Source organism: Streptomyces sp. NPDC104106, from assembly GCF_055584345.1.
The window spans coordinates 56,751-114,421 of sequence record NZ_JBVJMF010000027.1 but is presented as its reverse complement, the minus strand read 5'-3'; the positions used below and the strand labels follow the sequence as shown (position 1 = coordinate 114,421).

Annotated in this window: 47 protein-coding genes, 2 tRNA genes and 1 pseudogene (1 of these 50 only partly in view); 21 read left to right on the top strand and 29 right to left on the bottom strand. The window is 71.3% G+C overall.

Features of this window, described 5'->3' with window-relative positions; genetic code table 11:
* Together ACZ60X_RS39715 and ACZ60X_RS39710 are read left to right on the top strand one after the other, a co-directional pair.
* Positions 1-1,112: the 3' portion of an MFS transporter gene (locus tag ACZ60X_RS39715; protein ID WP_469609814.1), read on the top strand. It extends 127 nt beyond the left edge of the window; only the last 1,112 of its 1,239 coding nucleotides appear in the window; the start codon falls outside the window, past its left edge; the stop codon is at positions 1,110-1,112.
* A gap of 660 nt (positions 1,113-1,772) precedes the next feature.
* Positions 1,773-2,297, top strand: coding sequence for a hypothetical protein (locus ACZ60X_RS39710; protein WP_469609773.1), 525 nt, complete (start codon positions 1,773-1,775; stop codon positions 2,295-2,297).
* 241 nt (positions 2,298-2,538) lie between these two features.
* Here the strand turns inward: ACZ60X_RS39710 and ACZ60X_RS39705 are convergent, their stop codons facing one another.
* From ACZ60X_RS39705 to ACZ60X_RS39655, 11 genes are all read right to left on the bottom strand, one after another.
* A complete protein-coding gene (locus ACZ60X_RS39705; protein ID WP_469609771.1) occupies positions 2,539-4,500 on the bottom strand; it encodes a TIGR03960 family B12-binding radical SAM protein in 1,962 nt (653 codons plus the stop codon).
* A 70-nt stretch (positions 4,501-4,570) separates the two neighbouring features.
* Entirely contained in the window at positions 4,571-6,094 is a 1,524-nt protein-coding gene (locus ACZ60X_RS39700; RefSeq protein ID WP_469609768.1) for a CYTH and CHAD domain-containing protein, read from the bottom strand.
* A 110-nt stretch (positions 6,095-6,204) separates the two neighbouring features.
* Entirely contained in the window at positions 6,205-7,401 is a 1,197-nt protein-coding gene (gene rodA / locus ACZ60X_RS39695) for a rod shape-determining protein RodA (RefSeq protein WP_469609765.1), read from the bottom strand.
* Entirely contained in the window at positions 7,398-9,656 is a 2,259-nt protein-coding gene (mrdA, locus tag ACZ60X_RS39690) for a penicillin-binding protein 2 (protein WP_469609761.1), read from the bottom strand. Before mrdA ends, rodA begins: the two co-directional genes overlap by 4 nt.
* Positions 9,657-9,823: 167 nt before the next feature.
* Positions 9,824-10,501, bottom strand: a complete 678-nt coding sequence (mreD, locus tag ACZ60X_RS39685; protein WP_469609758.1) for a rod shape-determining protein MreD — start codon at positions 10,499-10,501, stop codon at positions 9,824-9,826.
* A gap of 19 nt (positions 10,502-10,520) precedes the next feature.
* The gene (gene mreC, locus ACZ60X_RS39680; protein WP_469609755.1) at positions 10,521-11,456 is read right to left on the bottom strand and encodes a rod shape-determining protein MreC; all 936 of its coding nucleotides are present in this window, start codon (positions 11,454-11,456) and stop codon (positions 10,521-10,523) included.
* A 162-nt stretch (positions 11,457-11,618) separates the two neighbouring features.
* Complete coding sequence (locus tag ACZ60X_RS39675) at positions 11,619-12,638, bottom strand: rod shape-determining protein (RefSeq protein ID WP_469609811.1); 1,020 nt, start codon at positions 12,636-12,638, stop codon at positions 11,619-11,621.
* A gap of 312 nt (positions 12,639-12,950) precedes the next feature.
* Positions 12,951-13,364 (bottom strand): nucleoside-diphosphate kinase, encoded by a 414-nt coding sequence (gene ndk / locus ACZ60X_RS39670; protein ID WP_469609752.1) that lies wholly within the window; start codon positions 13,362-13,364, stop codon positions 12,951-12,953.
* Positions 13,365-13,427: 63 nt separating this feature from the next.
* Complete coding sequence (locus ACZ60X_RS39665) at positions 13,428-13,790, bottom strand: DUF4233 domain-containing protein (protein WP_469609748.1); 363 nt, start codon at positions 13,788-13,790, stop codon at positions 13,428-13,430.
* A 10-nt stretch (positions 13,791-13,800) separates the two neighbouring features.
* Positions 13,801-15,315, bottom strand: coding sequence for a bifunctional tetrahydrofolate synthase/dihydrofolate synthase (folC, locus tag ACZ60X_RS39660; RefSeq protein ID WP_469609746.1), 1,515 nt, complete (start codon positions 15,313-15,315; stop codon positions 13,801-13,803).
* A gap of 122 nt (positions 15,316-15,437) precedes the next feature.
* Positions 15,438-18,068 (bottom strand): valine--tRNA ligase, encoded by a 2,631-nt coding sequence (locus ACZ60X_RS39655; RefSeq protein WP_469609743.1) that lies wholly within the window; start codon positions 18,066-18,068, stop codon positions 15,438-15,440.
* A 137-nt stretch (positions 18,069-18,205) separates the two neighbouring features.
* Here ACZ60X_RS39655 and ACZ60X_RS39650 point away from each other — a divergent pair, with 137 nt between their 5' ends.
* Positions 18,206-19,231 carry a hypothetical protein gene (locus ACZ60X_RS39650; protein ID WP_469609740.1) on the top strand — a complete coding sequence of 342 codons (1,026 nt, stop codon included), beginning with the start codon at positions 18,206-18,208 and terminating at the stop codon, positions 19,229-19,231.
* A gap of 75 nt (positions 19,232-19,306) precedes the next feature.
* On the opposite strand, the gene clpX is transcribed toward ACZ60X_RS39650, so the two are convergent.
* The 5 genes from clpX to ACZ60X_RS39625 form a co-directional block, all read right to left on the bottom strand.
* Entirely contained in the window at positions 19,307-20,593 is a 1,287-nt protein-coding gene (clpX, locus tag ACZ60X_RS39645) for an ATP-dependent Clp protease ATP-binding subunit ClpX (RefSeq protein WP_469609737.1), read from the bottom strand.
* 170 nt (positions 20,594-20,763) lie between these two features.
* The gene (locus tag ACZ60X_RS39640; protein WP_469609735.1) at positions 20,764-21,429 is read right to left on the bottom strand and encodes an ATP-dependent Clp protease proteolytic subunit; all 666 of its coding nucleotides are present in this window, start codon (positions 21,427-21,429) and stop codon (positions 20,764-20,766) included.
* A 67-nt stretch (positions 21,430-21,496) separates the two neighbouring features.
* A complete protein-coding gene (locus tag ACZ60X_RS39635; RefSeq protein ID WP_351615198.1) occupies positions 21,497-22,102 on the bottom strand; it encodes an ATP-dependent Clp protease proteolytic subunit in 606 nt (201 codons plus the stop codon).
* A gap of 368 nt (positions 22,103-22,470) precedes the next feature.
* Complete coding sequence (gene tig / locus ACZ60X_RS39630) at positions 22,471-23,841, bottom strand: trigger factor (RefSeq protein ID WP_469609732.1); 1,371 nt, start codon at positions 23,839-23,841, stop codon at positions 22,471-22,473.
* Positions 23,842-24,019: 178 nt separating this feature from the next.
* Positions 24,020-24,096, bottom strand: a tRNA-Pro gene (locus tag ACZ60X_RS39625).
* Between the two features lie 193 nt (positions 24,097-24,289).
* Here ACZ60X_RS39625 and ACZ60X_RS39620 point away from each other — a divergent pair.
* A tRNA-Gly gene (locus tag ACZ60X_RS39620) sits at positions 24,290-24,360 on the top strand.
* A 103-nt stretch (positions 24,361-24,463) separates the two neighbouring features.
* Here ACZ60X_RS39620 and ACZ60X_RS39615 read toward each other — a convergent pair.
* The gene (locus ACZ60X_RS39615) at positions 24,464-24,658 is read right to left on the bottom strand and encodes a hypothetical protein (protein ID WP_469609728.1); all 195 of its coding nucleotides are present in this window, start codon (positions 24,656-24,658) and stop codon (positions 24,464-24,466) included.
* Positions 24,659-25,065: 407 nt separating this feature from the next.
* Here ACZ60X_RS39615 and ACZ60X_RS39610 point away from each other — a divergent pair, with 407 nt between their 5' ends.
* Positions 25,066-26,259 carry an acyltransferase family protein gene (locus ACZ60X_RS39610; protein ID WP_469609725.1) on the top strand — a complete coding sequence of 398 codons (1,194 nt, stop codon included), beginning with the start codon at positions 25,066-25,068 and terminating at the stop codon, positions 26,257-26,259.
* Between the two features lie 185 nt (positions 26,260-26,444).
* On the opposite strand, the gene ACZ60X_RS39605 is transcribed toward ACZ60X_RS39610, so the two are convergent.
* A complete protein-coding gene (locus tag ACZ60X_RS39605) occupies positions 26,445-26,930 on the bottom strand; it encodes an HD domain-containing protein (RefSeq protein ID WP_469609722.1) in 486 nt (161 codons plus the stop codon).
* 55 nt (positions 26,931-26,985) lie between these two features.
* Here ACZ60X_RS39605 and ACZ60X_RS39600 point away from each other — a divergent pair, with 55 nt between their 5' ends.
* Entirely contained in the window at positions 26,986-27,675 is a 690-nt protein-coding gene (locus ACZ60X_RS39600; RefSeq protein WP_469609720.1) for a GNAT family N-acetyltransferase, read from the top strand.
* A 660-nt stretch (positions 27,676-28,335) separates the two neighbouring features.
* Here the strand turns inward: ACZ60X_RS39600 and ACZ60X_RS39595 are convergent.
* Positions 28,336-29,508 (bottom strand): SpoIIE family protein phosphatase, encoded by a 1,173-nt coding sequence (locus ACZ60X_RS39595; protein WP_469609718.1) that lies wholly within the window; start codon positions 29,506-29,508, stop codon positions 28,336-28,338.
* A gap of 176 nt (positions 29,509-29,684) precedes the next feature.
* Here ACZ60X_RS39595 and ACZ60X_RS39590 point away from each other — a divergent pair, with 176 nt between their 5' ends.
* A complete protein-coding gene (locus ACZ60X_RS39590; protein WP_469609715.1) occupies positions 29,685-30,932 on the top strand; it encodes a GNAT family N-acetyltransferase in 1,248 nt (415 codons plus the stop codon).
* 7 nt (positions 30,933-30,939) lie between these two features.
* On the opposite strand, the gene ACZ60X_RS39585 is transcribed toward ACZ60X_RS39590, so the two are convergent.
* Complete coding sequence (locus ACZ60X_RS39585; RefSeq protein ID WP_469609712.1) at positions 30,940-31,749, bottom strand: Fpg/Nei family DNA glycosylase; 810 nt, start codon at positions 31,747-31,749, stop codon at positions 30,940-30,942.
* A 66-nt stretch (positions 31,750-31,815) separates the two neighbouring features.
* A complete protein-coding gene (locus ACZ60X_RS39580; RefSeq protein ID WP_469609709.1) occupies positions 31,816-32,301 on the bottom strand; it encodes a ribose-5-phosphate isomerase in 486 nt (161 codons plus the stop codon).
* A 226-nt stretch (positions 32,302-32,527) separates the two neighbouring features.
* On the opposite strand from ACZ60X_RS39580, the gene ACZ60X_RS39575 reads away from it, so the two are divergent.
* Positions 32,528-33,952 (top strand): amino acid permease, encoded by a 1,425-nt coding sequence (locus tag ACZ60X_RS39575; protein ID WP_469609706.1) that lies wholly within the window; start codon positions 32,528-32,530, stop codon positions 33,950-33,952.
* A gap of 803 nt (positions 33,953-34,755) precedes the next feature.
* Here ACZ60X_RS39575 and ACZ60X_RS39570 read toward each other — a convergent pair.
* Positions 34,756-35,340, bottom strand: coding sequence for a biotin transporter BioY (locus ACZ60X_RS39570; RefSeq protein WP_469609703.1), 585 nt, complete (start codon positions 35,338-35,340; stop codon positions 34,756-34,758).
* 545 nt (positions 35,341-35,885) lie between these two features.
* Here ACZ60X_RS39570 and ACZ60X_RS39565 point away from each other — a divergent pair.
* The 8 genes from ACZ60X_RS39565 to ACZ60X_RS39530 all read left to right on the top strand — a co-directional run bounded on the left by ACZ60X_RS39565 (position 35,886) and on the right by ACZ60X_RS39530 (position 44,453).
* Complete coding sequence (locus ACZ60X_RS39565) at positions 35,886-37,085, top strand: ROK family protein (RefSeq protein WP_469609700.1); 1,200 nt, start codon at positions 35,886-35,888, stop codon at positions 37,083-37,085.
* Positions 37,086-37,290: 205 nt separating this feature from the next.
* Positions 37,291-38,334, top strand: coding sequence for an ABC transporter substrate-binding protein (locus ACZ60X_RS39560; RefSeq protein ID WP_469609696.1), 1,044 nt, complete (start codon positions 37,291-37,293; stop codon positions 38,332-38,334).
* Positions 38,331-39,176, top strand: coding sequence for an ABC transporter permease (locus ACZ60X_RS39555; RefSeq protein ID WP_469609694.1), 846 nt, complete (start codon positions 38,331-38,333; stop codon positions 39,174-39,176). The genes ACZ60X_RS39560 and ACZ60X_RS39555 overlap by 4 nt, the downstream gene beginning before the upstream one ends.
* A complete protein-coding gene (locus ACZ60X_RS39550; RefSeq protein WP_469609691.1) occupies positions 39,152-39,886 on the top strand; it encodes an ABC transporter ATP-binding protein in 735 nt (244 codons plus the stop codon). Before ACZ60X_RS39555 ends, ACZ60X_RS39550 begins: the two co-directional genes overlap by 25 nt.
* The gene (locus tag ACZ60X_RS39545) at positions 39,883-41,217 is read left to right on the top strand and encodes an LLM class flavin-dependent oxidoreductase (RefSeq protein WP_469609688.1); all 1,335 of its coding nucleotides are present in this window, start codon (positions 39,883-39,885) and stop codon (positions 41,215-41,217) included. Before ACZ60X_RS39550 ends, ACZ60X_RS39545 begins: the two co-directional genes overlap by 4 nt.
* Positions 41,218-41,268: 51 nt before the next feature.
* Entirely contained in the window at positions 41,269-42,165 is an 897-nt protein-coding gene (locus ACZ60X_RS39540; RefSeq protein WP_469609685.1) for a TauD/TfdA dioxygenase family protein, read from the top strand.
* Between the two features lie 119 nt (positions 42,166-42,284).
* Complete coding sequence (locus ACZ60X_RS39535) at positions 42,285-43,676, top strand: amino acid permease (RefSeq protein WP_469609682.1); 1,392 nt, start codon at positions 42,285-42,287, stop codon at positions 43,674-43,676.
* Between the two features lie 129 nt (positions 43,677-43,805).
* Positions 43,806-44,453 carry a superoxide dismutase gene (locus ACZ60X_RS39530; RefSeq protein ID WP_469609679.1) on the top strand — a complete coding sequence of 216 codons (648 nt, stop codon included), beginning with the start codon at positions 43,806-43,808 and terminating at the stop codon, positions 44,451-44,453.
* A 137-nt stretch (positions 44,454-44,590) separates the two neighbouring features.
* Here the strand turns inward: ACZ60X_RS39530 and ACZ60X_RS39525 are convergent, their stop codons facing one another.
* Complete coding sequence (locus ACZ60X_RS39525) at positions 44,591-45,247, bottom strand: mycothiol-dependent nitroreductase Rv2466c family protein (protein WP_469609676.1); 657 nt, start codon at positions 45,245-45,247, stop codon at positions 44,591-44,593.
* Between the two features lie 147 nt (positions 45,248-45,394).
* Here ACZ60X_RS39525 and pepN point away from each other — a divergent pair, with 147 nt between their 5' ends.
* From pepN to ACZ60X_RS39505, 4 genes and pseudogenes are all read left to right on the top strand, one after another.
* Complete coding sequence (gene pepN / locus ACZ60X_RS39520) at positions 45,395-47,983, top strand: aminopeptidase N (protein ID WP_469609672.1); 2,589 nt, start codon at positions 45,395-45,397, stop codon at positions 47,981-47,983.
* 207 nt (positions 47,984-48,190) lie between these two features.
* On the top strand, positions 48,191-49,231 hold the full coding sequence (locus tag ACZ60X_RS39515) for a hypothetical protein (protein ID WP_469609669.1): 1,041 nt from the start codon (positions 48,191-48,193) through the stop codon (positions 49,229-49,231).
* A 111-nt stretch (positions 49,232-49,342) separates the two neighbouring features.
* Positions 49,343-50,149 carry an SGNH/GDSL hydrolase family protein gene (locus ACZ60X_RS39510; RefSeq protein WP_469609666.1) on the top strand — a complete coding sequence of 269 codons (807 nt, stop codon included), beginning with the start codon at positions 49,343-49,345 and terminating at the stop codon, positions 50,147-50,149.
* A gap of 162 nt (positions 50,150-50,311) precedes the next feature.
* Positions 50,312-50,509, top strand: a pseudogene (locus tag ACZ60X_RS39505) (iron ABC transporter permease); the annotation flags it as partial.
* Between the two features lie 61 nt (positions 50,510-50,570).
* Here ACZ60X_RS39505 and ACZ60X_RS39500 read toward each other — a convergent pair.
* From ACZ60X_RS39500 to ACZ60X_RS39480, 5 genes are all read right to left on the bottom strand, one after another.
* A complete protein-coding gene (locus tag ACZ60X_RS39500; RefSeq protein ID WP_469609808.1) occupies positions 50,571-51,851 on the bottom strand; it encodes a glycosyltransferase in 1,281 nt (426 codons plus the stop codon).
* Between the two features lie 152 nt (positions 51,852-52,003).
* Complete coding sequence (locus tag ACZ60X_RS39495) at positions 52,004-53,146, bottom strand: serine hydrolase domain-containing protein (protein WP_469609663.1); 1,143 nt, start codon at positions 53,144-53,146, stop codon at positions 52,004-52,006.
* Positions 53,147-53,842: 696 nt separating this feature from the next.
* Complete coding sequence (locus ACZ60X_RS39490) at positions 53,843-54,322, bottom strand: NUDIX hydrolase (RefSeq protein WP_469609660.1); 480 nt, start codon at positions 54,320-54,322, stop codon at positions 53,843-53,845.
* Positions 54,323-54,331: 9 nt separating this feature from the next.
* A complete protein-coding gene (locus ACZ60X_RS39485; RefSeq protein ID WP_469609657.1) occupies positions 54,332-55,222 on the bottom strand; it encodes a pyridoxamine 5'-phosphate oxidase family protein in 891 nt (296 codons plus the stop codon).
* A 2-nt stretch (positions 55,223-55,224) separates the two neighbouring features.
* Positions 55,225-55,671, bottom strand: coding sequence for a VOC family protein (locus tag ACZ60X_RS39480; RefSeq protein WP_469609655.1), 447 nt, complete (start codon positions 55,669-55,671; stop codon positions 55,225-55,227).
* 118 nt (positions 55,672-55,789) lie between these two features.
* Between ACZ60X_RS39480 and ACZ60X_RS39475 the strand changes: the two genes are divergently transcribed.
* Entirely contained in the window at positions 55,790-56,332 is a 543-nt protein-coding gene (locus tag ACZ60X_RS39475) for a CGNR zinc finger domain-containing protein (RefSeq protein WP_469609653.1), read from the top strand.
* 39 nt (positions 56,333-56,371) lie between these two features.
* On the opposite strand, the gene ACZ60X_RS39470 is transcribed toward ACZ60X_RS39475, so the two are convergent.
* Entirely contained in the window at positions 56,372-57,157 is a 786-nt protein-coding gene (locus ACZ60X_RS39470) for a hypothetical protein (protein ID WP_469609649.1), read from the bottom strand.
* Between the last annotated feature and the right edge of the window lie 514 nt (positions 57,158-57,671).

Here is a 57,671-nt window from a genome sequence, read left to right as displayed (position 1 = left end):
CGTTCTGCGCCGTCCCGACGCCCCTCTACGCGATCTACCAGCAGCGCGACGGCTTTCCGACGATCGTCCTCACCATCATCTTCGGCGCATACGCGGTCGGGGTCATGCTGAGCCTGTATCTCGCGGGCCATGTCTCCGACTGGCTGGGACGCCGACGCCTGATCCTCGGCTCGCTGCTCATCAACCTGGTGGCCGCGATCCTCTTCCTTGTCTGGAACGACGTCGCCGGCCTCACCGTCGCCCGCTTCACCAGCGGACTCGGCATCGGCATCCTCACCGCCACGGCGACCGCGCACCTCTCCGAGCTCGGTGCAGCGGCCCACCACGTCAAAGGTCGCGTCGCCCTTGTGTCGACCTTCGCAAACCTCGGCGGCATCGGCCTCGGCCCTCTGATCGGCGGGCTCATCGCGACCTGGTCCACGCGACCGCTCATCGCTCCCTACGTGGCCTTCGCCATCCTCTTGGTCGTTGAAGGGATCCTGGTCGCCTTCGTTCCCGAGACGGTTGCGCGCCGTGGGGAGCGCCCTGCCTACCGGCCGCAGCGCGTCGCAGTGCCGGCGGCGGGGAGGGGCGCGTTCTGGGCGGCCGGAGCGGCGGCGTTCGGGGCGTTCGCAGTGTTCGGCACCTTCATGGGACTGTCCTCGACCTTCCTCGTCGGTCTCCTCGGGCTGCACTCGCACCTGCTCGCCGGCCTGTCGCCATTCGTCGTTTTCATGGCGGCAGCCCTCGCGCAGATCCTCACCGTGCGGCTGGCGATGCGCCCTCAGATCGGGCTCGCCATCGCACTCGCCGCGCTCGGGCTCGTGAGCATCGGCGTTGCCGCCGTCGTCGCCTCACTTCCGCTCTTCCTCATCGGCGGCGGGGTCGCGGGCGCAGGGATCGGCATCCTGTTCCGAGCCGCCCTCGGCACCGTCGCCGCGGTCGCGGATGCGGAGCGTCGAGGCGAGGCGCTCGCCGGCATCTTCCTCATCGCCTACGCCGGCATGACCATCCCGCCGCTCCTCACCGCCGGCGCGCTCAGGGTCTGGCCCACAGTCACCGTGCTCGTCGGCCTTGTCACCCTCGCAGCGATCCTTGTCGCGATCTCCGGCTCGCGGATGCTTCGACGCTGAAACCGACGCCGGGAAGCCACAGGACACCACGTGGATGGAGACCATCCACTCGGGCGAAGGCCACCATGTACGACCGTGGCCCAGGCCGCTGGCCCTCAGGCCCAATCCCTGGAGCGGACAACTCGTGTGGTCGCCGGATCAGGCCTACAGCGGACTACACCCACTCCACCTCAGAGTGCATGCTTCCGGGGCCTCCAGGCGCAGGCAGAGGCGTCCGGCACCCACCCTGCGTCGTCGGCTGCCGACGCATCGGAACGCCGACGGCAGCCAACGCAGCAACCACTTCGTCCTCACCCGCGCCCGCCTGCGCCTCCATCACCCGATCGAGGGCCTCGCTCACATCAGTGCGCGTGACCACTCGAAGCCGGCGTCGGACCTGCGTTCTTGACCGTCAGGGGCAGCAGCTTCTTGCCCGTCGGGCCGATCTGGATGTGGGTGTCCATCTGCGGACACGTAATTACCCACATCCGGAGCCGGACCCAGGTCTCTGGAACATCGTCGGCATGATCGAGGTCGCTGCGGATCCCCAAGGTGCCTGGGTAACCGGGGCCCAAGACGTACTTGCTGTCCGGCCAAGGTCGACATCTTCGTCTCAAATCGCTGGGCTGAGCCCTCCCGCGATCTTGTGTTGATCCTTTCCCGGCGATCTAATAGCCAGACGTGGATTCCGGGATTGCGGCGGTGCTCGGCGCAGCAGTGGGTGCGGTAGGCGGGCTGGGTGGCAGCTGGTTCACCCTGCTTGGTCAGCGACAGCAACGACGCGCAGAACGGGCGCGTTGGCGCGACGACATGCGACGCCAGGCGTATACGTCGTTGCTGGACTGCTGCGAGCGGCTCTCGGCCGGCTGGTGGGTCGCCGCGGATGTCTTGCGCTCCAACCATGGCGACGAGGGCCTCCGGGACGAACGGTTCCTTCGCACGCACGAGTTATGGACCGAATTCAGCAGCGCCGTAGCTGCGGTTTCCGTCGCGGGTCCTCAGCAAGTAGCCCAAGCGGCAGAGCCTCTGATCGACATCATGTTCGAGCTGGACTCGGCGGGAACCGATTGGCGCGACGCGGTGCGCGCTGGCCGACAACGCGGTCTGACAGCGTTCGCTGACAGGTTTGATACCGCCATGGAAGCGATCCAGGCTCCGCGGGCCGCCTTTCGGCAGGCTGTACGTGAAGCGCTGAGCACTGACTGACGCCGCCCGTACGAGGCTGGTGGAGTCTCTGGGTCAGCAGCGTCGGAGGCAGGTCCTCAGACCCACTCGACCTCGGAGACGATCTGCGAGGCGTCCCGAGGGGCTGGCAGTGGCGTTCGGGAAGGCGCTGACGGCGCTGGCCGGAAGCGACGCGAAGTACCGGCCGCAGCCAACACCGACCACCTCCTCCTCGCTCACCCCCGCCAGCGCCTCAACCACCCGATCGAGTGCCTCACCCACGTCAGTGTGCGTGACCACTCGACGCGGGCGTCGGACCCGCGTTCTTGACCGTCAGGGGTAGCAACTTCTTCCCGGTCGGGCCGATTTGTATGGCCGTATCCATCTGCGGGCAGACACCGCAGTCGAAGCACGGGGTCCAGCGGCAGTCCTCCACCTCGGTCTCGTCGAGGGCGTCCTGCCAGTCCTCCCAGAGCCAGTCCTTGTCCAGGCCGGAGTCGAGGTGGTCCCAGGGGAGGACCTCCTCGTAGCCGCGCTCGCGGGTGGTGTACCAGTCGACGTCCACGCCGAACTGCGCCAGCGCCTTGTCGGCGCAGTCCATCCAGCGGTCGTAGGAGAAGTGCTCGCGCCAGCCGTCGAAGCGGCCGCCGTCGTCGTAGACCGCGCGGATGACCGCGCCGATGCGGCGGTCGCCGCGCGAGAGCAGGCCTTCGACGATGCCCGGCTTGCCGTCGTGGTAGCGGAAGCCGATCGAGCGGCCGTACTTCTTGTCGCCGCGGATCTTGTCCCGGAGCTTGGCCAGGCGGGCGTCCGTCTCCTCCGCCGAGAGCTGCGGGGCCCACTGGAACGGCGTGTGGGGCTTGGGGACGAAGCCGCCGATCGAGACCGTGCAGCGGATGTCGTTCGAGCCCGAGACCTCGCGGCCCTTCTGGATCACGTGCGTCGCCATGTCGGCGATCTGGAGGACGTCCTCGTCGGTCTCGGTGGGCAGGCCGCACATGAAGTACAGCTTCACCTGGCGCCAGCCGTTGCCGTACGCCGTCGCGACCGTACGGATCAGGTCCTCTTCGGAGACCATCTTGTTGATGACCTTGCGCATGCGCTCCGAGCCGCCCTCGGGGGCGAAGGTCAGGCCCGAGCGGCGGCCGTTCCTGGTCAGCTCGTTTGCCAGGTCCACGTTGAAGGCGTCGACGCGGGTCGAGGGCAGCGACAGGCCGATCTTGTCGTCCTCGTAGCGGTCCGCCAGGCCCTTGGCGATGTCGCCGATCTCCGAGTGGTCCGCCGAGGAGAGGGACAGCAGGCCCACCTCTTCGAAGCCGGTCGCCTTCAGGCCCTTGTCGACCATCTCGCCGATGCCCGTGATCGAGCGCTCGCGCACCGGGCGGGTGATCATGCCGGCCTGGCAGAAGCGGCAGCCGCGGGTGCAGCCGCGGAAGATCTCCACCGACATGCGCTCGTGGACCGTCTCGGCCAGCGGGACGAGCGGCTGCTTCGGGTACGGCCACTCGTCCAGGTCCATGACCGTGTGCTTCGACACACGCCAGGGGACACCGCTCCTGTTCGGTACGACTCGCGCGATCCGGCCGTCCGGCAGGTACTCGACGTCGTAGAAGGCCGGGACGTAGACCCCGCCGGTCTTCGCGAGGCGGAAGAGGACCTCCTCGCGGCCGCCCGGGCGGCCCTGCGCCTTCCACTCGCGGACGATCCTCGTCATGTCGAGGACGGCCTGCTCGCCGTCGCCGATGACCGCCGCGTCGATGAAGTCCGCGATCGGCTCGGGGTTGAAGGCCGCGTGGCCGCCCGCGAGGACGATCGGGTCGTCGATCGTGCGGTCCTTGGACTCCAGCGGGATGCCGGCCAGGTCCAGCGCCGTGAGCATGTTCGTGTAGCCCAGCTCCGTGGAGAAGGACAGGCCGAACACGTCGAAGGCCTTGACCGGGCGGTGGCTGTCGACCGTGAACTGCGGGACGCCGTGCTCACGCATCAGCGCCTCCAGGTCCGGCCACACGCTGTAGGTGCGCTCGGCGAGGACGCCGTCCTGCTCGTTGAGCACCTCGTAGAGGATCATGACGCCCTGGTTGGGCAGGCCGACCTCGTAGGCGTCCGGGTACATGAGCGCCCAGCGGACGTCGCAGCTGTCCCACTCCTTGACGGTGGAGTTCAGCTCGCCGCCCACGTACTGGATCGGCTTCTGCACATGCGGGAGCAGGGCTTCGAGCTGCGGGAACACCGACTCGACAGACATCGGGGGAACCTTTGTGAGCTGACAGGGGTGACCATCAAGCCTAACCCGCCCGGGGGCCCGACCCGTACGCTCAGCCGGCCACCGCCTGCGTGATCTGCCGCCACAGGCCCGGCAGCTCCGCCTCCGTCCGGGCCGCCCGCGCCTCCTCCCTGCCGTACAGCAGACCGTACGTGAACGCGCTCTCCCCGGCCGCGTGCGCCACCGCCGACAGCTCGCGCAGGGTCCGGCGGGCCATGACGCTGTCCTGGTGGTCGCCGAGGAGCGTCGTCAGGAGCTTCATGTGCCGGGTGAGGGTGCGGGCCGGCGCGCCGAGGGCCTCGGTGGCGGCCTCGGCCGCGTACCGGGTGCGCTTGGCCTTCTTGCGGGCCTCGTGCACCGCGAGATCGCGCTCCTCGCCGCGCGGCGCGTCGAGTGCCCGCCCGACCAGCGCCGACAGGGTCGCGAAGTCCTCGCGTACGGCCTTGTCGAGCACCTTCCGGGGCTTCTTGCCGGCCGCTTCGCGCAGCGGCGGGTGGGCGAGGAGGGTGTCCAGCGTGTCCAGCAGGGCCAGATACCGGCGGGAGTCCAGAACGGCGATCAGATGGCTGTGCGTCCTGCCCCGCCGGGCCTCGGCCCAGGCGGCGAGGCGTTCGTGGACCGGGCCGTTGACCAGGTCGGGCGGGACGGCGTCGAGGGTGCTCGTCAGGCGCTCGGCCAGCACCTCCTGGTCGCGGTCGAGCCCCAGCTCGCCGGCGAGCCACTTCAGCTCCGCGCCGACGGGGTCGGTGGCGTTGCGGTCGAGGACCGAGCGGAAGGTGCGCAGGGTGCTGCGGGCCCGCCGGGTGGCGACCCGCATCCGGTGCACCGCGTCGGGCACGCCACGGCGGACGGCGGGGTCCAGCTCGACCAGCGCGTCCCGCTGGGCACGGAGGTAGGCGAGGACGTGGTCGCCCGCCGTCACCGGCGACGGCACGGCCGCGCCGCGCCCCGGGACCGCGCTCTTCTTCCGGCGCTTGCGGCCCGCGGTCCGCTCCAGCGCCCGGGCGAGCTTCGACGGTGATGTCGAAGGGCGCACACCCGCCGTGCGCAGCCGCTTCTCGACGAGGTCGAGGAAGGCGGGGTCACCGCCGTCCGCCAGCTCCACCTCGATCTCGGTCCACTGGGCGGCCCCGCCCCCGCCCCCGAGCCGCTCGGCGGTGACGGCGTCCACGCTCGCCTCGGCCAGCAACGTGCCCTCGGCGTCGACCAGGTGCCGCACATCGCGTACGGAGCGGAGGCGGACCAGCGGGATCAGTTCGGCGTGCCGCACCCGGGAGCGGACGAGGGCGGCGATCTCCTCGGGGACGGCGTCGCCCAGCGGGGCGCGGATCTCGTCGCGGACTCCGGGGGCGACCGGGAACTTCAGATGCCAGCCGGCGTCCGAGCCGCCGGTGCGGCGGCGCAGGGTGAGGGAGTCGGCGGCCAGGCGCTCGTCGGCGGTGTCGTAGTAGGTGGCGTCGAGTTCCACCACGCCCTTGTCGAGCACGGCCGCAACCGCCCCGACGCCGGTCAGGTCGGGCAGGCCGCTGTCGTCGGATTCGTACTTGCGCTCGATCTCGCGTTTCGCGTCCGCCATGGACCGAATCTAGTGCCGGACGGCCCGGTCCGGCAGGGGCCGTTCCGGGTGAATGGCGAGAAAGCTCCCGCCACCGCACCGGTGAACGACCCCGCGGCCCAGACGGGACCTCACGCCGACATGGGTCTTTGCACCTTGATCGACTGCAACAGCCCCACGGCCATCCACACCGCGAACATCGAGGAACCGCCGTACGACACGAACGGCAGCGGCAGACCGGTGACCGGCATGATGCCGAGGGTCATGCCGATGTTCTCGAAGGCCTGGAAGGCGAACCAGGCGACGATCCCGGCGGCCACCACCGTGCCGTACAGCTCCGTCGAGTCGCGGGCGATGCGGCAGGCCCGCCACAGGATGACCCCGATCAGCGCGATGATCAGGCCCGCGCCGGCGAAGCCCAGCTCCTCCCCCGCGACCGTGAACACGAAGTCCGTCTGCTGCTCGGGCACGAACTGGCCGGTGGTCTGCGAGCCGTGGAAGAGCCCGGCTCCGGTCAGGCCGCCGGAGCCGATGGCGATGCGGGCCTGGTTGGTGTTGTAACCCACGCCCGCCGGGTCCAGGTTCGGGTTGGCGAAGGCCGCGAAGCGGTTGATCTGGTACTGGTCCAGGATGTGCAGCTGCCAGATGGCCACGCAGCCGATCACGCCGGCCGTGAGCAGACCGAAGACCCAGCGGTTGGAGGCGCCGGAGGCGAGCAGGATGCCCAGGATGATCGCCACCATGGCGAGCACCGAGCCCAGGTCCGGCATGAGCAGCAGGATCAGGCACGGCACGGCCGCGAGGCCCAGGGCCTGGGCCACGGTCCGGTGGTCCGGGAACGGCTTGTCGCCCGCGTCGACCCGTGCGGCCAGCAGCATCGCCATGCCGAGGATGATCGCGATCTTGAGGAACTCGGCGGGCTGGATCGAGAAACCGCCGATCACGATCCAGTTGCGCTGACCGTTGATGGTGGCGCCGAGCGGGGTGAGGACCACCAGCGCCAGCAGGACGGACAGGCCGTAGAGGACCGGCACGGCGTTGCGCAGGGCGCGGTGGCCCAGCCAGAGCGTGCCGATCATCAGGGCGAACCCGATGCCGAGGTTCATCAGATGGCGGAGCAGGAAGTAGTAGGGGTCGCCCTGGTTGATCTCCGTGCGGTTGCGGGTCGCCGAGAAGACCAGCAGCGAGCCCAGCAGGGACAGCGCGAGCGCGGCCAGCAGTATCGGCCAGTCCAGCCGGCGGGCCAGCGAGTCGCGGGAGAAGACCCGGGTCCAGCCCGCGCGTGCCGGGCCGTACCCGGAGACGGAGAAGCTGCTCGCTCCGGTCATGAGAGCGTCCTCCGGCTTCCCCGCCTCGGGGTCCTGCGTGGCCGCCTGCGGGTGTTGCGATTGCCCGTCGTGGGCGAGGGCGAGGTGGCGGGCTGCTGGTCGGTGCCGTTGCTGGGGTTGTTCTGCTGCTGGGCCTCGGCGTCCCTGCCCGGGTCGCCGGTGACCTTCGGGGCGGCGATCGTGCCGTCCGGGCGGACCTTCGGCAGGCCCTGCTGCGGGTGCGGCAGCAGCGCCTTCTTGTTGTCGATGGAGCCGTCGCCCTGGACGCCGTAGAGCGCGCTGTAGATGTTGCGCACGGCCTCACCGGAGGCTCCGGAACCCGTACCGGCCTGGGAGATCGTCATGATCACCGTGTAGTCCTTGGAGTACGTGGCGAGCCAGGAGGTGGTCTGCTTGCCGTAGACCTCCGCCGTACCGGTCTTGCCGTGCAGCGGGATCTTGTTCTGCGGCCAGCCGTTGAACTTCCACGCCGCCGTACCGCGCGTGATGACGCCCGCGAAGGCGTCGTCCATTCCCTTGAGGGTGGCCTGGGTGACCGGGAGCTTGCGGGCGACCTTGGGCTTGATCTCCTGGACGGTCTTGCCGTCGGGGCTGACGATCGCCTTGCCGATGGTCGGGACGTACTCGGTGCCGCCGTTGGCGACGGCGCCGTAGATCATCGCCTCCTGGATCGGCGTGACGAGGGTGTCGCCCTGGCCGATGGAGTAGTTGATCTCGTCACCCTCGCGCATCTTGTTGCCCTCGAGGCAGTTCTCGTAGGCGATCTTCTCGACGTAACTGCCGTCCTTCTTGCCGGTCTTGCACCAGGCGTCCTTGTTGGCCTTCCAGTAGTTCAGCTTCCACTGGCGGTCGGGGACGCGGCCCTTGACCTCGTTGGGCAGGTCCACGCCGGTCTCCTGGCCGAGACCGAACTGGTGGGCGGTGTTGAAGAAGTAGTCCTTCGGCCGGCCCGGCTTGGGGTTGATGCCGCCGTCCCGCTTCCACTCCCGGTCGGCGAGGCCGTAGAAGACGGTGTCGCAGGAGACCTCCAGGGCGCGGCCCAGGGAGATGTCACCGAAGTTCTCGCCCTCAAAGTTCTTGAAGACCTGGCCGCCGACCGAGTAGGAGCTGGTGCAGGGGTAGCCGCCGTCCCAGGCGTAGCCGGCGTTGACCGCGGCGGCCGTGGAGACCACCTTGAACGTCGAACCGGGGGCCGCCTGACCCTGTATGGCCCTGTTGAGCAGCGGGTAGTCGGAGTCCTTGCCGGTGAGGGCCTTGTAGTCCTTGGCGGAGATGCCGCCCACCCAGACGTTCGGGTCGTAGGTCGGGGCCGACGCCATCGCGACGATCCGGCCGGTCTTGGCCTCCATCACCACGACCGCACCGGAGTCGGCCTTGTAGTTCTCACCGGTGATCTTGTCGTACTGCTGGCGGGCGGCCGTCATGGCGTTGTCCAGCTCGTACTCGGCGACACGCTGGACCCGGGAGTCGATGCTGGTGACCAGGTTCGAACCCGGCTGGGCGGCGTCCGACTTGGCCTTGCCGATGACCCGGCCGAGGTTGTCCACCTCGTAGCGGGTCACGCCGGCCTTGCCGCGCAGCACCTTGTCGTACTCCCGCTCCAGGCCGGAGCGGCCGACCATGTCGGAGCGCAGGTAGGGCGATTGGGTGTCCTTGGCCTTCTGGATCTCGGCGTCGGTGACGGGCGAGAGATAGCCGAGCACCTGGGCGGTGTTGGACTTGCCCGGGCCGGGGTAGCGGCGCACGGCCTCGGGTTGGGCGCTGATGCCGGGGAAGTCCTCGGAGGCCTCGCGGATCTGCAGGGCCTGCTTGGGCGTCGCCTTGTCGGTGATCGGGATCGGCTGGTACGGCGAGCCGTTCCAGCACGGCTGGGGCGTCTTCGCGTCGCACAGCCGGACCTTCTGCATGACCTCCTCGGGCTTCATCCCGAGGACGCCGGCCAGCTTGGTCAGGACGGCCTTGCCGTCGTCCTTCTGCTTGAGCAGGTCGGTGCGCGAGGCGGAGACGACCAGGCGGGCCTCGTTGTCGGCGAGGGGCACGCCGCGGGCGTCGAGGATGTCGCCGCGCACGGCGGGGTCCACGACCTGCTGGACGTGGTTGCCGGACGCCTCCTTCTGGTACTGGGCGCCCTGGCGGATCTGCAGGTACCACAGGCGGCCGCCGAGCGTGCCGAGGAGGGAGAGGACGAGGATCTGGATCACGACGAGCCGGATCTGGACCCGCGGGGTCCGACCGGTCTCGGGGATGTTGGTCACTGCGGCTGTCTCCCCCTCTCAGAACACGAACGACTGCGCATGGGGCACATCTGTCCGATCGGCCTGTGTGCGTACGAATGATGAACGACCAGCCTGTGAACCCGCGTTCCGCGAAAGCTGACCCGTTCGGGTGAACTCCGCCGGGTCCACCCCTGCTTGACCGGGTCTCACAGCCGCTTGACCCCCTTGATCCGGCCGACCCGGGCCGTGCGGGTGCGGGCCTTCGCCTTCAGCACGCCGAGGCCGCCGCGCTGGCCGCCGATGCGCAGGCCGGTGCCGGAGGAGAGCCAGCCGGAGGAGATGTCCGTGGCCTTGGCGGCCGGACCGGTCTCGGTCAGCGGGTCGTTGTCCGCGCGCCGGGCCAGCCACATGATCGCGGGGACCACGAACGGGGCGAGCAGCAGGTCGTACAGCGCCGCCGAGATCAGCAGGCCGGGCAGGCCCACATGGCGGGCGGCGGTGTCGCCGACCAGGGCGCCCACGCCCGCGTACAGCAGCGTGGAGCCGATGGCGGCGGCGACCACGACGGCCATCGGGCCGGTCGCCGACTTCAGCCGGCCGTTCTCCGGCTTGATCAGCCCGGCGAAGTAGCCGGTGACGCACAGCACGAGCGCGTAGCGGCCGGCCGCGTGGTCGGCGGGCGGGGCGAGGTCGGCGAGCAGCCCGGCGCCGAAGCCGACGAGGGCGCCGCCGACATGGCCGTACACCATGGCGAGACCGAGGACGGTGAGGAGCAGCAGGTCGGGGACGGCGCCCGGCAGATGCAGGCGGGCGAGGACGCTCACCTGGACCACCAGGGCCACGACGACCAGCGCGCTGGAGAGCAGGATCCGGTTGAAGCGCATGAAAGGTAAGCTCCTCCTGCTACTGGCCGGGCGAGGCGGTCGCGCCCGCCGAAGGGTTCACCGTGACGGTCACCGTCGGCGTCGGGGTCGGCTTGGGCTGGGCGGGGAGCACGGTGTCCCGCGGGTCCTTCTTCGGGGGCTCGACGACCACACCGACGATGTCGAGCTTGGTGAAGCTGACGTACGGGGTGACGTAGATCGTGCGGGTCAGGCCGCCGTTGGACGGGTCGATCCGGGAGACCACGCCGACCGGCACGCCCGGGACGAAGGGGCGGTCGCTCTGCGAGCCGAAGGTGACGAGCCGGTCGCCCTTCTTGACCTCCGCCTGGCCGTTGAGCAGTTCCACGCGCAGCGGGCGGTCGCCCTGTCCGGAGGCGAAGCCGAGTTCGTCGCTGCCCTCCATGCGCGTGCCGACGGTGAAGTCGGGGTCGTTGGCGAGCAGCACGGTGGAGGTGTCCGGGCCGACGGTGGTGACGCGGCCGACGAGCCCGTCGCCGTTGAGGACGGTCATGTCCCGCTTGATGCCGTCGTTGGCGCCGGCGTCGATGGTGACCGTCCAGGAGAAGCCCTGCGCGGACCCTATGGCGATGACCTGGGCGCCCTTGATGCCGTACTGGCCCTCGCCGGCGATCTTCAGCATGGTGTCGAGCTGGTTCAGCCGGCTGCGGTTGCGGTCGTCGCTGCCGAGCTTCGCCTTGAGGGCCGCGTTCTCCTTCTCCAGGGCGGCCAGGCGGCTGTGCCTGCTGCCGGAGTCGCGGATCGCGGAGACGGCGTTGCCGACGGGATCGACCGCCGAGGACAGCCCGTTCTCGACGGGGCCGAACACCGCGGCCGCGGCCTGCCGGGCACCGTCGACCGGGGAGTTGCGTCCTCCGCGGATATCGACCGTGATCAGCGCGAACGCGATGGCGACCAGCAGGACCAGAAGCAGCCGGCTCTCTTTCGTGTCCCTCACGTGCGGCGGCCGTGCCCTTCCTCGATAGGAATTCGGGAGCCCCTTCGCGGCGGTGTGCGAAACACACACCGAAGGGGCCCATTTGCGGGAGCTCATGCCTCTATATCAACGATCCGCCGCACGAGAGGAGAACGTCTCGTACGGCGGAAGCGAAGAGTTACGTCATCTGCGCGGCGCCGCGTCCAGAACCTGCTGGAGCGCCTCGAACTCCTCGACGCATTTGCCGGAGCCGAGCGCCACGCTGTCCAGCGGGTCCTCGGCGATGTGGATCGGCATGCCGGTCTCCCGGCGCAGCCGCTCGTCCAGGCCGCGCAGCAGGGCCCCGCCGCCGGTCAGCACGATGCCCCGGTCCATGATGTCGCCGGACAGCTCCGGCGGGCACTTGTCGAGGGTCGTCTTGACCGCGTCCACGATCGCGTTGACCGGTTCCTCGATCGCCTTGCGGACCTCGGCGGCCGAGATGACCACGGTCTTGGGCAGCCCGGACACCAGGTCCCGGCCGCGCACTTCGGTGTGCTCGTCGGTGTCCAGGTCGTACGCCGAACCGATCGTGATCTTGATCTGCTCCGCCGTGCGCTCACCCAGCAGAAGGCTGTACTCCTTCTTGATGTACTGGATGATCGCGTTGTCCAGCTCGTCGCCCGCGACGCGGATGGACTGGGCGGTGACGATGCCGCCGAGCGAGATGACCGCGACCTCCGTGGTGCCGCCGCCGATGTCCACCACCATGTTGCCCGTGGCCTCGTGGACCGGCAGGCCGGAGCCGATGGCCGCGGCCATGGGCTCCTCGATGATGTGCACCTGGCGAGCGCCGGCCTGGGTCGACGCCTCGATCACGGCGCGGCGCTCGACGCCCGTGATGCCCGAGGGCACACAGACGACGACCCGCGGCCTGGCGAGATACCGCCGCTTGTGGATCTTCAGGATGAAGTAGCGCAGCATCCGCTCGGTGATCTCGAAGTCGGCGATCACGCCGTCCTTCAGCGGGCGGACGGCCACGATGTTGCCCGGCGTCCGGCCGATCATCTTCTTCGCTTCGGCACCGACCGCGAGGATCCCACCCGTGTTGGTGTTGATCGCGACGACGGACGGCTCGTTGAGTACGATCCCGCGACCCCTGACGTACACCAGCGTGTTGGCGGTCCCGAGGTCGACAGCCATGTCACGGCCGATGAACGACATTGAGTTCCCCATCCGGATTCATCTGGCCTTCCCATGCCTTTTGAGGGCACATCAGGTCGGCGAGGCGGGTGCTGTGACGTGAAGGCTTCCATCGTAAACGCGCCTGCACGGACACTGCGCGAGGGTCTCCGCCATTGTCACCAGATGGCGGTCCGCCCCGCCTGTGGAGACGGTCCATCGGGGGCACGCGTTCCCCCGAACGCCCAGGCATATGCCAAGGGACGGCCGGAAATGTACGGCCGTCCCTGGTCGGGCGCCGTCGAGCAGAACTGACGGCGCCTCAGAAAAACGCGCGGAAACTCTTCACGAACCTCAGGCTCGGCCCGGGAAGAAGATCTTCACCTCGCGCTCGGCGGACTCCTCGGAGTCGGAGGCGTGGATCAGGTTCTCCCGGACGATCACGCCGTAGTCACCGCGGATGGAACCGGGCGCGGCGGCGATCGGGTCGGTGGGGCCGGCGAGCTGGCGCACACCCTCGATGACCCGGTCGCCCTCGACGATCAGCGCCACGACCGGACCCGAGGACATGAACGCGACCAGCGGCTCGTAGAAGGGCTTGCCCTTGTGCTCGCCGTAGTGCTGCTCCAGGGTCTCCTGGTCCAGGGTGCGCAGCTCCAGCGCGGTGATCTGCCAGCCGGCCTTGCGCTCGATACGGCTGATGATCTCGCCGGTCAGGCCGCGACGGACGGCGTCGGGCTTGAGCAGGACGAGGGTGCGCTGGGTCACGAGGTGCTCCTTACGACTGACGTGTGCGGTGGGACGAGGTTACAGGGCGTGTCCGCCCGTCCGTCACGCAGCGTCAGGTGTAGAGGGGCCGGACTCGGTCTGGGCGGCGAATCTGGCCTTCGCCTCGTCCACCTTCCGGCCGAAGTGCACCGAGGCCCACCACAGCGCCGCGAACACCGCGCCCATGAAGAACATCGTCGGGACGAAGACGCCGGAGGCGATCAGCGCGAGCTGGAGCACCCAGCCGAGGGCCACCCCGCCCGGCCGGGTCACCACGGCGCACATCAGCACGCACAGCACCATGGCGATACCGCTGACCAGCCAAACCGTCGACACCGACAGGGACGGGTCCTTCATCGCCACGAGCCCGGCGAAGCCGATGATGAAGAACTCCCCGATCAAGGTGGAGGAGCACAGCGTACGCATCGTTCGAGCCTCAGCCCTTCCCCAGCAGCAGCCGGGCCTCGCCGACCGTGATGACAGAACCGGTGACCAGCACACCGCCGCCCGCGAACTCGCCTTCCTCCTCGGCCAGCGTGATCGCGGCCTCCAGGGCGTCCGGCAGCCGCGGCTCGACCTGCACCCGCTCCTCGCCGAACACCTCCACGGCGATCGCGGCCAGCTCGTCCGCGTCCATGGCGCGGTGGCTGGAGTTCTGCGTGACGACGACCTCGGCGAAGATCGGCTCGAAGGCCTCCAGCAGCCCGCGCACGTTCTTGTCGCCGCTCGCGCCGACCACGCCGATCAGCCGGGTGAAGTCGAACGCCTCGCGCACCGCCTCCGCCGTGGCCGCGGCGCCCGCCGGGTTGTGCGCCGCGTCCAGCACGACGGTCGGGGAGCGCCGTACGACCTCCAGCCGGCCCGGCGAGGACACGGCCGCGAAGGCCTTGCGGACGGTGTCGAGGGCGAGCGGCTCCGCGCGCTGGGCGCCGACGCCGAAGAACGCCTCGACGGCGGCGAGCGCGACGGCCGCGTTGTGCGCCTGGTGGGCGCCGTGCAGCGGGAGGTACACCTCCTGGTACTCACCGCCGAGGCCGCGCAGGGTGAGCAGCTGCCCGCCGACGGCGACCTGCCGGGCCACGACCCCGAACTCCAGCCCCTCGCGGGCCACGGTGGCGTCGACCTCGACGGCCTTCTTCAGCAGCACCTGCGCCGCGTCGACCGGCTGCTGGGACAGGATGACCGTCGCGTCCTGCTTGATGATGCCGCTCTTCTCGACGGCGATCTCGGCGGGCGTCTCCCCGAGCCGGTCGGTGTGGTCCAGGTCGATCGGCGTGATCACGGCGACGTCGCCGTCGATGACGTTGGTGGCGTCCCAGGAGCCGCCCATGCCGACCTCGACGACGGCCACGTCGACCGGGGCGTCGGCGAAGGCGGCGTACGCCATGCCGGTCAGCACCTCGAAGAAGGACAGCCGGTACTCCTGCGAGGCGTCCACCATCTCGATGTACGGCTTGATGTCCCGGTACGTCTCGATGAACCGCTCGGCGGAGACCGGGGCGCCGTCCAGGCTGATGCGCTCGGTGATCGACTGGACGTGGGGGCTGGTGTAGCGGCCGGTGCGCAGCTCGAAGGCGCCGAGGAGGGCCTCGATCATGCGGGCGGTGGAGGTCTTGCCGTTCGTGCCCGTGATGTGGATGGACGGGTACGAGCGCTGGGGCTCGCCGAGCAGGTCCATCAGCGCGGAGATACGGCTGACCGAGGGCTCCAGCTTGGTCTCGCCCCACCGGGTGGCCAGCTCGGCCTCGACCTCGCGCAGGGCCTTGTCGACCTCCGGGTCCTGCGGACGCCCGGGCACGTCGGCCTGCGGCGGGCCGCCCTGCGTGCGCAGGGTGCGGCTGCCGGCCTCGATGACCGCGAGGTCGGGGTCGCGGGTGGTCTCCTCGGCGATGATCTCGTCGAAGCTGTCGAGGGGGTCGGGCTGGTCGTCTTCGTGCGGGAGGTCGCTCACGGGGCCAGTCTACGGAGGGGGAGTGACAAAGGGGGCAGGTGGCTTGGGAGGGCCGGTTCGGGGTCGGGACGAGGCCCCCGGCGCGCCAAGCGCACCGGGGGCCTTCAGCCACGTACGGCCGCCTACGCCGGCGGCAGCTTCTCCAGCTGGGCGGTGATCCGCGCGATGTCCTCCTCGGCCTTGGCCAGGCGCGTGCGGATCTTGTCGACCACGTTCTCCGGGGCCTTGGCCAGGAAGGCCTCGTTGCCGAGCTTGGCCGTGGCCTGGGCCTTCTCCTTCTCGGCGGCGGCCAGGTCCTTCGCGAGGCGCTTGCGCTCGGCCGCCACGTCGATGGTGCCGGACAGGTCGAGGGCGACCTCGGCGCCGGCGACCGGGAGGGTGGCCGTGGCCGTGAAGCCCTCACCCTCCGGCTGGAGGCGCAGGAGCTGGCGGATGGCGGCCTCGTGCGGGGCGAGGGCCGTGCCGTCCAGGGCCAGGCGGGCCGGGACGCGCTGGCCCGGCTGGAGGCCCTGGTCGGCGCGGAAGCGGCGGACCTCGGTGATGACCGACTGGAGCGTCCCGATCTCCCGCTCGGCGTCGGCGTCGCGGAAGCCGCTGTCCTTCGGCCACTCGGCGATCACGACCGACTCGCCGCCGGTGAGGGTCGTCCAGAGGGTCTCCGTGACGAAGGGGACCACCGGGTGCAGGAGCTTCAGCGTGACGTCGAGGACCTCGCCGAGGACGCGCTTGCTGACCTCGGCCGGGGCGCCGCCCGCCTGGAAGACGGTCTTGGACAGCTCGACGTACCAGTCGAAGACCTCGTCCCACGCGAAGTGGAAGAGGGTGTCCGACAGCTTGGCGAACTGGAAGTCGTCGTAGTAGGCGTCGACTTCGGCCACGACGGAGTTCAGGCGGGAGAGGATCCAGCGGTCGGTCGCCGACATCCGCGCGGCGTCCGGCAGTTCGCCCTCCACCGTCGCGCCGTTCATCAGCGCGAAGCGGGTGGCGTTCCAGATCTTGTTGGCGAAGTTACGGGAGCCCTGGACCCAGTCCTCGCCGATCGGGACGTCGACACCGGGGTTCGCGCCACGGGCCAGCGTGAACCGGAGCGCGTCGGATCCGTACTTGTCCATCCAGTCCAGCGGGTTGACCGCGTTGCCGAAGGACTTCGACATCTTCTTGCCGAACTGGTCGCGGACCATGCCGTGCAGGGCGATGGTGTGGAACGGCGGGGTGCCGTCCATCGCGTACAGGCCGAACATCATCATCCGGGCGACCCAGAAGAAGAGGATGTCGTAGCCGGTGACCAGGACGGAGTTCGGGTAGAACTTCGCGAGCGACTCGGTCTGCTCGGGCCAGCCGAGCGTGGAGAACGGCCACAGGCCCGAGGAGAACCAGGTGTCGAGGACGTCGGTGTCCTGGTGCCAGCCCTCCGCCTCGGTGCCCGGCGGCTGCTCGTCCGGGCCGACACAGACGACCTCGCCGCTTGGGCCGTACCAGACCGGGATGCGGTGGCCCCACCACAACTGGCGCGAGATGCACCAGTCGTGGAGGTTGTCGACCCAGTCGAAGTACCGCTTCTCCATCTCCTGGGGGTGGATCTTGACCTTGCCGTCGCGGACGGCGTCGCCCGCCGCCTTCGCCAGCGGGCCGACCTTGACCCACCACTGCATCGACAGGCGCGGCTCGATGGTGGTCTTGCAGCGCGAGCAGTGGCCGACGGAGTGGACGTACGGCCGCTTCTCGGCGACGACCCGTCCCTCGGCGCGCAGCGCGGCGACGATCGCCGAGCGGGCCTCCAGGCGGTCCATACCCTGGAAGGGGCCGTGCACGGTGATGACGGCGTGTTCGTCCATGACGGTGATGGACGGCAGGTCGTGCCGCTGGCCGATCTCGAAGTCGTTCGGGTCGTGGGCCGGGGTGACCTTGACGGCGCCGGTGCCGAACTCGGGGTCCACGTGGGTGTCCGCGACGACCGGGATGGAGCGGTCGGTCAGCGGGAGCCGGATGAGCTTGCCGACGAGGTGCTTGTACCGCTCGTCGTCCGGGTGGACGGCGACGGCGGTGTCACCGAGCATCGTCTCGGCGCGGGTGGTGGCCACGACGATGGAGTCCTCCCCGTCGCCGTAGCGCATGGAGACCAGCTCGCCGTCGTCGTCCTGGTACTCCACCTCGATGTCCGAGATGGCCGTCAGGCAGCGCGGGCACCAGTTGATGATGCGCTCGGCGCGGTAGATCAGCTCGTCGTCGTAGAGCCGCTTGAAGATGGTCTGGACGGCCTGGGACAGGCCCTCGTCCATGGTGAACCGCTCACGCGACCACGCGACGCCGTCGCCGAGGCGGCGCATCTGACCGCTGATCTGACCGCCGGACTCGCCCTTCCACTGCCACACGCGCTCGACGAAGGCTTCCCGTCCCAGGTCGTGCCGGGACTTGCCTTCCTTCCCCAGCTCGCGCTCGACGACGTTCTGGGTGGCGATGCCGGCGTGGTCCATGCCCGGCTGCCACAGCGTCTCGTAGCCCTGCATGCGCTTGCGGCGGGTCAGGGCGTCGATGAGGGTGTGCTCGAAGGCGTGGCCCAGGTGCAGGCTGCCGGTGACGTTCGGCGGCGGGATGACGACCGTGTACGGCGGCTTGTCACTCTTGGCGTCCGCCTCGAAGTAACCGCGCTCTACCCAGCGCTCGTACAGCGGCCCCTCTACATCGGCCGGCGCGTACTGGGTCGGCAGTTCGGTGTCGGGCGCTGGTGGCTGCTGCTGAGCGTTCTCGGTCACGGGGGTCAGTTTAGAGGTGTCACGGGGTGGTCCCGAAACGCGTTTGTTGTGTAACGGTACGGCCCCCGGTGCCGTGGGTCTGCGGTGGCTGGTTCAGGATGTCAGGAACACATAAGCGTCCTAGGGGGAACCCAGAGATGAGCAACAACCAGCCGGGCCCGTACGGCCAGCCGCCCCAGCAGCCGGGTCCGTACGGCCAGCCGGGGCAGCCGGGTCCGTACGGCCAGCCGGGGCCCTACGGCCAGCCGGGCCAGCCGGGCCCGTACGGCCAGCAGCCGCAGGCTCCGCAGCCCGGCTACGGCTACCCCCAGCAGGCCCCGCCGGCGGCGCCCCCGCAGCCGGGCTACGGCTACCCCCAGCAGGGCGTCCCGCCCCAGCCGAACCCCTACGGCCAGCAGCAGGCTCCGTACGTCCAGCAGGCCGCCGGTTACCCCCAGCAGCCCTACGGCATGCCGCAGCCGCCGCAGCCGGGCGGCGGCAAGAAGAAGACCGGCCTGATCATCGCCGCGGTCGCCGTGGTGGCGGCCGTGGCGGTGGGGGCGTACCTCGTGCTCGGCGGGGGCGGCGGCACCAGCGTCGCGGACGACGGGCCGCACAAGCTGGTCACGCCCGCGACGGTGATCAACGGGACCTACTCGAAGTCCGCCGACGCGGGGGGCGACTCCTCGGTGAGCGACGAGGACATGACCGACTTCAAGAACGCCGGCGTCCAGAACGCGAAGGGTGTCCAGGCCGGCTACAAGGCCGGGAGCGGACTCACCGCCAAGAACCTGATGTTCGAGGGCGTGTACGGCACCATCAAGGACCCCGAGGCCGCCGTCGACGCGATGTTCGCCACGGCGAAGACCAAGTCCGAGAAGAAGAACAGCGACGGGACCAGCGGGAGCAAGGGCACGCTCGTCGGCTCCCCGCAGCAGTTCACGCCGTCCGGCTTCAGCAACGCCGTCATGAAGTGCCAGGAGAGCCAGATCTCGAACGAGGGTGCCGGGTCCGGCGCGCCGAAGACCATGACGGTGCCGGTCTGCATCTGGGGTGACCACAGCACCATGGCCATCATCTCGTCGTTCGACCTAACCAGTCTGGCCAGTGGCAAGGGGGCCACCATGCAGGATGTGGCGGACATCGCCGCGAAGCTGCGCAACGACGTCCGCGTCAAGGCCTGACGGAGTACCCAGCCAACGACAGAAGGGGCCCCGGTCGGTCGACCGGGGCTCCTTCGCCGCCGTACGACCGGCGCGTTACGCGGACTTCTGCTCCCCCGAGCCCCGCCCTCGCGCGTCCCTCGGGATCAGGGTCGGGTTGACGTTGGAGAGGACCACGTCGGCGGTGATGACGACGCGGGCGACGTCCTTGCGGGAGGGGACCTCGTACATCACGCCCTGGAGGACTTCCTCCATGATGGCGCGCAGGCCTCGGGCGCCGGTCTGGCGGAGGATGGCCTGGTCGGCGATGGCCTCCAGGGCCTCGCGCTCGAAGTCCAGCTCCACACCGTCGAGTTCGAAGAGGCGCTGGTACTGCTTGACCAGGGCGTTGCGGGGCTCGACGAGGATCTTCAGGAGCGCTTCGCGGTCGAGGTTGTGGACCGAGGTGATCACCGGCAGGCGGCCGATGAACTCCGGGATCATGCCGAACTTGACCAGGTCCTCCGGCATGATGTCCTCGAAGACGTCCTTGGACTCCAGCTCGCGCTTGGAGAGGATCGTGGCGCCGAAGCCGATGCCCTTGGCGCCCGCGCGGGCCTCGATGATCTTCTCCAGGCCGGCGAAGGCACCGCCCACGATGAACAGGACGTTCGTCGTGTCGATCTGGATGAACTCCTGGTGCGGGTGCTTGCGGCCGCCCTGCGGCGGAACGGAGGCCGTGGTGCCCTCCAGGATCTTCAGCAGCGCCTGCTGGACGCCCTCGCCCGAGACGTCGCGCGTGATCGAGGGGTTCTCGCTCTTGCGGGCCACCTTGTCGATCTCGTCGATGTAGATGATGCCCGTCTCGGCCTTCTTGACGTCGTAGTCCGCCGCCTGGATCAGCTTCAGGAGGATGTTCTCGACGTCCTCGCCCACGTAGCCCGCCTCGGTGAGCGCCGTGGCGTCGGCGATCGCGAAGGGGACGTTGAGCATGCGGGCCAGGGTCTGCGCGAGGAGGGTCTTGCCGGAGCCCGTGGGGCCCAGCAGGAGGATGTTGGACTTCGCCAGCTCGATGGCGTCGTCACGGCCGCTCGCGCCGCCGTTCTCGCCCGCCTGGACCCGCTTGTAGTGGTTGTACACCGCGACCGAGAGGGCCTTCTTCGCCGCTTCCTGGCCGACGACGTAGCCCTCCAGGAACTCGTAGATCTCGCGGGGCTTCGGGAGTTCCTCCCAGCGCACCTCGCTCGTCTCGGCGAGCTCCTCCTCGATGATCTCGTTGCAGAGATCGATGCACTCGTCGCAGATGTACACACCGGGCCCTGCGATGAGCTTCTTGACCTGCTTCTGGCTCTTGCCGCAGAACGAGCACTTGAGCAGATCGCCGCCGTCACCGATGCGTGCCACGGTGTGCTTCCCCTTCGCCTGGGAGACGCCCGGACGCTTTCGAGTCCAGCGGCTCCTGGTGCTGCCTTATGTCGACGGTACCTTGCCGGGCCCCGTGTTCGGGCCCCCCTTGGCAGGGTTCACTTTGACGTGCACCGTGCCAAGGGGGGCTCAGAGTATGCCGTTCCGCGTCAGCGGACCGTGGCGTTGTTCAGCTTGCGGGTGGAGATGATCTGGTCGACGAGGCCGTATTCCAGCGCCTCCTCGGCCGTGAGGATCTTGTCGCGCTCGATGTCCTCGCGGATCTTCTCGATCGGCTGGTTCGAGTGCTTGGCCAGCATGTTCTCCAGCTGCTCACGCATCCGGGTGAACTCGTTGGCGATGATCTCCAGATCGGAGAGCTGACCGCGGCCGGTGGAGCCCGCCGGCTGGTGGATCAGCACGCGCGAGTTCGGCAGCGCCATGCGCTTGCCGGGCGTACCGGCGGCGAGCAGGATGGCCGCGGCGGAGGCCGCCTGGCCCATGCAGACCGTCTGGATGTCGGGCTTCACGAACTGCATCGTGTCGTAGATCGCCGTCAGGGCGGTCATGTCGCCACCGGGGCTGTTGATGTAGATCGAGATGTCCCGGTCGGGGTCCATCGACTCCAGGCACAGCAGCTGCGCCATGACGTCGTTGGCGGAGGCGTCGTCGATCTGGACGCCCAGGAAGATCACGCGCTCCTCGAAGAGCTTCGCGTACGGGTCGTACTCGCGGATGCCCTGGGAGGTGCGCTCGACGAAGCGCGGGACGACGTAGCGGCTGTCGGGGCGGGGCCCTTCGTACATGCCGCTGGCGGCGCCGGGGAAGTTGCTCATGGGGTTCACCGTCCTGGTGGCGTTCGGGGGGCTGCTGTCTCGGCGGTGCGTGGCGCGGCCGGGCCGGTCAGGCACCGGTGCCGCCGCCTCCCGGAACACCCGAGGCATGCGTGATGATCTCGTCAATGAGACCGTACTCCTTGGCCTCTTCCGGGGTGAACCAGCGGTCGCGGTCGCCGTCGCGGATGATCGTCTCGACGGACTGGCCGGAGTGCAGCGCGGTCAGCTCGGACATGGTCTTCTTGGTCCGCAGCAGGTACTGGGCCTGGATCTTGATGTCCGAGACCGTGCCGCCCAGGCCCGCGGAGCCCTGGTGCATCATGATGTCCGTGTGCGGCAGGGCGAAGCGCTTGCCGGCGGTGCCGCCGGTGAGCAGGAACTGCCCCATCGAGGCGGCCATGCCCATGCCGATCGTGACCACGTCGTTCGGGATGTACTGCATGGTGTCGTAGATCGCCATGCCGGCGGTCACCGAGCCGCCGGGGCTGTTGATGTAGAGGTAGATGTCCTTGTCGGGGTCGGCGGCAAGGAGCAGCAGCTGCGCGGTGATCTTGTTGGCGATGTCGTCGTCAACCTGCTGGCCGAGGAAGATGATCCGCTCGCCGAGCAGCCGGTTGTAGACCTGGTCGCCGAGGCCACCACCGATGGAAGGCTCGCCGGCGGCGGAGGGCATCAGATTCGTCACGTATCCACCTGCTCGTCTTACGACGGCGCCGGGCCGTCTCATTGTTCTGCCTTTCATGGACCCTAACGCGATGGTCCCTTCGGGGAATCCCGCGAATGCGGGTGTTCGCCGGGGGCGTAGCGCTGCGCCGAGGGCGGCGGTGCGGTGGGTGGGGGTGACGTAGCTGGTCTTCGGGCCGCGGGTGCCTGGGGGTTGTTCGCGGCCGCGCGGCGGAGCCGCACATCGGTACAGTCCCGCGCCCCCAGGGCCGACACGTGCCCCCCAGGGCCGACACGTGCCCCCCCGGTGCCGCAAACGGGCCCCGGGGAAAGTCCCCAGGGCCCGTCGTACGCGCTTCGAAGGCGCCGCGGGGCCGATCAGCCCTCGGCGTTCTCCTCGGAGGTCTCCGACGCCTCGGCGGCCTCGGTCTCCTCCTCCTCGTCGCTCAGGTCGACGATCTCGCCGTTGGTGTCCTTGACCGTGGCCTTCTCGACCACGACGGCCAGGGCCTTGCCGCGGGCGACCTCGCCGACCAGGAGCGGGACCTGGCCGCCCTCGACGACGGCCTGGGCGAACTGGTCGGGGGACATGCCGGAGGAGGCCGCGCGCCGCATGAGGTGCTCGGTCAGCTCCTCCTGGTTGACGTTGAGCTTCTCCTGCTTGACCAGTTCGTCGAGGACGAACTGGGTCTTGATGCCCTTGATCGCGGCCTCGCGGGTCTCGGCCTCGAACTCCTCGGCGGTCTTGCCCTGGATCTCCAGGTACTTGTCGAGGGTCAGGCCCATCTGGCCCAGCTGGTGGTGCTCCAGGTTGTGCTTGCGGGTGTTGATCTCGTCCTCGAGCAGCTTCTCGGGGACCGGGACCTCGACCAGCTCCAGCAGCTTCTCCAGGACGCGCTCCTGGGCCTGGGTGGCCTGGTCGAACTGCTTCATGTTGGCCAGGCGCTTGCGGCTGTCGGCCTTCAGCTCGTCCAGGGTGTCGAACTCGGAGGCGAGCTGCGCGAACTCGTCGTCCAGCTCGGGCAGTTCACGGGCGGCGACCTGGGTGACCTTGACGGTGACCTCGGCCTCCTTGCCGGCCGCGGAGCCACCCTTCAGCTCGGAGGTGAAGGTGGCCTCCTCGCCGGCGGACTTGCCCTTGACGGCGTCGTCGATGCCGTCGAGCAGCTCGCCGGAGCCGATGGTGTAGGAGACGCCGTTGGCGATGCCGTCCTCCAGCACCTCGCCGTCGACCTTGGCCTCCAGGTCGACGGTGACGACGTCGCCGTCCTCGGCGGCGCGCTCGACCGGGGAGGTGGAGGCGAAGCGCTCACGGAGCTGCTCGACGGACTTCTCGACGTCCTCGTCGGTGACCTCGACGGCGTCGACCTCGACCTCGATGCCGGAGTAGTCCGGGATCTCCAGGGCGGGGCGGACGTCGACCTCGGCGGTGAAGTTCAGCGTCTCGCCGTCCTTCAGCTCGGTGATGTCGACCTCGGGCTGGCCCAGCGGGTTCAGCTCGGCCTCGTTGACCGCCTCGGTGTAGAACTTCGGAAGCGCGTCGTTGACGGCCTCCTCCAGCACCGCACCGCGGCCGAACCGCTGGTCGATGACGCGGGCCGGGATCTTGCCCTTGCGGAAGCCCTTCACCGTGACCTGCTGGTTGATCTTCTTGTACGCCGCGTCGAGGCTGTCCTTGAGCTCCTCGAAGGGCACCTCGACAGTGAGCCGAACCCGGGTCGGGTTCAGGGTCTCCACGGCGCTCTTCACGGTTCGGTCTCCTTGTGGCTGACTTCTTGGGTTCTGCCGGAGCCAGACAGGTCCGGCGGATGTCGTCGCCCGGAGGAGTACGTAGGCCATGGGGCCGGGACACACGGGCGCGCAGCTTGCATAGTAACCGCAGCCGGTCAGCGCCCCAAAAGGCGATCATCACGACGCCGTGAGCCGGTGGTCGGGGTGGCGGGATTTGAACCCACGGCCTTCCGCTCCCAAAGCGGACGCGCTACCAAGCTGCGCCACACCCCGTCTGGTGCGACAGGTAGGGTACATGCCCCGGACGGTGACGTCGGCCCGATTCCACGGGCCGGCGCACGGCAGGCCCCCTGGGGGGCGGCGGGGGGGCTCGCGGGCGCTCTCCCGGAGGAAGTCGTTGGCCTCGGCGCCGGGCGACCCGCTACGATGCTCCCGTGCCGAGGTCACCGACCTGCGGCGCACGCTTGCGGGCGTAGCTCAATGGTAGAGCCCTAGTCTTCCAAACTAGCTACGCGGGTTCGATTCCCGTCGCCCGCTCTGATCACCCGAAGGCCCAGGCGAGAGGACGTTCTCCTCTTGTCCTGGGCCTTCGGCCGTGTCCCCCGGGGGCTTCGGCCGACCGCCCTCGCCGCTCGCCGGATCAGAACTTGATCGAGTTGATGGACTGGGCTATCGAGTCCAGGAAGCGGGTGATGGAGGGGGCCATACCTGTCGAGGCGAGGAAGAAGCCGAAGAGTATGGCGACGAGCGCGGGGCCCGCCTTGATGTTGCCCCCGCGGATCAGCACCACCAGGATGATCGCCAACAGCAGCACCACAGACAGTGAAATGGCCACAACTGATCACACCCTAGGTCGGTCCGCTCTCCCGGCCCGGGGGTACGGCCCGCACCCCCGCCAGGACCATCGTGCCACCAACACGGTCACCCTATGCGGCCCGTGACGGAACGTCGGGGATACATCAGGGACACGGCACCGGAAACCGGGCCGGCCACGCGGGGCCCGAGTCCCCCGCCCATTAAGCGACTTCGCGGCTTCGTTTCCGTCTCCACACATCCCGCGCGCAGGTAATTCGAATTCTCCGCACAGAGCCGCGATATGCCCCATTTAGTCGGGATCAATCAGGACATCAAGGGTGAACCAACGGCCCAAGTGCATGTAAAAGGTTGGCTATTCAGGACCATTAACCAGGAATGCCGGCACGGGTTTTACGGAATTCCACGGGCGGCGCTAGGGTGCCTGAGATGTTCGATGCCGCCTCGCCCCTCGGTCCCATCCGCAGGGCACTTCCTCCGTCGCGGACGCCGGCGGACGCGGTGCCCGGTCCACGCACCCCGGCGGGTGCGCGGGAGCGGCGGCCCCCGGCCGGCAGACCGGGCGGGCAGCGCGACGCGTTCTTCGACAACGTCAAGTACCTGGCGATCGTGCTGGTGGCCGCGGGCCACTCCTGGGCGCCGCTCAAGGGTGACAGCCGCGTCCTCGAAGGCCTCTACAACGTCGTCTACACCTTCCACATGCCGGCGTTCGTCATCATCTCCGGCTATTTCTCGCGCAGTTTCGACATGCGCCCGGACCGGCTGAAGCGCCTGGTCACCGGGGTCGCGGTGCCGTACGTCGTGTTCCAGACGGCCTACTCGCTGTTCCGGCGCCACGTCGGCCACTCCGCCGAGCCGTTCGACCTGGTCACCCCCTGGTACCTGACGTGGTTCCTGTGCGCGCTGTTCGTCTGGCGGCTGACCAGCCCCCTGTGGAAGCTGGTGCGCAGGCCGCTGCCGATCGCGCTCGGCGTCGCCATGGTCGGCTCGGTCTCCCCCGGCACGGGGGGCGGCCTCGCCCTGGGGCGCGTCCTGCAGTTCCTGCCGTTCTTCGTGCTGGGCCTGACCCTGCGCCCCGAGCACTTCGCGGCGCTGCGCCGCCGGTGGGTGCGGATCGCGTCGCTGCCGGTGGCCGCGGCGGCGGCCGCCGTCGGCTGGTGGACGGCGCCGCACATGGAGGACAACTGGTTCTACCGGGAGAGCGCGGCGCAGAACCTGGGCGCGCCGTGGTGGACCGGGCCGCTCATGACACTGGCGCTGTTCGCCTGCGCGCTGCTGCTGACCGCCGTCTTCTTCGCCTGGGTGCCACGGCGCAGGACGTGGTTCACCGCCCTCGGCGCGGGCACGCTGTACGGCTATCTGCTGCACGGCTTCGTGGTGAAGACGGCGACCTACGGCGGCTGGTTCGACCAGGGCTGGCTGCACCGCCCGCTCGGCGAGATGTTCGTGACGCTGCTGGCGGCCGCCGTCGTCACACTGCTGTGCACCAGGCCCGTGCAGCGAGTGTTCCGCTTCGCGATGGAGCCGGGGATGGAGTGGGCGTTCCGGCAGGACGCGGCCGAGATCGCCCGTGAGCGCGAGAAGAGGGAGAGCGCCGCCGCCCGGGAGGCGGTCGGCGCCTAGTGCCCCGGCAGGCGACGTTTGCCCGTCAAGGAGCGGCGTCCGGTGCGTGCTGTCGGTGTGCCGGCCGGAAGTCCTCGTACTGGGCGTACGTGGGCTTTCGGCCGGTGCGGCGAGTGGGGGCGCCTCCCGCGCAGCGGGGTGGCGTGCCGGGCGTCGCGACGGGGCGAACGTCGCCTGCCCGGGCACTAGGCCTGGCCGGCTCCCTCGGCGAGACCGAGGAGCGCGCGCATCGTCGCGTACTTCTCGGTCAGCCGTGTCCGGGTCGGCCCGTCGAGGACGGCGAGGCGCCGGGGATCGGCGTTGTGCGCGAGGTCGGCCTCCTTCACCAGGCGTGCGCCCGGGGTGGCGAGGATGCGGCGGGCGTACGCGGCCGGCTCCTCCCCCGCCCGCTTGGTGAGGGCGTCCACGAGGGCCTTGGTGCGTTCGGTCAGCGCGGCCGCGGCCAGCCACTGCCGGCTGAGGGCGGCGTCCTCGACGGCGTCGTGCAGCCAGGCCGCCGCGATCTGCTCCGGGTCCCCGCCCCGGGCGCGCACGCCCTCGGCGACGGCGGCGAGGTGTTCGGCGTACGGCCGCCCCGCCTTGTCGGTCTGGCCCTCATGGGCGGCCCGGGCGAGGGCCTCGACCTCGGCGAGCGTCAGCGGGGGCGCGGGTGATGGCGTGGGCTGGGTCACCGCCCCAGTGTCCCGCAGCGCGGCGCCGCTCGACTGAGTAATAATCAGACCCGCCATGCACTCATTACACAATCTGGGGGTCGCCTTGCCGTTCGAGAGCACAGAAGACGCCGTACGGGCCTGGGTCCACGGGTGGGTCGTATCGCGCGGCGCGGCCGAACCGGCGGACCGCCCCTGGGGGTTCACCGTGGACGTCGGCCAGCCGAGGGAGGTCGCCCGGCACGTCCTGACCTCCGCCGACGAGGCCACCGTCCGGAAACTGGCCGTCAGCAGCCCGCGCGGGGTCGCGCTGAAGGCGTTCGTTCCGGCACCGGTGCTGCGGGCGTGGCTGCCGGCCGGCTGGACCCTGCTGGACGGTCACGACTCCCTCATGGCCGTCTCCCTCGACCATCCCGTCGCCCCGGCCCCGCTCGCCGGCGGGTACCGGCTGAGCAGCTGGCACCGGGCCGGGGTCACCCGGGTGCTGGTCCGCGCCGCCGACGGCTCCTTCGCGGCCCGGGGCCAGATAGCCGTCACCGGTACGAGCGGCGCTGTGGACCAGGTCGAGACCGACTCCGCCCACCAGCGCAGGGGACTCGGGCGCGCGGTACTGGGAGCGCTCGCCGAGGCCGGAACCCGGCACGGCGCGAAGGCCGCCGTCCTGGGCGCCACGGCAGCCGGCCGGGCCCTGTACGAGAACCTCGGCTGGCAGGTCCTGGCCCCCCTCAGCGCCGCCACCCGAACACCGGAGGACGGCGCCGGCTGAGCCGACAGGGCCGGGGCGCCCCGGCCGACGGCCAACGCCCGCGCAGGCGCCCCGCCGAAGGAAGGGCACCGGCCGAGGGCAGCCGTCGGCCACAGCCCAGCCGCCGCCGGAAACCGACCGGAGACCGCCCGGCCGACGCGGAGCAGCCGCCGGGAACGGCTCTGCCGAGCGCAGGCTCGCCCCCAGCGCAACCGACGGAGCGAACAGCCGGAGACCGCACGACCGCCGTAGAGCACCGGCCGGAGGCCGCCCCGCCACGGCAAGACCCCGACCGACAGCAGTCCAGCCCAGACGCCGACCACAGCCCCACCAACACAGAGCACCAGCCGGAGGTGGCCCGGCAAAGGCAAGACGCCGGCCCACGGCAGTCCAGCCGACGCAGGGCACCAGCCGACGAGGGCCCAGCCGACGCAGGGCACCGGCCGAGACCGGCTCTGACGAGGGCGGACGCCGACCACGGTCCGGCCGGCAGAGGGAACCGGCCAGAGACCGCCCAGCCGACGGAGCACCCCGGCCAAAGACCACCCGGCCGACGCGGAGCAGCCGCCGACACGGACCGGCCGACGCCGAGCACCCCGAGAACGGGCCGGCCGGGGGTGGAGGTCGGTCAGGTTCCGGTCAGGGCCGGTTGAAGTCGCCCGCCGTCGGGACGCCCCTGCCTCAGTGGGCCGATGCCGTCGCTTCGCGGCAGATCAGGAGGAGGGCGCGGTCGTCGTTGACGTCTCTGGCGACCGCCTCGATCAGGTGCCACGCGGCGCCGTGGAAGCCGCCGGCGACGTAGCGGTCGGCCTCGCCGGTGAGGCGGTCTATGCCCTCGACGATGTCCCGGTCGGAGGTCTCCACCAGGCCGTCGGTGAAGAGCATCAGGACGTCGCCCGGGCGCAGGGTGCCCTTCACGGGGTCGAACTGGGCGCCGTCGTACACCCCGAGCAGCGGACCCTCGGCGGCCTTCTCCTCCCAGCGTCCGCTGCCCGCGCTCAGCTGGAGCCCCGGCGGATGGCCGGCGGTGTACAGCTCGTAGTCCCCGGAGTCGAGGTCCAGGACGAGGTGGATGGACGTGGCGAAGCCCTCGTCCCAGTCCTGGCGCAGGAGGTAGCCGTTCGCGGCGGGGAGGAAGGCGTGCGGCGGGAGGGAGCCGAGGAGGCCGCCGAAGGCGCCCGACAGGAGCAGGGCGCGGGAGCCGGCGTCCATGCCCTTGCCGGAGACGTCCGTCAGGACGACCTCCAGGGTGCGGCCGCCGTTCGTCCGCGCGGCCACCACGAAGTCGCCGGAGAAGGACTGCCCGCCGGCCGGCCGCAGCGCCATCTCGTGGTGCCAGCCCCGCGGCAGCTTCGGCAGCGTGCTCTGCACCCGGATCCGCTCGCGCAGGTCGAACAGCATGGTGCCGCCGCGCCGCCAGGGCACGCCGACCCGGCTGCGGAACTGGGCGGTGAGCAGACCGAAGAAGCCGCAGGCGGCCACCACGAGCACCACCCCGGGGGTCACGCGCGAGGGGCCCTCCGTGTACGGGCCGAGCCGCACCGACTCCACGATCAGTGCCGTGGCCCCGGCCGCGTACAGCCCGAGCAGGCTCGCCGGGCGCAGCAGCAGCCCGCCCGCGATGATCGGCAGCACCAGCGTGGCCGGGGAGCACCACACCGAGTCGACCAGGGTCATGCCCATGAGCACCGGGATGGTCAGCAGCAGCCCGGCGAACGCGATCCAGTCGGAGCCGTCGCCGCGGAAGTAGTCCACGGCGCTTCTGCGCAGGCCGGTGCGGACCCGGTGCCACTGCATCTTCCACCGGGCCGTGAACGTCTCGGCCTTCGCGCGCCGTTCTCGTCCTGCTGCCATTAGTTCGCGACCCTATCCATCGGACCGGCTGCTTGGCACGGGAGGTCCCACTTGTCCCCCCTGCGGGGCTCCACTTCTCAGGTGGTCCTCACAGTGAACGGCACGCGCGGCCACCGCGCCCCCGTCCCGGGCAAATTCGCTGGCCCGTCCCGCACCGCCTTGGTAAGCATGGGCTCATGGGGACAGAGCGGACTGACCACGCGATCGAGTTGACCGGGGTACGGCCGGAGGAGTTCGACCCCTGGTGGGACGGGCTGATCCGGGCCTTCGGCGGTGTCGCCTCGGCCGAGGAGCGCGAACTGGACCGGTCCCTCACGGAGTTCGACCGCTCGCTGGCGGCCCGGGACGGGGACGAGATCGTCGGGACGGCCGGGGCGTTCAGCTTCCGGATGACGGTGCCGGGCGGCGCCGCGGTCCCGGCGGCCGGCGTGACGATGGTGAGCGTGGCGGCCACCCACCGGCGCCGCGGGGTGCTGACCTCGATGATGCGCCGGCAGCTGGACGACGTACGCGCGCTGGGCGAGCCGCTGGCGGTGCTCTTCGCGTCCGAGCCGGCCATCTACGGCCGCTTCGGCTACGGCACGGCGGCCTACCAGCTGTTGGCCGAGATCGACACGAGCCGGGTCTCGCTGGCGCTGCCGGCCGGCACGCGGGACGTGCGGGTGCGGTACGCCGAGCCCGCGGACGTCCTCGACGCGTGCGAGGCGGTGTACGCGCGGCTGGTGCCGCTGCGGCCCGGGATGCTGGCCCGGCAGCCCGGCTGGGAGCGGCAGGCCCTGCTGGACCCGGAGAGCGAGCGGGAGGGCGCGTCGGCGCTGCGGTGCGTGGTCGCCGAACGGGCGGGACGGGTGACCGGGTACGCCCGGTACCGCACCAAGCTCGGCTGGGGGCCGAGCGGGCACGACGGCACGGTGGCGCTGGAGGACCTGGCCGCGCTGGACCCCGCGACGGACGCGGCGCTGTGGCGCTTCCTGTTCGGCATCGACCTGATGACCACGCTGAGCCTGCACGGGCGCCCGGTGGACGACACCTGGCAGTACCTGGTGGACGACATCCGCCGCTGCCGCCCGCGCATGCGCGACTCCGGGTACGTCCGCCTGGTCGACGTCGGCGCGGCCCTGTCGGCCCGCACCTACCAGACACCGCTGGACGTGGTGTTCGAGGTCGAGGACGCCTTCTGTCCCTGGAACGCGGGCCGTTGGCGGCTGACCGGTGACCCGAAGAGCGCGTCCTGCGAGCGGACGGCGGACGCGGCGGATCTCGCCCTGTCCGTAAGGGAGTTGGGCGCGGCCTACCTCGGCGGGGTGAGCCTCGGGTCCCTCGCGGCGGCCGGGCGGGTGCGGGAGCTGCGGCCGGGCTCGCTGACGGAGGCGTCGGTGGCGTTCGGCTCACCGGTGCCGCCGTGGCTGCCGCACGGCTTCTGACCCCGGCTCACGGTTTCTGGCAGGTGGGGCACCAGAAGAGGTTGCGGGCGGCGAGGCCGGCGGTGCGGATCTCGTCGCCGCAGATGTGGCAGGGCTGGGGGGCGCGCCGGTAGACGTACACCTCGCCGCCGTGGTCGTCCACGCGCGGCGGGCGGCCCATGGCCTCGGGGGTGTGCTCGGGCCGTACGGTGTCGATGCGGTTGTTGCGGACGCCCTCGCGCATCAGCGCGACGAGGTCGTCCCAGATCGCGTCCCACTCGGCTGGGGTGATGTCCTTGCCCGCCCGGTACGGGTCGATGCCGTGCCGGAAGAGGACTTCGGCACGGTAGACGTTGCCGACGCCGGCGACGATCTTCTGGTCCATGAGCAGGGCGGCGATCGTGGTACGGCTGCGCGCGACGCGGCGGTAGGCGGCGCTCGGGTCGGCGTCCTCGCGCAGCGGGTCGGGGCCGAGGCGGTCGTGGACGGCGCGCTTCTCGGCGTCCGTGATCAGCGCGCAGGTGGTCGGGCCGCGCAGGTCGACGTAGGCGGTGTCGTGGGCGAGCCGGAGCCGGACGGTGTCGGCCGGCGGGGGCGCGGGGGCGTCGCCGAAGCCGACCTTGCCGAACAGGCCGAGGTGGATGTGGACCCAGTCGGTGTCGCGGAAGCCGAGGAAGAGGTGCTTGCCGTGGGCCTCGGTGGCCGTCAGCTCGGCCCGGTCCAGCAGGGCGGCGGCGTCCGAGAACTTGCCCTGGGGGCTCGTGACCCGCGGGGCGGTGCCGCTGAAGCGCTCGGCGTAGTCCTGGGCCAGCCGATGGATGGTGTGCCCTTCCGGCAAGGCTGAGCTGTCCCTTCGGGAAAAGCGGGGGTGTGCGGGGGTCTGGGGGCGGGGCCCCCAGGGTCCCTACTGCTGCGGGTGGTGGGCCGGGATCGGCGGGAGGTCGCCCGTCTCCTCGTACGCCGTCAGCATGTCGATGCGGCGGATGTGGCGCTCGTCACCGGAGAACGGGGTGGTGAGGAACGTCTCGACGAACTTCGTCGCCTCCTGCGTGCTGTGCATGCGCGCACCCACGGCCACCACGTTGGCGTTGTTGTGCTGCCGCCCCAGCGAAGCGGTCTCCTCGCTCCAGGCCAGCGCCGCGCGCACGCCCTCGACCTTGTTCGCGGCGATCTGCTCCCCGTTGCCGGAGCCGCCGATCACGATGCCGAGGGACTCGGGGTCCGCGGCCGTGCGCTCCGCCGCGCGGAGGCAGAAGGGCGGGTAGTCGTCCTGGGCGTCGTAGATGTGCGGCCCGCAGTCGACGGGCTCGTGCCCCGCCGCCTTGAGCCACTCGACGAGGTGGTTCTTCAGTTCGTAGCCCGCATGGTCGGAGCCGAGATACACGCGCATGCCATGAGTGTGACACGGCCGGTCCGGGGCAGCAGCCCCGGGTGGCGGCGCGCGGAGGCGGGGAGCCGCCGGCCTGCCGGGATGTGAGCGACGCCATAGATCCTCAAGAGAACCTCAAGTAACGATCGCATTTCGGAGGTTCCCGAATCTGTTCGCCTCGGATTCACTGGACCGACTCGTACACCGCTCGTACGGGCCGCTCCACCTGGCGCAAAGGAAACCGTCCATGACCCCTGGTTCGGGCCTCCAAGCAGGACTCAAGAACCGCCACCTGACGATGATCGCGATCGGTGGCGTCATCGGAGCCGGCCTCTTCGTCGGCTCCAGCTCCGGAATCGCCACTGCGGGACCGGGCATCCTCCTGTCGTACGCACTCGTCGGCACCCTCGTCGTCCTCGTCATGCGGATGCTCGGCGAGATGTCCGCCGCGAATCCCACCTCCGGCTCCTTCTCCGCGCACGCCGACCGTGCCCTCGGCCGCTGGGCCGGGTTCTCCATCGGCTGGCTCTACTGGTTCTTCTGGGTCGTCGTGCTGGCCGTGGAGGCCACCGCCGGCGCCAAGATCCTCGCGGGCTGGGTCCCGGCCGTGCCGCAGTGGGGCTGGGCGCTCGTCGTCATGGCCGTGCTGACCGCGACGAACCTGGTCTCCGTCGGCTCCTACGGCGAGTTCGAGTTCTGGTTCGCCGGCATCAAGGTCGTGGCGATCGGCGCGTTCATCGTCATCGGTCTGCTGGCGGTGTTCGGCGTGCTCCCCGGGGTGCACACCGACAAGGCGAGCTTCGGCAACCTGACGAACCACGGCGGCTTCCTGCCGCACGGGCCCGGCGCGATCCTCACCGGTGTGCTGCTGGTCGTCTTCTCCTTCATGGGCAGCGAGATCGCCACCCTGGCGGCCGGCGAGTCGGAGGACCCGCAGCGCGCGGTCACCAAGTCCACCAACAGCATCATCTGGCGGATCGGCGTCTTCTACCTCGGCTCGATCCTCGTCGTGGTCGCGCTGCTGCCGTGGAACGACCCGTCCATCAAGGCGCAGGGCTCGTACGTCGCCGCGCTGAACTCCCTCGGCATCCCGAACGCCGGTCAGATCATGAACGTCATCATCCTGACCTCGGTGCTGTCCTGTCTCAACTCCGGCCTGTACACCGCCTCCCGGATGGCGTTCTCGCTGGGCCAGCGCGGTGACGCACCCAAGGCGTTCGCCCGCACCACCGCGCGCGGTGTGCCGATGGCGGCGATCCTCGCGTCGGTCGTCTTCGGCTTCGTGGCGGTCTTCTTCAACTACGCCTACCCGGACACCGTCTTCCTCTTCCTGGTCAACTCCTCGGGCGCGGTGGCGCTGTTCGTGTGGCTGGTGATCTGCTTCTCGCAGCTGCGGATGCGGAGGATCATCCAGCGGGAGGCGCCGGAGAAGCTCGTCGTGAGGATGTGGCTGTACCCGTATCTGACGTGGATCACGGCCGCCTTCATCGTCGGCGTCCTCGGCTACATGCTGACCGACACGGAAGGCGAGAGCAGCGGTCGTACGACCGTGCTGCTGTCGGTGGGCGTGGCGGCGGTCGTGGTCGTGGTCGCCCTGGTGAAGCAGAAGGTCGAGGCGGGTCGCGCCCCGGCCCCCGCGGTCGACGCGGCCGAGAAGGTCACCACCGGCTGACGCCGCGCGCGAGCGCAGTGCGGGGCCGCAGAGCCCCGATACGACGAAGAGGCTCGCCCGGGTCGACGAAAGTGCCGACCCGGGCGAGCCTCTTCGCGCGAACGACCGCCTCAGCCCTGCCTGCAGACCATTCAAGACGGCCGTGAGGACATCGCCCACCAGACATACGGCGACAGCGACGACACCCCAGCCACCACACACCCCACCACGCACGCCGAAGGGGCCCGGCCCAGGTCAGCGAAAGCGACGACCCCGGCCGAACCCCTTCAGCGCGAACGACCGCCTCAGCCCTGCCTGCAGACCATTCAAGACGGCCGTGAGGACATCGCCCACCAGACATACGGCGACAGCGACGACACCCCAGCCACCACACACCCCACCACGCACGCCGAAGGGGCCCGGCCCAGGTCAGCGAAAGCGACGACCCGGCCGAACCCCTTCAGCGCGAACGACCGCCTCAGCGCTGCCTGCAGACCATTCAAGACGGCCGTGAGGACATCGCCCACCAGACATACGGCGACAGCGACGACACCCCAGCCACCACACACCCCACCACGCACGCCGAAGGGGCCCGGCCCAGGTCAGCGAAAGCGACGACCCGGCCGAACCCCTTCAGCGCGAACGACCGCCTCAGCGCTGCCTGCAGACCATTCAAGACGGCCGTGAGGACATCGCCCACCAGACATACGGCGACAGCGACGACACCCCAGCCACCACACACCCCACCACGCACGCCGAAGGGGCCCGGCCCAGGTCAGCGAAAGCGACGACCCGGCCGAACCCCTTCAGCGCGACCGACCGCCTCAGCCCTGCTTGTCGACCAGCTTCCAGGCGGTGGGCAGCGCGCCCATCGCCAGGGCGGCCTTGAGGGCGTCGCCGATCAGGTACGGGGTGAGGCCGGCGGCGACGGCCTGCGAGGCGGACAGGTGGGCGGCCAGGACCAGGTAGGGCACGCCGACGGCGTAGATGACCGCCTCGCCGAGGAGCATCGTGCCCGCCATGCGCAGCACGGAGCGGTCGGCGCCGCGCCGGGCCAGGGCGCCGACGGCGGCCGAGGCGAGCAGCATGCCGATGACGTAGCCGAAGGAGACCATGCCGGCACCCGAGGCGCCGCCCGCGAACCAGGGCACCCCGGCCACGCCGGCGAGCGCGTACAGGGCGAGGGAGAGGAAGCCGCGGCGGGCGCCGAGCGTGGTGCCGACGAGCAGCGCGGCGAAGGTCTGGCCGGTCACCGGCACCGGGGAGTGCGGCACCGGGACGGCCACCTGGGCCGCGATGCCGGTGAGCACGGCACCGCCGATGACGAGGGCGGCGTCGCGGACGCGGGACGCCGGGAGCAGGTCGGCGAGGACTGTGGCCGGGCGGACGCCGGCGGTGGCGGTGCTCATGGGGACTCCGCGGGGTGAGTGTGGGCGGGCAGGCGGGAACATCGCGACGCTATACCGCGCCGCTCGCGTCGATCACCGTCACCGGTCGACAAAGGCTGGAGCCGGGCCTTGGTGGGCTCCGTACAAAGGATGCGGGTTACACCGGTTACGGCGTGATACCGGTCACTGAGGTGGAGACGCTCACCTCACTTCCCCACCGGAGACCGGGGCTGTGGGTTCCCGCCAAAGCCCTGCTCGAAGCCCCGACACCCCGGCGCCGCCGCCGGGCCCGTCTCGCCCGTCGGTCGCGCTCTGGGCAGCGCGGGGACGTTTTGCTAGCTTCGCTCGCATGGTTGCCCAGGCCCGGTACTTCACGTCGCGTCGCTATGTCGACCTGCGACGCCAGGGCGCGGCCACCTGTCGCCGCCCGGGTTAGGCCCTGTCGTCACATTCCCGTCGTCCGCCCGGAGGGCGGGCCGCGCGGAACGACGGGGCCCAGGGGCGAGCGCTCGGCACGCCCCGCCCTCCCGCGCCGTGTCGGCCCCCGTTCCCGAGGACGGTCCTGAATGCCCCGAACCGCGGTGTCCACCCTTGACTCGCCCGTTCCGCGCGCCGCCGACAGCGGTCGGCGGCGCACCAGCGCCAGTGTCGTGCTGCGCTGCGTGCTGGAGCACGGACCGGTGGCGCGCAGTACCGTCGCCCGGCTGACCGGGTTGTCGCCGGCGGCGGTGACCGAGCACTGTGCCCGGCTCGCCGGTCTCGGCCTGATCCGGGAATCCGTCGTGCCGCGCCGCTCGAACGGGGTCGGCCGACCGCACGTCCCCGTCGATCTGGACGACACGGGGTTCCTGGTCGGCGGGGTGCACGTGGCCGTGCCGTACACCACGGTCGCCCTGCTGGACCTGCGCGGCCGGGTGGTGGCTCGGCGCGAGCTGAAGCACGAGCGCACCGAGCCCGGCCCGGTGCTGGCGCGGGCCGCCGAAGGGCTCGCGGGGCTGCTGGCCGGAGTGCCGGGTCGGCGGGCGCTCGGGGTCGGGGTGGCCGTCGGCGGCTGGGTGGACCGGGCGACGGGCACGGTGGTCGAGCACGAGCTGCTGGGCTGGCGGGAGGTACCGGTGCGGGAGCTGCTCGGTGCGCGCAGCGGGCTGCCGGTCCATGTGGACGGGCACGCGCGGGCGTTGGTGAACGGGGAGCGGCTGTTCGGGCGGGCCCGGGGCAGCGGGAGCGTGCTGCACCTGTTCGTGGGCAATGTGGTCGACGCGGCCTTCGCCACCCATGACGAGGTGCACCACGGGCCGCGTTCGGCGGCCGGGGCGATCGCGCATCTGCCGTTGCCGGGCGGCACCGAGCAGTGCCCGTGCGGCCGGACCGGCTGCCTCCAGGTGGAGCTGAGCGAGCGGACGTTGTGCCGGCGGGCCCGGGCGGCCGGGGTGATCGACTCGGGGAACCCGATGCACGTGGTGGCCGCGGCGGCGGCCGGGGACGCGGTGGCGCGCCGCCTCCTGGTGGAGCGGGCCCGGATGACGGGGCGGGCGGCCGGGCTGCTGCTGGACGTGCTCAATCCGGAGACCGTCGTGGTCACGGAGATGGGCGTGATCCATTTCGAGGACTGCCTGAGCGCGCTCAGAGAATCGGCCGGAATACGTCGTACGGCGGCCGTTCTGCCCACAAGCTTCCCGGATTCCGTGCTGGCGGTCGCCGGCGGGTCAGTGGCCCTCGACGTGGTGTTCCGCGATCCCCTGGGCGCGTCACCTGAGGGTATTTAATTCAGAAACTCGGAATGTTGACAGGGGCCGATCGCGGCCGGGAACATGCTGGTCATGGACCCGCTCAGGAGTTGTCGCACCCTCTGTTGCTGACACATTGCCGCGCATGAAGCGCGTGTTTCCCGCTGCGTGAGTCTTTCTTCCTCCGGCCTGCCTTCCCGGAATTCCTGCTGCGCTTCCTCTCTTTTCTCCTGGGAGTTCTCCCATGCACCGTCGTGTCTTTCTCTCCTCCTTGCTGGGCGCGTCCGCGACCATGGCGGGCCTCAGCGGCTGCGCCAAGGGCGAGGCCTCCGTCGCGGCCAAGGGCGCCGCCACCAAGCCGCTCGCCGACAAGGTCCCGGCGGGGACCAGCCTGAAGATCGCCTCCTACCTGGGACAGCAGCAGCTCCAGTTCCGGCTGGCGAAGCTGCCCGAGCTGCCGTTCACCGTGGCGAACTGGCTGAACATCGGGGCCGGGCCGGACGTCATCAACGCCTTCCGCGCGGGGTCCCTGGACCTCGCGAACAACGCGGGCATCCCGCCGATCCAGGCGCACTACCAGGGCTACGACGCCAAGATCGTGGCGATCGACCTCACCCGTAAGCCGAACTACCTCTTCGCCACCCGGCCCGGCAGCGACATCCGTACGACCGCCGGGTTCAAGGGCAAGCGGCTCGCGTTCTCCCAGGGCCAGGCGCAGGGGGTCGTCCTGCTGCGGGCACTGAGGCAGGCGGGTCTGGCGTACGACGAGGTGACGCTGGTCCCGCTGACCAGCAACCAGTTCTTCACCGCCCTGCAGTCCGGCCAGGTGGACGTGGCCCCGCTCGCCATCAGCCAGGCGCCCGCCTATCTGAAGCGGTATGGACCCAAGGGCGCCCGCGCCGTCGAGACGGACGTCGTCGACCTGCTCAACCTTCTGTGGGCGCCGCAGTCCGTGCTGAACGACCCCGCGAAGGCCGCCGCGATCGCCGCCTACATCCCGCAGTGGACCCAGGGCCAGGTGTGGGCGTACGAGCACCCGGACGCGTGGAACGAGGAGTTCTACGTCAAGACGCAGAACCTGACCCTGGCACAGGCGCAGGGCATCACCCGCCTCGCCAACAAGCCTCTGTTCCCGCCCCGTTGGGACGAGGCGATCAAGTGGGAACAGGAGACGGCCGATCTGCTCGCCGAGGGCGGCTTCGTGAAGAAGTTCGACGTCTCCTCCCTCTTCGACCACCGCTTCGAGGCGATCGCCGCCCGGGCCGTACCCGAGGAGTACCGGAAATGACCGCCGTGACCACGACGACCGCCACCCCGGCACCGAGCGCCGAGGACCTGCCCCAGGTCCGCCGGCGCCGCAGGCTCTCCCCCGGCCGCCGGCTGCCCGCCGCCCGGCTGGTCGGACCGCTGGTGGTGCTCGCGCTGTGGGCCGCCGCGTCCGCCGCAGGAACGCTCGACACCGCCGCCGTCCCGGCGCCCTGGACGGTACTGCGGACGGCCGGTCACCTGTGGACGGACGGCACGCTGACCACCGATGTCCTGACCTCCCTCAGGCGGGCCGCGTACGGCTTCGCGATCGGCCTGAGCGCCGGCGTGCTGCTGGCGCTCGCCGCCGGGCTCAGCCGGACCGGGGAGGCGCTGATCGACGGAACGGTGCAGCTCAACCGGGCCATCCCGACCCTCGGGCTGATTCCGCTGTTCATCCTCTGGCTGGGCATCGGGGAGACTTTCAAGATCGCCATCATCGCGATCGTCGTCTACATACCGGTCTACCTGAACACGCATGCCGCGCTGTCCGGCATCGACACCCGCTTCGTCGAACTCGCCGAGGTGCAGGGGCTGTCGAGGTTCGCCTTCATCCGCCAGGTGGTGGTCCCCGGCGCGCTGCCCGGATTCTTCGTGGGCCTCCGGCTCGGGGTGACCGGATCCTGGCTGGGCCTGGTGGTGCTGGAGCAGATCAACGCCACCAGCGGCCTCGGCTACCTGATGTTCCAGGCGCAGAACTACGGCCAGACCGACGTGATCCTGGTCGGCCTGCTGATCTACGGCGTCTTCGGCCTGGTCTCCGACAGCGTGGTCCGTCTCATCGAACGGAGGGTGCTGTCATGGCGCCGCACACTGAGCAGCTGACCCGTCCCGCCGTCCGGCTCCAGGGTCTGACACGGTCGTTCGACGGCCGCACGGTCCTCGACGGCATCGATCTCGAGGTGCCCGCCGGACAGTTCACGGCCCTGCTCGGGCACAGCGGCTCGGGCAAGAGCACGTTGCTGCGGGCGATCGCCGGCCTGGACCACGGGGTGGCGGGCACCGGCCGGCTGACCGCTCCGGAGCGGGTCTCGGTCGTCTTCCAGGACTCCCGGCTGCTGCCCTGGCGCCGAGTGCTGGACAACGTGCTGCTGGGAACGGAGGGCAGGGACGCCGAGGAGCGCGGCCGGGCCGCCCTCGCGGAGGTCGGGCTGGGGGGACGCGAGCGGGCCTGGCCGGGCGAGCTGTCCGGCGGCGAGGCCCAGCGGGCCGCGCTCGCCCGCTCCCTGGTCCGCGAGCCCGAACTGCTGCTGGCCGACGAGCCGTTCGGCGCGCTGGACGCCCTGACCCGGATCAGGATGCACGCCCTGCTGCGCGACCTGTGGCAGCGGCACCGGCCGTCCGTGCTGCTGGTCACCCACGACGTGGACGAGGCGATCGTGCTCGCCGACCGGGTCCTCGTCCTCGACCGGGGCCGCATCGGCCTCGACCTGACCATCGACCGCCCCCACCCGCGCTCCTACCGGGAGCCGCTGCTGGGCGAGTACCGCGAGCGGCTGCTGGCCGCACTGGGCGTCACGGAGGACCACCAGTGACACAAAGAAGGCTTCACCTGAACGCGTTCCTGATGAACACCGGCCATCACGAGGCGTCGTGGCGGCTGCCGGAGAGCGACCCGTACGCGCACGTCGACCTCCAGCACTACGTGCGGCTCGCGCGGATCGCCGAGCGCGGCGCCTTCGACTCGCTCTTCCTCGCCGACGGCCCCCACCTGTGGGGCAGTCTCGCCCAGCGCCCGGCCGGCGCCCTGGAACCGCTGACCCTGCTGACCGCGCTGGCCACGGCGACCGAACACATCGGCCTGATCGCCACCGCCTCCACCTCCTACAACTCCCCCTACAACCTGGCCCGCAAGCTCGCCTCGCTGGACATCATCAGCGGCGGCCGGGCCGGGTGGAACATCGTCACCACGGCTGGGGCGGAGGCTGCCCGGAACTTCGGGCTCGACGCCGAGCCCGCGCACGCCGAGCGGTACGCCCGTGCCGCCGAATTCCTCGACGTGGCGCTGAAGTTGTGGGACAGCTGGGAGGACGACGCGATCGTCGCCGACAAGGCGGCCGGCGTCTGGGGTGACGACAGCAAGATCCACCCGCCCGCGCACCAGGGCCCGTACTTCAGCGTCGCGGGCGCCCTCAACGTCCCGCGCGCCCCCCAGGGCTACCCCCTTCTCGTGCAGGCGGGGTCGAGCGAGGACGGCAAGGCGTTCGCGGCCCGGTACGCGGAGGCGGTCTTCACCGCGCAGCAGACCCTCACCGAGGCCCAGGCGTTCTACGCCGACCTCAAGTCCCGCACGGCACGGGCAGGAAGGGATCCCGAGCACGTCAAGGTGCTGCCCGGGATCGTGCCCGTCCTGGGAGCGACGGAGGCCGAGGCGCGGGCGGCGGAGCGGCGGCTGGAGGACCACATCGTGTACGACCACGGGGTGGACCGCCTGGAGCGGCTGCTGCAACTTCCCTCCGGGACCCTGGAGTTGGACGGCTCGCTGCCCGCGGACCTGCCGCCCGAGTCCGCCATCGAGGGCGCCAGGAGCCGCTATACGCTCGTGGTCGAACTGGCCCGGCGCGAGCGCCTCACCGTGCGGCAGCTGATCGGACGGCTCGGCGGCGGGCGCGGGCACCTCACCGTCGCCGGCACGCCCGAGCAGGTCGCCGGCCAGATCGAGACCTGGTTCACGCAGGGCGCCGCCGACGGCTTCAACATCATGCCCCCCGTGCTGCCCTCCGGCCTGGACGCCTTCGTCGAGCACGTCGTGCCCCTGCTGCGCGCCCGGGGCCTGTTCCGCACGGAGTACGGGCGCCGCCGCACCCTCCGGGAGCGCTACGGCCTCCCCCGCCCCGCCAACCAGCACACCGCAGCCCTCGTCTGACCTGGGCTGTCGTCGTCTGACCTCATCTGACCTCATCTGAAGGGAACCACCATGTCCATCGAGATCACCAAGGTCACCGCCCGCATCGGCGCCCGCGTCTGCGGTGTCGACATCACCCGGCCCCTGGCCCCGGAGGATGTCGCCGCGATCCGTGAGGCCCTGGGCGTCCACAAGGCCCTCGTCTTCGACGCGGGCGGTCTGGACGACGCCGGCCAGCAGGCCTTCGCCCGGCACTTCGGGGATCTGACCACCGCACATCCGACGGTCGGCGCGGTCGACGGCGCGCCGAACGTGCTGCCCGTGGACAGCGAGCGGGGCCGGGCCAACCACTGGCACACCGACGTCACCTTCGTCCTCAACCCGCCGCAGGCCAGCACCCTGCGCTCGATCACCATCCCGCCGTACGGCGGCGAGACCCTGATCGCCGACGCGGCGGCCGCCTACCGCGATCTGCCCGAACCGCTGCGCCGCTTCGCCGACACCCTGTGGGCCGAGCACACCAACGACTACGACTACGCGGTGCCGGACGAGGAGGTCGACGAGGAGCGGGCGGCCCAGCGCGCCCAGTTCACGTCCATCACGTACCGCACCGTGCACCCCGTGGTCCGCGTCCACCCGCTGACGGGCGAGCGCGGCCTGTTCATCGGCGGGTTCGCGCAGCGGATCGCGGGCCTGTCCACCGGTGAGTCCCGCAAGGTGCTCGACCTCCTCCAGGCGTACGTCACCCGTCCGGAGAACGTCCTGCGCCACCGCTGGGCGGAGCGGGAGCTGGTCCTCTTCGACAACCGGATCACCCAGCACTACGCCATAGACAACTACGACGGCCGGCCGCGCCGGCTGCACCGGGTGACCGTCGCCGGGGACGTCCCGGTGGGCGTCGAGGGCAAGGAGAGCTACTCGATCGAGGGCGACGCCTCGCACTACACGCCAGTGCCCGCGGCGGCGTAACCGGCCGTTCACCCTGCGTACGACAAGTGTCCGGATAGTGGGCGGCCCGTTGGCCTGAGCGGACGGGCCACCCACACTGGCGGGGTTTTGCCGCCCATCGCAGGGGGAGAGCCGCGCTGATGACCGCACCGGAACCGACGACCGAGACGCCGCCTGGGCAGCAGGCCGGCACCTCGCTCTCCCACGGCCTCAAGCAGCGCCATCTGTCGATGATCGCCCTCGGCGGCGTGATCGGCGCGGGCCTGTTCGTCGGCTCCGGCGCGGGCATCGCCGCGGCCGGCCCGTCCATCGTCATCGCCTACGCGGTCTCCGGCCTGCTGGTGATGCTGGTGATGCGGATGCTGGGCGAGATGTCGGCCGCGTACCCGTCCTCGGGCTCGTTCTCGGCGCACGCCGAGCGGGCGATCGGGCCGTGGGCGGGCTTCGCCGCCGGCTGGTCCTTCTGGATCCTGCTGTGCACGGCCGTCGGCCTGGAGGGCATCGGCGCGGCGCACATCGTCTCCGGCTGGGCGCCCGGCACACCCGAGTGGATGTGGGTGGCGCTGTTCATGGTCGTCTTCTGCGGGACGAACCTGGCGGCCGTGCGCAACTTCGGCGAGTTCGAGTTCTGGTTCGCCACGCTGAAGGTCGGCGCGATCTCCCTCTTCCTGATCCTCGGCCTGCTGGCCATCGCGGGCGTCCTGCCCGGCACGGACGCGCCGGGCGCCGCGAACGTGTCCGACTTCTTGCCGCACGGGAGCGACGGCCTGATCATCGGCCTGCTGGCCTCCGTCTTCGCCTACGGCGGCCTGGAGACGGTGACCATCGCGGCGGCCGAGTCCGAGGACCCGGTGCGGGGCGTGGCGTCCGCCGTCCGCACGGCGATGTGGCGCATCGCGGTGTTCTACATCGGCTCGATGGCGGTCGTGGTGACCCTGGTCCCGTGGAACTCGGCGGAGGTCGTCTCCAAGGGCCCCTACGTCGCCACGCTCGACCACCTGGGCATCCCCGGCGCGGGCCAGCTGATGAACGTCGTCGTCCTGGTCGCCCTGCTCTCCGCGATGAACGCCAACATCTACGGCGCCTCGCGCATCGCCTACTCCCTGGTCGACCGCGGCCAGGGCCCGAAGGTGCTGGCGAGGCTGTCCGGCGGCGTCCCGCGCGTCGCGGTCCTGACCTCCAGCGTGCTGGGCTTCGTCTGCGTGCTGCTCAGCTACTGGCGGCCGAACGACATCTTCAAGTGGCTGCTGAACATGATCGGCGCGGTCATCCTGGTCGTCTGGATCTTCATCGCCGTCTCCCAGCTGCTGCTGCGCCGCCGCATCGAGCGCGAGGCGCCGCAGAAGCTGGTCGTGCGGATGTGGGCGTTCCCCGTCCTCACCTGGGTCGCGCTCGCCGGCATGGCCGCGATCTTCGTCCTGATGGCCCGCGAGGCGGACACGCGCGTGCAGCTGTACTCCACGGGCGGCATGACGGCGGCGCTGGCGGCGGTGGGGTACGCCCGGCAGAGGCTGCGGGCGAGCGGGAGCTGACGCCCGCCCCGCCGCAGCACGGAAAGGCCCCCGCGTACGACACGCGGGGGCCTTTCCGTTCCCCCGACACTCTTGTTGTTACTCTGCACTTGCAATAGAGTTGCAATAAGGCTCCGGAGGGGACCGCCCATGCCCGTCTATTCGCTGCCCGACCTGCCCTACGACTACTCCGCGCTCCATCCGGTGATCAGCCCGGAGATCATCGAGCTGCACCACGACAAGCACCACGCGGCCTATGTGAAGGGCGCCAACGACACGCTGGAGCAGCTCGCGGAGGCCCGGGACAAGGAGTCGTGGGGCTCGGTCAACGGCCTGGAGAAGAACCTGGCCTTCCACCTCTCGGGGCACATCCTGCACAGCATCTACTGGCAGAACATGACCGGCCCGAAGGACGGCGGCGGCGAGCCGCTCGCCGCCGACGGGGTGGGTGAGCTGGCCGAGGCGATCAAGGAGTCCTTCGGCTCCTTCGCCGGCTTCAAGGCCCAGCTGTCCAAGGCCGCCGCCACCACGCAGGGATCCGGCTGGGGCGTGCTCGCGTACGAGCCGCTGAGCGGCCGGCTGATCGTCGAGCAGGTCTACGACCACCAGGGCAACGTCGGCCAGGGATCGACCCCGATCCTGGTCTTCGACGCCTGGGAGCACGCCTTCTACCTCCAGTACCGGAACCAGAAGGTGGACTTCATCGAGGCCATGTGGCAGGTCGTCAACTGGCAGGACGTCGCCCGCCGCCACGAGGCCGCGAAGTCCCGCCCCAACGCCCTGCTGCTCGCCCCCTGAGCCACGCGGGAGCGACGGCCCGCCCCCAGAACGCCCTGCCTCGTGATCGTCTTCTCACCCTTCACGGCGGCAGGCGGAAGAACGCAGAGCCCCGCGAGGACGTGACTCGCGGGGCTCTGCCGTACCACCGCGCGGGATCACAGGTTGCTGAAGTCCGGGCCCTTGGTGCGGGTGCGCTTGATCTCGTAGAAGCCCGGCACCGAGGCGACCGCGACGGTGCCGTCCCACAGGCGGGCGGCCTGTTCGCCCTGGGGGGTGGGGGTGACGACCGGGCCGAAGAAGGCGATCTGCTCGCCGTCGTCGCCGGGGAGCGCGATGACCGGGGTGCCGACCTCCTGGCCGACCTTGTCGATGCCCTCCTTGTGGGAGGCGCGCAGTTCGGGCTCGTAAGGGGTGGAGTCCCAGTGGTCCAGGAGGGAGTCGGGCAGCCCGACGTCCTTCAGTGCGGCCGCCACGGCCGACTTCTCCGGGCCCTCGCCCTGGTTGTGGATGCGGGTGCCGAGCGCGGTGTAGAGGTCGCCGAGCACCTCGGCGCCGTGCTCCTGCTGGGCCGCGATGACGACGCGGACCGGCCCCCACGCCTTGGTCGCGAGCATCTCCCGGTACTCCTCGGGCAGCTCGTCCAGCCGGTTCTCGTTGAGCACGGCGAGGCTCATCAGGTGCCAGCGGACCTCGATGTCACGGAGCTTCTCCACCTCCAGCACCCAGCGGGAGGTCATCCAGGCCCACGGGCACAGCGGGTCGAACCAGAAGTCGACGGGGGTCTTGCCGGCCTGCGGCGCGGTCTCGGACATGGCTCTCCTCAGCGAACGGTCCATTGAAGCCTCAACAGAGGGTCAACGACACTCGTGCCGTAGGGATTCCCCGCTGCCTGCCGTCAGGGGCACATGGCAGGATCGGTCCTGTTCAGCCGCCATACACGCGAACACGAGGGAGTGCCCGTGCCCGGTGAGAATCTGTCCCGCGACGAGGCCCGGGAGCGGGCCGCCCTGCTGTCGGTCGACGGGTACGACGTGTCCCTGGACCTGAGGTCCGCCGTGGGCGACGGTGACTCCGGGGCCGGGGCGCCGCGCACGTTCCGCTCGGTGACCACCATCCGCTTCCGCTGCAACGAGCCGGGCGCCGCGAGCTTCGCCGACCTGATCGCGCCGAGCGTGACGTCGGTGTCGCTCAACGGGCGGGACCTGGACCCGGGCCAGGTCTTCGACGGCTCCCGGATCGCGCTGGAGGACCTGGCCGCGGAGAACGAGCTGGTGGTGGACGCCCGGTGCGCCTACTCCCGCACCGGCGAGGGCCTGCACCGCTTCGTCGACCCCGAGGACGGCGAGGTCTACCTCTACACCCAGTACGAGCCGGCCGACGCGCGCCGGGTCTTCGCGAACTTCGAGCAGCCCGACCTGAAGGCGCCGTACCGCTTCGAGGTCCGGGCCCCCGAGGGCTGGACGGTGTGGAGCAACGGCGCGGGCGAACTGGCCGACGGCGTCTGGCGGTTCGCCGAGACCAAGCCGATCCCGACGTACATCACGTGCGTGGTGGCGGGGCCGTACCACTACGTGACCGACTCCTACACCCGCACCTTCGACGACGGCACGAAGCTGGAGATCGCGCTCGGCGCGATGTGCCGCAAGGGGCTCGCCCCGCACTTCGACGCCGACGACGTCTTCCTCGTCACCAAGCAAGGCCTGGACTTCTTCCACGACCACTTCGACTACCCGTACCCGTTCGGCAAGTACGACCAGGCCTTCGTGCCGGAGTACAACCTGGGCGCGATGGAGAACCCCGGTCTGGTGACCTTCCGCGAGGAGTACGTCTTCCGCGGGAAGGTGACGCGGGCGTCGTACGAGGCGCGGGCCAACGTCATCCTGCACGAGATGGCGCACATGTGGTTCGGCGACCTGGTCACCATGGAGTGGTGGGACGACCTGTGGCTGAAGGAGTCCTTCGCGGACTTCATGGGCACGTTCGGATGCGTGGGCGCGACCCGCTTCACGGACGCCTGGACCACCTTCGCCAACCGCCGCAAGGCGTGGGCGTACCGCGCGGACCAGCTGCCGTCCACGCACCCGATCACGGCGGACATCCGTGACCTGGAGGACGCCAAGCTGAACTTCGACGGCATCACCTACGCCAAGGGCGCCTCGGTGCTCAAGCAGCTGGCGGCGTACGTCGGCCAGGACGCCTTCCTGGAGGGCGCCCGCCGCTACTTCAAGCGGCACGCGTACGGCAACACGCGCCTGACCGACCTGCTGTCGGTGCTGGGCGAGACCAGCGGGCGGGACATGTCGGCGTGGGCGCGCTCCTGGCTGCAGACGGCCGGGGTCAACTCGCTGACCCCTCAGGTGCTGCTGGACCCCGAGGGCGGCCGGATCGCGGAGCTGGCGATCGTGCAGGAGGCACCCGAGGCGCACCCGCAGGAGCGCCCGCACCGGATCGCGGTGGGCCTGTACCGCCGTACGCCCGAGGGGGACCTCGCGCGGTACGCGCGCGTGGAGACGGACGTGGCGGGTCCGCGCACGGTGGTGGCGGAGCTGGCGGGCGCCGAGGCTCCGGAGCTGGTGCTGGTCAACGACGACGACCTGACGTACTGCAAGATCCGCTTCGACGCGACCTCGCTGGACACCCTGCGCGCGCACCTGGGCGAGTTGACGGATCCGCTGGCGCGGGCGCTGTGCTGGTCGGCGCTGTGGAACATGACGCGGGACGCGCTGCTGCCGGCGCGGGACTTCATCGCGCTGGTGCGGGCGTTCGCGGGCCGGGAGTCCGACATCGGTGTGCTGCAGATGCTGCACACGTGGGCGGAGTCGGCGGCGGTGCACTACACCGCGGCCGAGCGGCGCGAGGAGGCCGGGCGGGAGCTGTGCCAGACGGCCTCAACCGAGCTGTACGCCGCCGCGCCGGGCAGCGAGCACCAGCTGGCGTGGGCGCGGTTCTTCGCGCGCGTGGCCGACGTACCGGCCGCGTTCGAGCTGCTGACCTCGCTGCTGGACGGATCGGTGACGCTGCCGGGTCTGGAGGTGGACCAGGAGCTGCGCTGGGCGTTCCTGGAACCGATGGCGGCGCACGGGGTGGTCGACGAGTCGGCGCTGGCGGCGGAGCTGGCCCGGGACGACACCGCCTCGGGCAAGCGCCACCAGGTCCGCTGCCTCGCGGCCCGCCCCTCGGCGGCGGTCAAGGCGCAGGCGTGGGCGCAGGTCGTGGAGTCCGACGCGCTGTCGAACGCGCTGGTGGAGGCGACGATCGCGGGCTTCGACCAGGCCTCGCAGCGCGAGCTGACCGCGCCGTACGCCGAGAAGTACTTCGCGGCGATCGAGCGGGTGTGGCGCGAGCGGTCGATCCAGATCGGCATGGACGTCGTACGGGGTCTGTTCCCGGCGCTGCAGGACCGGCCGGAGACGCTGGAGGCGACGGACGCGTGGCTGGAGGCGCACCGGGACGCGGCGCCGGCGCTGCGCCGGCTCGTCCTGGAGGCGCGGGACGACCTGGCGCGGGCGCTGCGGGCGCAGGCGTGCGACGCGGCGGCGGAAGCCTGAGCTTTGGCCTGAGCTACCCGCCTCGGTGACCGTTACGAAATCCGGGCGAACAACCCCGTAACCCCTGGTCCGCACCCGTGCGGACCAGGGGTTTTCGCTGCCTTCTCGGCATCCGAACACCTGACCTTTAGTCCCGGCTTGTCCGCATTCATCGACGGCCGTGTAACAGCGGTTAAGCGTGGGACAGGGCCGGGGAATCCCGACGCCATGACGCACAACACCCCGCTCTCCCCCCGTCCCCTCCACGCTCTGGCCGAGACCGGCCGCCGCGTCCTGACGGTGACCCAGCTCCGCTCCCACGGTGTGACACCGTCCGAGCTGGCCGAGCACTGCCGCCGTGGCGGCCCCTGGCAGCAGCTGCTGCCGAACGTGGTCCTGCTCCACCCCGGCCCGCCGACGAGCGAGGAGCGGCTGCACGGGGCCCTGCTGTACGCGGCCCGCGAGTCCTGCGCGCCGGGCGTCCCGGCCCAGCCGACGGCACGGCACGCCCGCCGCCCGGCCTACGCCGAGGCGGTGATCACGGGCCTGGCGGCCCTCACCCTGCACGGCTTCGCGGCCACCCCGCCGCTGCCCTCCCTGGACCGCATCGACGTCCTGGTCCCCCGTCGGCGCCGACTGCGCTCCACGGGCTACGTCCGCATCCGGCGTACCCCGGCGCTGCCCACGCCCCGCACGGTGACCGGCCTGCCGGTGGCGCCGGTGCCCCGGGCGCTGGCGGACGCGGTCGCGGAGCTGACCGACGGGCAGGCGGTACGGCGGCTGCTGACGGAGGCGGTGCGCGGCGGGCACTGCGAACCGGCCTCCGTCGTCCGGGAGTTGACCCAGGCCAAGCTGCTGAACCTGCCCCATGTGGTGAACGCCGTGGACTCCCTGCTGGCCGAGGGCCGCTCGATCGCCGAGGACCGGCTGTACCGGATGGTCAGCCAGTACGGCCTGCCCGACCCGGTCTGGAACGTCGACCTGAGGCTGCCCGGCGGTCCCCACCTCGGCGGCGTGGACGCGTACTGGCCCGACCAGGCGGTGGCGGTGGAGCTGGACACGAGGGCGCCCCGCCAGGACGAGGACGCGCTGTGGTCGGAGTACGCCCGCAAGCGCGAGCACCTGGAACGCCTCGGGATCACGGTCGTCCACGTCACCCCGAAGAAGCTCCGGGAGTCGCTGGAGCAGCAGGCGGCGGTGGTCCGTACGGCCCTGATGGCGTCGGTCGACCGGGACCCGGCCGCGTATGTCGTGGTGCTCCCGCGGTAGTGGCGGGCGCGTGCGCGCGGTGCGGCGGACGAAGCGGGGTGACGGTGCGTGTTCACTCGGGTGGCGGAGGTGAGCGGGCGGCGGCGGTCCGGCCGCGCTACACCGGGACGTATGCGACACACCCGGATGGCCGTGTGCTCGTCCGCCTTCGTACTGGCCACGGCCTGCCTCGTCACCCCCGCCACGGCACAGGAGGCGCCCACGGGCGCGGCCGTGGGCTACGTAGCCCTCGGCGACTCCTACTCCTCCGGCGTCGGCTCCGGCGACTACCTGCCCGGCCGCCCGGACTGCAAGCGCAGCGACCACGCCTACCCCGCCCTGTGGGCGACGGCCCACCACCTGCCGTCCTTCGCCTTCCCCGCGTGCAACGGCGCCCGCGCCGGCGACGTCCTGACCGGCCAGCTCGCCCCGCTCGGCCCCCGTACCAGGCTGGTCACCCTCACCGTCGGGGGCAGTGACGCCGGCTTCAGCGGGGTCATGACGATCTGCGCGCTCGGTGGCACCACCGGCTGTCTGGCCGCCGTCGCACAGGCACGCTCCACCATGGACGGCTCGCTGCCGCGCAGCCTGGACCGGCTCTACACGGCCATCAGGGAACGGGCCCCCGCCGCCCGCGTGGTGGTGCTCGGCTATCCGCACCTCTACCAGCTGAAAGGCGGCTGCCGGGTCGGCCTGGAGAACGGTTCACGCGCCGCGATCAACGAGGCCGTCGACCACCTCGACACCGTGATCGCCCGGCGCGCCGCCGCCCACCGGTTCGCCTTCGCCGACGTCAGGGCCCTCTTCACCGGCCACGAGATCTGCTCCCCCAGCCCCTGGCTGCACAGCGTGGAGCCGCTCGCGCTCACCGAGTCCTACCACCCGACCGCCCCGGGCCAGGCCCACGGCTACCTCCCGGCTCTGGACCGGGCCTCCTGAGGCGCCCGCGCCCCGGCCGAGGGTGCGGCGGAGCCCTTTCCAGCGGTACGGCTTCGCCGATCCCCGGCGGCGCGGCGGGGCGCTGGGCGCGCCGCGCGGCCGGAACGACGGCCGGCTGGTCGTCGCCTCGGGTGCCGGGCCGGTCGGGTTCGCTCGCCGGACGTGATCGGCATCGGGGACGGCGCCGCGGCCGACACCGTGCTCGCGCTCGCCGCCGGCCTGGCGCGGGCCCCGGGCGCCCTGCCCGCCGTGTCCGTGGCCGGCGGACTCGCGGCCGCCGCGCTCGTCCACGCACTGGCCTCGCGGCACGGCATGCAGGCCGGCCGGTTCGTGCTCACCGGCGTCGGGATCGGGGTCGCGCTGTCGGCGGTCGTGCCGCCGGCCCGACGTCCGCGGCCGGGGCATCGGCAGCCGGGCGCGGCTACAGCTCGTCCGGTGCCTCTTCGCCCGCAGCCCCGCGATGCGGATCGAGGCCGACGCCGAGGCCGTCCTGGAGGGCGAGGGGTGCCGCGACCCGCTGCCCGCCGACGCCGGCGCCGACGTGTGAGGCGTACACCTCGTCCAGCAGCATGGCGTACGCCGCGATCATCCTCGTCCGGCTGAACCGCTCCCGGCTCAGCTCCAGGGCTACCCCCAGCTCCGCGCGGGACGCGACCGCGGCGCTCCAGGCGAGGGCGATCGCGGCCGGGTCCGGCGGGGTGACGAAGCCGAGCCCGTCGACGATCGACGCGCTGTCGCCGACGTCGGTGGTCACCGGGACCGCGCCGCACATCATGCCCTCGATCAGGCACAGCGGGGCCGCCTCGCCGGAGACGGAGGTCAGGGCGACGGCGTCGGCCCCGGCGTACACCGTCTCCATGTCGTGCCGGACGCCGAGCGGGCGCACCCGGTCGGCGAGCTGCCGGTCCGGCCCGAAGGCCGCCTCGATGTCGGCCCGCAGGGCGGGGTTGGTGTCCGTCATCCCGGCCCCGCACAGCACCACGTGCCCGCGGCCCTCACGGGCCAGCCAGGTGCGGGCGGCGGCGAGGAGGAGCGGGACGTTCTTCATCGGGGCGTAGCGGGCCGCGAAGACGATCACCGGGTCCGTGGCACCGATCCCCAGGGACTCCCGGAAGGCGAGCCGGGCGGCCGGGTCCGGGCGGAAGCGGAGCAGGTCGACGCCGTTGGGGATGACGTGGAGCAGCGCGGCCGGGACGCCCGCCGCCTCGTAGGCCGCCCGCGTCGACTCGGCGCAGCACACGCACGCCGCCACCGTGCCGTCGGCGATGGCGGCCTTCAGCTCGTCCAGCGCGGGGCCCTGGTTCTCCGGGTCGGAGCGGTGCAGGCAGACCACGACCGGGCGGCGGGGCAGGCCGGCCTGGTTCAGCAGCGCCAGCGGTTGCTCCTTCAGGGAGAGGATCACGTCCGCGCCGGCCATCGACCGTGCCGTTTCGGCCAGCTCGGGCCCGCTGAAAACCGACGCCGCGACGGAGCCGTCCACCAGGCCCGCGCTGCGCCCCAGCGAGGTCACACCGATCCCGGCGGCCGTCAGGGAGCGGTAGCAGGCGTCGTCCTCCATGCGCTGCCGGGTGGCCTCGCGGCGGACCTCGCCATGGATGCTGAGCACCTGGTGGGACTGGCCGCCCTCGGCCAGTCCCCGTACGACGTCACTGTGCACGATCCGGGCCCCTCCGGAGAAGAAGCCCTCGTAGACCGACAGCACACGCAGTCCGTGCGAAGCGCGCACACGACCACCCGCCTTGCATTCGACGATCGCGAAGATCGAGCCATCCCCGTGAACAGCGGGTTAGCCGATATGAGGCGGTACGGACATTGCGTCCTGGTTAACACGCAATGACATGGATGAAACGACGGCTAACAGAATTCCCCCTCTACGATCTTGCTCGCGTCGCCGGCCCAGTCGCCGTTGAAATTGAAGGCGAGCGCATGCCTGCCGTCGGCCGTCGTCACCGCCGTCGACGCGGAGCCGTGAATGCCGCCGTCATGGCCCCAGACGTGGACTCCGCAGGTCAGCGTGGTGTCCATGAGACCGAGGCCGTAGCGGACATGGGGCGCGATCCGGGTGTCCACCGTGGTCTTCATTTCCTTGAGCTGCCGCGCCGGAAGGAGTTTTCCGCCGAGCAGCGCGGCGTAGAAGCGGTCGAGGTCCGCGGAATTCGAGATCATTTCTCCGGCGGCGGAGGCGACGGACGGGTTCAGGGCCGTGACGTCGTACACCGCACCCCGGGGATCGGTGAATTTCGAGTAGGCGCGGCTGCTCGGCCGCGGGACGGTCACCCGGGTGCCGGGCAGCGAGGTGCCCGTCAGGCGCAGGGGCCCGACGACCCGGCGGGTGATCTCCTCGGCGTAGGAGTGTCCGGTCACCTTCTCGATCACCATGCCGGCCAGGACGTAGTTGGTGTTGGAGTAGTTCCAGGACGTGCCCGGCGCGAAGTCCGGCCGGTGCCGCATCGCGATGGCCACCAGCTGCTGCGGGGTGAGCGTGTCGTAGCGGTGCCGGTCGAAGCCGTCCTTGGTGAAGTAGGCGCGGCCGAAGTCCGCGTCGGCGGTGTAGCTGTAGACGCCGCTGGTGTGGTTCAGCAGTTGGCGGACGGTGATGCGGCGGCCGTCGTTGCCGTTGCCGTGGACGACGCCCGGCAGCCACTTCTCCACGCTGTCGTCGAGCGACAGCCGCCCCTCGGCCTCCAGTTGGAGCAGGACGGTGGAGACGAAGGTCTTGGTGATGCTGCCGACGCGGTAGCGGTCGGCGGCGGAGCGCGGCTTCCCGGTGCGCAGGTCGCCGACACCCGCCGTGGCGGACCAGGTGCCGTGGGCGTCCCGGGCGGTGGCGGTCACCCCGGGGACCCCGGCCGCGACCGCCGCCTCGACGGCTTCGCGGGTGGCGCCGTGCCCGCCGCCCGCCGGCGGTGCCGCCACGGCCGGGGCCGCCAGGGCCGCCGAGACGAGCAGGGCGGTGGCGCCCACGAGAGTCGCGCCCAGGGTCGTGCGTACGCGCATGTCTTCCCCCAACCTGTGATGAACGGTGCGGTCGGGGTGAGAAACCGGTGCCGGATGCGCGAAGGTTGCTTGCCGGTAGGCCAGTTGGGTGGTTTTCAGCCCTTCTTCAGCACCAGCTCGACTGTCACGGTCCGCCGCGGCGCCGCCGAGGGTCGTGCTCGCGCCGGGGGCGTCGCAGGCCGGATCGCGGTAGAGGGCGGCGAGGCCGGTCTCCGCATGCGGTGAGTGCCGTGCGGCGGCGCGCGGCCGAAGTGGGCCGCGGCCGGTTCCTCGCGCACGACGCGCGGCCGGCCGGGGCTGTCGCCGAGGCTCCGGTAGACGCCGGCACCTCGCCGGGGACGCCGGTGGCGGCCTCGCTGCCGGTGGGGCGCGTGGCGTAGCCGATTCCGGCGCGGAGCGAGGCCGCTCCGGCGGCGGCGAGGACGGTACGGCGCCCGGCCCCCAGCGCGGAGGTGACGGCAGAGCGTGTGCGCGACATGGCGCGATCTCCCGGGGCGCGAACGCGTCGGCAGTGGTCGCGGGCCGTCGCAGGCGCGGACGCCCCGCTCGCGGTGGATGCTTGGCGGCGGGAACGACCGAGGCGTGAACGCGCCGGCAACGCGCGGCGCCGATCGACGTACGGGGACCACGGGGCGGGGCTGGGCCACGCGGCGGCCGGCAAGGGGCGCGGGCCGCCGTGCGCCCGTCACGCCGTGTTCACCGGCCGGGGTGTCCGCCGGGCCGCGCGGCCCGCTCCGGGCGCCCGTGGGAGGGCCGTTCACGCCACAGCGTCAGGGCGGTGTCGACGAGGGGGACGCGGTTCAGTCCGGGTACGGCGTCCAGCGGCTGCCAGGCGGCGAAGTCGGTGGACCCGCCGATCTCGTAGCGCAGTTCGCCGCCGGTGATCTCGCCCGCGTAGACGATCCGCAGCCCGTGGTGGTCCGTGCGGCGGCCGACGCGCGGGTGGCCGACCAGGCGGAGGGAGTCGACGCCGAGGAGATCGGTGACCCGGATGCGGTAGCCGGTCTCCTCGGCGACCTCGCGGCGGACGGTGTCGTACGGGTCCTCGCCGTGCTCCATGCCGCCGCCGGGCAGCACCCACTCCTGAGTGCCGTCCGGCCCCGGCGAGCGGGCGAGCAGGAGCTGTCCGTCGCGGACGCACACGGCGTAGGCCGCCACCCTCAATTTCCTTCGCATGCGCGGACGTTAGCGCGCGATGTCCGGATTCGCCGGGGAATACTCGGGAGCCGACCAGCGCAGCGGGAGGGCGGCCGGGGTCCACAGGATCTCCTCGGGGACGAAGCGGACGGTACGCCCGCCGTCGGCCGTGAACTCGGCGCGCGCCTCGCCGGTGAGCTGCAGGGTGTCGCCCGTGGCCCAGTCGAGGAAGAGCAGCCCGGCGCGGGGGTCGGTGCGCAGGTTGCCGAGCGTCAGGAACATGGCGTTGCCGGCGTAGTCGGGCCAGGCGAGTCCGTGCGGCGAGGTGACCTGGACGAAGCCGGGGTTGCCGCCGCGGTGGCTGACGTCGGCCCCGCCGGGGTGCACGGTGGCGAGGAAGAAGGTGTCGGCGGCGCGGATGAACTCCCGCTGCACCGAGCCGAGTTCGGTCATCCGTCGCGGGGGCGACGGCGTACGGCCGGCGACCGTCTCGTAGGCGTGCCTGCGCTGGATGTGCTTGGGGCAGTTGGAGAAGACCTGATCGGCCTCGACGGCGAAGCCCCGCGCCGTGGGGCGCAGCCGGCCGTTGAGGCGCATACGGCGGCGGGTGCGGGGATCCAGGGCGATGGTGCCTACGGGGGTGTCGGGGGTGCGCAGCGCGCCGGTGAGCGGATCCGGGGCGTGTCCGCCGTCCCCGGCCACGGACATCCGCCGGGGCCCGGTCGCCCGGACGAAGCCCGGCGCCCCCGTCAGCGCCGACGCCCACACCCGGCCCGTCGCCGGGTCCGCCGCACCGACGACGAGCAGGGGCTGCAGTTCCAGGAAGGCCGCCGCGACCGGCTTGATGTCCTGGCCGAGGGAGCGGCCGACGTGCTCGGCGCGGTCGCGGAGTCCCATCAGCTCCTGCACGGCGAGCGAGCCCGCGTGATAAGCGCTCATGACTAGAAGAAACCGCAGGTCGGAGCGGACTCGTGGGGAGCCGGGGCGGTCTCGTCGCCGAGGGGCGCGGCGATCTCCACCCGGATGCCGTCCGGGTCGTGGAAGAAGATGCCGCCCGAGGTGCCGCCCTCGCGGTGGGCGACCACGCCGTCGTGGGCGAAGTCGATCCCGGCGGCCCGCAGCGCGGACTCGTGGGCGCGGACCTCGTCGAGGGAGTCGACGCTCAGGGCGAGGTGGTGCAGTCCGGGCCGGCCGCTGTCGTACGACCCTCGCGCCTGCTGCCAGAGGGTGACGAGCGGGGGGCCGCCGGCCTCCCCCAGCATCGCCCAGCGCTGGTGGTCCTCCTTGCCCTCGGCGAGCACGGCGAAGCCGAGGAGGTCGCGGTAGAGAGCGAGGGAACGGTCGAGGTCGGTGACGTTCAGGCCGGTGTGCGCGAGGCGCGGAGCCATGGCTGTCCTTTCGGGATGCCGCGGGATGTCTAACTGTTGTACTTGACGTTAGAGGGTTAGAGGCAGAGTCGTCAACCGGTCACGTACTCTTGAGGGGTTAGACGAGAAGGAGTGTCCGATGCCCGTCGCCCGCGACCCCCGCCCGCTCACCGGCGAGCCCCTCGCCCTCGACCTGCTCAACACCCGCTGGAACCGGGAGGGCGAGATACAGGACCTGCTCGAGGGCACCGATGGGCTGGCGGTGTGGCTCGCGAGCAACGGGCTGGCCGGGAGCCACGCGGCGAACCCCGAGGTGCTGGACCACCTGCGCGAGGCGCGCGAGGCGCTGAGGGCGGCGGTCGACGGGGCACCGGAGCGGGCCGCGCCGCTCCTGGACGCCGTACTGGACCACGGGCGGATCCGGGCCCGGCTGACCGCCGAGGGCCCCGCCGAGGAGCCGGAGTTCGCCGACCCCGCCTGGGGCCCGGCCTGGCTCGCCGCCCGGAACTACCTGGAACTGCTCACCCGCGCCCCGGAGCGGATCCGCGTCTGCGCCGGGGGCGGCTGCGTCCTGCACTTCTACGACACCTCACGCAACGGCACCCGCCGCTGGTGCTCGATGGCCGCCTGCGGCAACCGGGCGAAGGCGTCCCGCCACTACGCGCGCTCGAAGGAGGCCTGAGCGCGCCGCCGCCGGTGGGGACGAGGGTGAGAACGGGGCTCACCGCTCGTCGCACGTGGTGCGCCCGGACGCGGCCAGCGCCTCGGTGATCCACGCCCGGTCGACGGCGACGCGGGCGTCGCCCACGGCCCACAGGGTCGCGTTCCGCTCGCCCGCGCCGACCGTGACGAGCACGTGCTGTCCCGTGCGCGGGGCCGGCCGCGCACCGGCGTCCAGCAGGAAGGTGACCTCGGCCGGCCCGTGGGCGGGCTTGTAGGACCGGGTCACGGTGAGCGTCACCCGGCTCCACGAGGACGACGCCTGCGGCCGCACGCCCGCCACCGTCCCCTCCACCACCAGCCGGGAACAGGCGAGTTCGCGTGCCGGATCGGCCGGCCGGCCGCTGTCCTCCCCGCGGACCGGCGCGTCCTTGCCGGCGGACGTCGCGCTCGGCCCGCTGTCGGCCGCGCCGGCGCCGTGCGTCACCAGCCAGCCGAACCCGGCGACCGCCGCGAAGGCCGCCGCACCGGCGAGGGCGCCGACCGCGACGCGCAGCGTACGGCGGCGCCCGGAGGGACGGCCGGGACGCGGCGGGCGGTTCGGGCGAGGGGGGCGTGCCGGGTGTCGGGAACGGTTCGGGCGCCGTGGGACACGGGGGGCGCCGGAGCCGTCGGAACCGGTGGCGGCATCGGAGTCACCGGCGGCCTCACCGGTCAACGCCTGTGCCAGGAAGCCCAGTTGCTCTCTGAGCACCGCCAGGTCGGCCTCGGCTGCCCGGTGCTCGGCGAGGAAGGCGGGGTCCCGGCGGGCCGCCTCCGGCAGCGGTTCGCCGGTGATGGCGGCCATGAGCGCGTCGGCGCGTCGGCGGTCGCCGTACCCCGAGGATCCCGCGGGATCCCCTCCATCCTCGCAGCCGCCGCCGTCATCCCCACCGCCGTCGAGGCCCCCGCAGCCGCCGTAACCGCGGCCCTCGCAGGCCCCGCAGGCCCCGCAGCCCGTGCGGTCGCCGACCCCAGCGCCTCCACGGCTCACATCGCCCCCAGATACACCGTGGCGCCCGGGGCCCCCGCCACCCTCGCAAACCCCGCCCGCGCAGGCGTCGCGTCCCCCGTAGCCTCCATCGCCCACATCGCCCCCACTTCCCCCGGCTCTCCCGCTACGCCCGGGGCCCCCGCCACCCTCGCAAACCCCGCCCGCGCAGGCGTCGCGTCCCCCGTAGCCTCCATCGCCCACATCGCTCCCACTTCCCCCGGCTCCCCCGCTACGCCCGGGGCCCCCGCCACCCTCGCAAACCCCGCCCGCGCAGGCGTCGCGTCCCCCGTAGCCTCCATCGCCCACATCGCCCCCACTTCCCCCGGCT

Bases quoted from the DNA above. Each gene is read 5' to 3' on its own strand.
- ACZ60X_RS39705 (WP_469609771.1), bottom strand. From the start codon at position 4,500: ATGTCTGTCGAGTCGGTGTTCCCGCAGCTCGAAGCCCTGCTCCCGCAT.
- ACZ60X_RS39700 (WP_469609768.1), bottom strand. From the start codon at position 6,094: ATGGCGGACGCGAAACGCGAGATCGAGCGCAAGTACGAATCCGACGAC.
- rodA (WP_469609765.1), bottom strand. From the start codon at position 7,401: ATGACCGGAGCGAGCAGCTTCTCCGTCTCCGGGTACGGCCCGGCACGC.
- mreD (WP_469609758.1), bottom strand. From the start codon at position 10,501: ATGCGCTTCAACCGGATCCTGCTCTCCAGCGCGCTGGTCGTCGTGGCC.
- ACZ60X_RS39675 (WP_469609811.1), bottom strand. From the start codon at position 12,638: ATGTCGTTCATCGGCCGTGACATGGCTGTCGACCTCGGGACCGCCAAC.
- ACZ60X_RS39665 (WP_469609748.1), bottom strand. From the start codon at position 13,790: ATGCGTACGCTGTGCTCCTCCACCTTGATCGGGGAGTTCTTCATCATC.
- ACZ60X_RS39650 (WP_469609740.1), top strand. From the start codon at position 18,206: ATGAGCAACAACCAGCCGGGCCCGTACGGCCAGCCGCCCCAGCAGCCG.
- ACZ60X_RS39640 (WP_469609735.1), bottom strand. From the start codon at position 21,429: ATGAGCAACTTCCCCGGCGCCGCCAGCGGCATGTACGAAGGGCCCCGC.
- ACZ60X_RS39635 (WP_351615198.1), bottom strand. From the start codon at position 22,102: ATGCCCTCCGCCGCCGGCGAGCCTTCCATCGGTGGTGGCCTCGGCGAC.
- ACZ60X_RS39610 (WP_469609725.1), top strand. From the start codon at position 25,066: ATGTTCGATGCCGCCTCGCCCCTCGGTCCCATCCGCAGGGCACTTCCT.
- ACZ60X_RS39600 (WP_469609720.1), top strand. From the start codon at position 26,986: ATGCACTCATTACACAATCTGGGGGTCGCCTTGCCGTTCGAGAGCACA.
- ACZ60X_RS39595 (WP_469609718.1), bottom strand. From the start codon at position 29,508: ATGGCAGCAGGACGAGAACGGCGCGCGAAGGCCGAGACGTTCACGGCC.
- ACZ60X_RS39590 (WP_469609715.1), top strand. From the start codon at position 29,685: ATGGGGACAGAGCGGACTGACCACGCGATCGAGTTGACCGGGGTACGG.
- ACZ60X_RS39580 (WP_469609709.1), bottom strand. From the start codon at position 32,301: ATGCGCGTGTATCTCGGCTCCGACCATGCGGGCTACGAACTGAAGAAC.
- ACZ60X_RS39575 (WP_469609706.1), top strand. From the start codon at position 32,528: ATGACCCCTGGTTCGGGCCTCCAAGCAGGACTCAAGAACCGCCACCTG.
- ACZ60X_RS39570 (WP_469609703.1), bottom strand. From the start codon at position 35,340: ATGAGCACCGCCACCGCCGGCGTCCGCCCGGCCACAGTCCTCGCCGAC.
- ACZ60X_RS39565 (WP_469609700.1), top strand. From the start codon at position 35,886: ATGCCCCGAACCGCGGTGTCCACCCTTGACTCGCCCGTTCCGCGCGCC.
- ACZ60X_RS39560 (WP_469609696.1), top strand. From the start codon at position 37,291: ATGCACCGTCGTGTCTTTCTCTCCTCCTTGCTGGGCGCGTCCGCGACC.
- ACZ60X_RS39555 (WP_469609694.1), top strand. From the start codon at position 38,331: ATGACCGCCGTGACCACGACGACCGCCACCCCGGCACCGAGCGCCGAG.
- ACZ60X_RS39550 (WP_469609691.1), top strand. From the start codon at position 39,152: ATGGCGCCGCACACTGAGCAGCTGACCCGTCCCGCCGTCCGGCTCCAG.
- ACZ60X_RS39540 (WP_469609685.1), top strand. From the start codon at position 41,269: ATGTCCATCGAGATCACCAAGGTCACCGCCCGCATCGGCGCCCGCGTC.
- ACZ60X_RS39535 (WP_469609682.1), top strand. From the start codon at position 42,285: ATGACCGCACCGGAACCGACGACCGAGACGCCGCCTGGGCAGCAGGCC.
- ACZ60X_RS39530 (WP_469609679.1), top strand. From the start codon at position 43,806: ATGCCCGTCTATTCGCTGCCCGACCTGCCCTACGACTACTCCGCGCTC.
- ACZ60X_RS39525 (WP_469609676.1), bottom strand. From the start codon at position 45,247: ATGTCCGAGACCGCGCCGCAGGCCGGCAAGACCCCCGTCGACTTCTGG.
- ACZ60X_RS39515 (WP_469609669.1), top strand. From the start codon at position 48,191: ATGACGCACAACACCCCGCTCTCCCCCCGTCCCCTCCACGCTCTGGCC.
- ACZ60X_RS39510 (WP_469609666.1), top strand. From the start codon at position 49,343: ATGCGACACACCCGGATGGCCGTGTGCTCGTCCGCCTTCGTACTGGCC.
- ACZ60X_RS39495 (WP_469609663.1), bottom strand. From the start codon at position 53,146: ATGCGCGTACGCACGACCCTGGGCGCGACTCTCGTGGGCGCCACCGCC.
- ACZ60X_RS39490 (WP_469609660.1), bottom strand. From the start codon at position 54,322: ATGCGAAGGAAATTGAGGGTGGCGGCCTACGCCGTGTGCGTCCGCGAC.
- ACZ60X_RS39485 (WP_469609657.1), bottom strand. From the start codon at position 55,222: ATGAGCGCTTATCACGCGGGCTCGCTCGCCGTGCAGGAGCTGATGGGA.
- ACZ60X_RS39480 (WP_469609655.1), bottom strand. From the start codon at position 55,671: ATGGCTCCGCGCCTCGCGCACACCGGCCTGAACGTCACCGACCTCGAC.
- ACZ60X_RS39475 (WP_469609653.1), top strand. From the start codon at position 55,790: ATGCCCGTCGCCCGCGACCCCCGCCCGCTCACCGGCGAGCCCCTCGCC.
- ACZ60X_RS39470 (WP_469609649.1), bottom strand. From the start codon at position 57,157: ATGGCCGCCATCACCGGCGAACCGCTGCCGGAGGCGGCCCGCCGGGAC.